We start from the raw sequence: 55,051 nt of genomic DNA, 5'->3' as shown, positions 1-55,051 counted from the left end.
CTGCAAAGCCACTGTTGCGCGAGCTTGCGAGCAAGCACGGCATCTCCATTACGTCCGCGTTGGGTACCGCGCTGAATACGCGAAGCCTCGGACGCAAGATCATCAAGTTTCTCAGCGAGCAGCAGGGGTGAAGACCACTGTCACGGTCCGAGAATATGCTCGGCTGACTACCAGCAATATTCCCAACCCGACGCTTGATGTAGCCCAAGTGTCTACCACTGCTTTCGACTGGCTGTGCGAAACCAGTTCCCGCTTTAGCAAGGCTGGCGCAGCGCTGGTTCAAGTCGAAGGCCGCCGCTGGCTTAAACTCGACAACTACGTTGGCGCGCTGGAAACACCCTGCGGCACGCGGATCGAAATCTTACCCAAGCACTTCGAACAAGGTGACTGCATCCAGCAAAGCCGTGCTTTGCTCCGGCGTATGATTCAGAAGTCTTTGGACCTACCAACCCGTAAGGTCGGCGCAACCGCGTTACAGCGCTTCGATGCGCCGTTGACCGAATGGGTGATGAGCAGCTTTCTAGAAGCGCTCGACCACCTCATCAAACGCGGCCTTCGCTTCGACTACCAACGAGTCGAAGAGGAGCAGCGATATTTGCGCGGCCAACTCAACACCGCCCGCCAAATGCGCCAACCACCTGGCCGACAACACCACTTTCAAGTCCGCCACGACATATTCCTACCCGACCGGGCCGAGAACCGCCTTCTCAAAACAGCGTTAGACATCGTTTGTAAAACTACTCAAGACCCCAGTAATTGGCGTCTCTCCCACGAACTGCGCTCGTTGTTGCTAGAAATCCCAAACAGCCGAGACACCACTCAAGATTTCAAACAGTGGCGTCACGACCGGCTCATGGCTCATTACCAGCCTGTGAAGCCGTGGTGCGAGCTCATCATCCAACAGCAAACGCCACTGGCGATTGCGGGCGAATGGCAGGGCATAAGTCTGCTGTTCCCGATGGAGAAACTGTTCGAGCGCTACGTGGCTGCTTGCCTGAAGGATTCACTGTCGCCAGATGCGACGCTGTATACCCAGCGCAGTAGTGAGTATCTGTGTACTCATCAGGGTAAAAAAGTTTTTCAGTTACGGCCCGATCTGATGATCACTCAGGGAGAGAAGAGCTGGGTTTTGGACACCAAATGGAAGCGGCTGGACAGCGAGCTTGGCAGCAAAAATTATGGCCTGAGCCAGGCTGATTTTTATCAACTGTTTGCGTATGGGCAGAAGTATTTAGGCGGGCAGGGGGATTTGGTGCTGATTTATCCGAAGCGTGGGGCGTTTCAGGAGACGTTGCCGGTTTTTGAGTTTTCGGAGGGGTTGAGGTTGTGGGGGGTGCCGTTTGATTTAGATATGGGGTTGCCGAAATATTTTTTGAGTGGGTTCCATATATTATTTTGTTATGATCATTTGAAAACTGGGTTCTCAAATGATCATTAGGTGGGTTGTTTTAAACGGGTAATTTAATAGGCTTTTTGAAATCGCAAAGAATTCCAGGTAAGCACTCTCTGACATCATATATTACGTCTTTTAATAACTGCTCCTGGCTGCTGGGAAAGTCTCTATATTGATGAAATAGGAAATTTCTTATGGAGTAGAAGTATTCTTCAAAAGTAGTGCCTTCACTACGCCCCATCAGCTTTAGTAAAATGTTACAGGACGTTTTTAGATTGGCGAGTGTTCCGTGCTGCTTCGAATACTCAGTGGCCAAAAGTCCAATACGTTTTTTTTCTGAACTTATACGTTGTGCTTTTTCCAAAGCTTCTTTTGCTTTAGATGAATCACCTGCTGCAATAATAAGATCGTCTACTATTCTTGACTGTTCCGTTTGGTATATTTCCTCAAGTAGGAGTTCAAAAATCTGATAGATGTAGAAAAAACAAAGTAGCGGTTTTGTTTCGTAGGCAAATGCGGAATGCAACAACGAGTCAATCACCTGATGATTGCCAAGGTCAGATGAGGTGACTTTTAGATATATTTTATCGCCTTCCGGGTCAGTGCCTTTGAGCGTGATGTCGTCAGGTGATGTGTTAGTGAGTCTCACATATCCGTGCCTGATTAGACTAGGAGTTACTCTTTCAATTTCAAATATCTGATTTGCTAGTAATGTTTCCTTACTTATTATAAGTATTGCAGTGCTAGGGTGAAATAAGTCGGAAAATCTAAGCTGCAAGCTGGAACTCAAATCCGGCTTTTTGATAAAGATTGAATCATTTATGCTCGATATAGAGTTTTTTATAGCGGCAAAAGCATATTTTTGAAAGTGAACATTATCAGCAAAATCATGATCTGCAGAATCAAGAGCATTTACAGGTATACACCAACCTATACGCGCTTTTCTTGAGTCATCATAAATTTGGTAGATGTGATTCTCTAAAATGTCCTTTTTTGCGAGAAAAAAAACTTCAAATTCTTTGTTGGAGAATTCGCAGTTTAGTGTCAGTGGGGTTGACAGGAGAATGTCTTCGTAAAGTCCTTTGCTATCGGATAACTTAAATCCCTCGTCACTATAGCTAACCAACTGAAGCTCTAGTTCCTCGCCGGATATAATAGCCTTTATCGTCATGATTTGGCAGTCCGTTACATGTTCTGCGATTGATATTTTCTTAAAGCACTTTTGGCTGCTTCAGTAAGATCTTTATAGCTGTCTGTATCTTTGTTGAAGATATCTCTGAAGTAAAAGCTAAAAAAAGTCCGTTGTGCGTTACCAATTTTGCTGGTGTTGTTTTTAAGCCAGTCTAAAGAATTGTTTATTTCCTCAAGAAACTCTTCTGGGTCGTCTACCTCAAGCTTAGAGGTTGTACTAATAATTTCTTCTATATCTGATATTACTTCAAAGTCAATCAGCTTTCCGATTGCAGCACCAAAGCCGGACATTGCCTGAGGTTTTTTGAATATCTGAACAGCGCTCTTGCCGAAAGGAGATTTATTCTTCTCTAGGTATATATCTGTAACCTCAGCTCCGTCGCATAGCTCTATTGCTTTCGATGTGAACAAATAAAGCGCATTTAGATATTTTTCAAATAGCTTAGATGATTGGTCCTCTTTAGAAAGTTTTTCTAAGCTATTAATGTTTTCTAAAACATCTGCTTTATCTATAGGTAGTTCGTCTCGATCTAAGTAGGCGTTAAAGCCTTCAATAACATCTTTAAAGTTATATTGGTTGTGCTTGTTTGCTGCCTTGCCGTCCGCTTCTCTAACTAATTCTACACCTTGTATAGAGGTTCCAAGATAATCTAGATACAGTATTTCAATCTGTTGGCGCAGAGACATCGGAGTTTGTCCGGTGTTAAGTGTTAACATTCGATACAAAATGCCTAAGCGGTTAAGGCCAATATAGATTTCCACTCTTAATCTGGCATTCTCTAACTTCTTGATTCCGGCCTCATCTTTGTTGGAGCGTAGATCATCGAGTAAGTCAAGTATGGTATGAGTTCTCTGTAAGCCATCTAAAATTACTAAGTTGTCAGAGTTTTCTTGAATTTGCGATATAAGCTTTTCCTCGGCTTTTTCGTCATATTTTTCTGCGCCTGATGTAAGTGCGAGAACTACCGGCGGTATAACGCACTCGCGCATAAGATCATGCTTTAATAGCGCATACACGGTTTTAGAGGATCTGACGCGTTTACGTTGAAATATGTTGTTTTTAAGCACATTTTTAATGAGAGCTTCATATTCTGAGATCGAAACTTCTACAAGTACATTTGATGCTTCGATTCTTGCATCGTATAAATGTGAGGCAATTTTCATTTTTCTTCCCTGTCGTGTTGTTAACAAGATTGCGCTACGATAATCGCTTATGGCGTTAAATTTTGCTAGTGCTCCGACTCACAAAAAAGCCAGGTAGCTTTCGCACCTGGCTTTTTTTAACGCTTATAACTCTTCTATCCCATCAATCCCAGCTCAACGCCCCACCAGTCTGATACTCAATAACCCGCGTCTCAAAGAAGTTCTTCTCTTTCTTCAAGTCCATAATTTCACTCATCCAAGGGAACGGATTCGTCGTCCCCGGATATTCTTCCTTCAGTCCAATCTGGCTCAAGCGGCGGTTAGCGATGAATTTCAGATAGTCTTCCATCATCGCCGCGTTCATGCCCAGCACGCCGCGAGGCATGGTGTCGCGGGCGTATTCGATTTCCAGCTGGGTGCCTTGCAGGATCATCTGCGTGGCTTCTTCTTTCATCTCGGCATCCCACAGGTGTGGGTTTTCGATTTTGATCTGGTTGATCACGTCGATGCCGAAGTTCAGGTGCATGGACTCGTCGCGCAGGATGTACTGGAACTGCTCGGCGACGCCGGTCATCTTGTTGCGGCGGCCCATGGAGAGGATCTGGGTGAAGCCGCAATAGAAGAAGATGCCTTCCAGTACGCAGTAGTAAGCGATCAGGTTGCGCAGCAACTCTTTGTCGGTTTCGACGGTGCCGGTTTCGAACTTCGGATCGGAGATCGAACGGGTGTACTTCAGGCCCCAGGCCGCTTTTTTAGCGACCGATGGGATCTCGTGGTACATGTTGAAGATCTCGCCTTCATCCATGGCCAGCGATTCGATGCAGTACTGGTAGGCGTGGGTGTGGATCGCTTCTTCGAAGGCCTGGCGCAGGATGTACTGGCGGCACTCCGGGTTGGTGATCAGGCGGTACACGGCCAGCACCAGGTTGTTGGCAACCAGCGAGTCGGCAGTGGAGAAGAAGCCCAGGTTGCGCATGACGATGCGGCGCTCGTCGTCGGTCAGGCCTTCCGGGTTTTTCCAGAGGGCGATGTCGGCGGTCATGTTGACTTCTTGCGGCATCCAGTGGTTTGCGCAACCGTCCAGGTACTTCTGCCAGGCCCAGTCGTACTTGAAAGGTACGAGCTGATTGAGGTCGGCGCGGCAGTTGATCATCATTTTTTCGTCAACGGCGACGCGGGCGCTGGCGCCTTCGAGCTCGGCCAGGCCTTCAGCGACGTCCAGTGCGTCCAGCGCTTTCTTGGCGCGGATCAGGGCAGCGGAGTCGGCGGCTGTAACGGCGCGGGCTTCTTGTGCAGCCAGGCCACCGGCGCTGTCGAGGCGGTCCATGTTGGCTTCGTTGGCGTGACCGGCGTTGGTCGCTTTGGCGACTACTTCGCCGTCTTCCTTATCGAATTCGTCCCAGCTCAGCATGGTGATGAGGCTCCTGCTTAGGGGTCGCCTTGGCGCCCGTGATTAGATTTCAAGATGTGGTGCGCCGACGTCAGGTGGAAGACGAAGGCACTGGAGTATGGGAATTACCTGATTACTGATGCTGCGATTGACCGGCTATTTGGTGGTCGGTCGTTCGCTCGATTTGCTGCCGTGGCAACGCCCGACAGGCGAGCAAAGCGAATGATCTGGATTGCTTTGAGGTGAGCCAGCTTTGCGTATGCAAATGGTCATTTGAGTACCCTGAAGCGAGCGCGGGATTATACAGATTTTGCCCGGCACTTGGTTATCCATGAGTAATTTTCGGCGAGAGCTTCACGCTTTTTCTTACCCGTTTCAACATCGGATCGGATCAGGCTAAAACACAGGGAAAATTCAGGCGAATCCCTTATCTAGTGTTTTTTACATTTCGAAACGCAGGATATAGTGTCTGCTGATTTTGGGCAACAGGGTACTTTGTCGCACGTAGACTGTGTTTTCACCGACTCGTAATCGGCAGGTTTTTTGGGCGCTAAGGCCACTGGGCTTCTTGGCGTGATCAGGCCATTGAAGGGAGGGTTGATGGTCGGCTTCAGCGCTAAATTTGGCTGCACATTTAACACGTGAATCGATGAATGGTTCAGGTTTCTGGCAAGATAGGCTTTCCGATACAGCGCTCAAACACGTTTATAAGCGGACCATATTCGCAATCCACCGCATAGATATTCGCTTGCATCCATTCCTCTGCTTCTACTGCCCACCAGCTGATTTCGTATCCTGCGTTCATGATGAGATGTTCGAACAATACTCGCTGGGCCCTGCCATTGCCCTCTCTGAAGGGATGAATGACATTCAGATCACCGAAAGCTTCGGCGCTGGCGTTTACAAGCTGTTCTCGTTCCAGCTCTTGAAGCCAGTTTACGTTAGCGAGAGGAGCAAATATTTTTTTCGCCTCAGGCTCGATGCGGGTTGTCGTGCAGAAACGGGTATTCCCTTTGGATATGTCTACAGTACGTAGCTCTCCCGCCCAGTCGTAAAGATCTGCGAACAGAAGGCGATGAAGGTATTTCAGGTACGAGAGATCGTATGGAGGCGGTGCAAACTCGATTAGACTCAAAGCGACTTCAGACAGTGCGCGCTCCGCATCTGACAGTAGATCATCGCTAGTCAAGTTCAAGCGGTTTTTCAAAATAGACGTGCCGGGATAGCAGTATGGATCCTGGTTAGCCCCATATTTATCGAGCATCAGGCCTGTTTGTTACGGTAAGTTTTCAACAGCTCTTCGCGAGTCGGAAGAGGACGCTCGGCATCGAGCGGCGTGCAGTCATAACCTTCCAAGCGCAAGCTGGCTGCATAATTGGATCGCCGCACCTTGGCAAAGTGAGCTTTTTTGGCTTGAATTGAGAGCGTCGGCATGGTTGAGACTCTGATTTCGTTAAGGTGTCAGTGTAGCTAAAAAATGAAGAGTGTTGGAGGGGGGCTGATTGCTGATGTCGTAAGAGGAATCAGCTCTGGCCTTCAGCTGGGCGGAAAGTCCTCCCCGGCAATGTATGTCGGGGAGGATAAATTCAAGCGTCGAGCTTGTGTGTCCAGCGTGGAAGCCCAGATGCGGATAGATAGTTCACAAGGTGGGGCGATCCAAAAAATCGGATGCCAGCACCTACTTTGTACGCAAGGGCGGACTGATCAACACGTAGTCCAGCGTTGCGAGCGGCGGCTGTAAGCTGTGCCAGCAGACTATCGTTGTCCCCATTGATGGCTTTCGCGTCGAACACCGCAAAATTAATCCATGTACCAGTAGTAGAACGCTCTTTGACGTGTGCCATGTTGATTTTCATTATGGCGTCCTCAGCGTTTTGGGGATTGTGAAACAAGCGATGCCGCGAGGGCTTTGCTCGTTTGGCTGTATTTATCGCTTTGCAGCACATTTCCTGCGATATGCTCCATTCTCTCGCCCGTCTGCTTGCCTGAGCTCGCTTGAGCTAGAGCCGATGCTGCCAAACTCTTGGCTATGGCCGAGGTACTAGATGACCGGAGGGTCTCAGAGGCTAGGTGTGCTAAAGATACGGATGTCACTTTGGTGTTGGTTCCCATAAGGGAGCTCCTTTGGATTAAATAAAATTTCACACCCAAAGGAGACCGCCGAGCAGGGAGCCATTGACGCGAAGGTCTGTATTTGGCTCAATGCACGTCCTTTGGGGGCATTCGTATTGCATGGCTCTGGACGGAGCGGGTGATTGCGTTGGGTCTCCACAACTTTTGCGCAATCGCTCGCTAGCTTCTCCATCACCTTGTCCAGCTTCGGACTCTTCAGAAAAGCACCATTTTTCAGCGTGCCTAACTCATATTGAGAGATTTCTAGGTATAACCATCTAGGCTAGGCCATGGCTTTCACTGTCCATCTTTCAATCGTTTCATTTCGTGATTGTCTTTCGGGTTCTATCCACTCTGCTGTGTGATGAATTTTTCGGACTTGAGAAGAGCTCTAAGCAAGTGCCCCGTTCTCAGGGGCACCGCAGTTACTTTCTTACTGGCAAGCCTCACAATCCGGCTCGTCGATTGCGCAAGCCTTTGGCACTGGGGCCGGGCCGGCCGGTGCTGCTTCGGTTGGGCGTGGGGCGGTGATCGCCGAGTCGTCCGGGCCGTGGCCGCCGCTCGATACTGCGTTGAGCTTGCCGGTGTTGACGGTGGACTTCTCGGTGCTGGTCGCGGCCAGGGCACGGAGGTAGTAGGTGGTTTTCAGACCACGGTACCAGGCCATGCGGTAGGTCACGTCCAGCTTCTTGCCCGAAGCGCCAGCGATGTACAGGTTCAGCGACTGAGCCTGGTCGATCCACTTCTGACGACGGCTTGCCGCGTCGACGATCCACTTGGTGTCCACTTCGAAAGCAGTCGCGTAAAGCTCCTTGAGCTCCTGCGGGATGCGCTCGATCTGTTGTACCGAACCGTCGTAGTACTTCAGGTCGTTGATCATGACCGAGTCCCACAGGTCGCGAGCCTTGAGGTCGCGAACCAGGTACGGGTTGATCACGGTGAATTCGCCGGACAGGTTCGATTTCACGTAGAGGTTCTGATAGGTCGGTTCGATCGACTGCGACACGCCAGTGATGTTGGCGATGGTGGCGGTCGGTGCGATGGCCATGATGTTCGAGTTACGGATACCTTTCTGCACACGGGCACGAACCGGCGCCCAGTCCAGGGTTTCCTTCAGGTCGACATCGATATACTTCTCGCCACGCTGCTCGATCAGGATCTGTTGCGAATCCAGCGGCAGGATGCCTTTGGACCACAGCGAACCCTGGAACGTCTCGTAGGCACCGCGCTCGTCGGCCAGGTCGCAGGACGCCTGGATGGCGTAGTAGCTGACGGCTTCCATGGACGTGTCGGCGAACTGCACCGCAGCATCGGAACCGTACGGGATGTGTTGCAGGTACAGCGCATCCTGGAAGCCCATGATGCCCAGGCCGACCGGACGGTGGCGCAGGTTGGAGTTCTTGGCCTGCGGCACGGAGTAGTAGTTGATGTCGATAACGTTATCGAGCATGCGCACTGCTACATCGACGGTGCGCTTGAGCTTGTCGGTATCAAGCTTGCCGTTGACGATGTGGTTCGGCAGGTTGATCGAGCCCAGGTTGCAGACCGCGATCTCGTCCTTGTTGGTGTTCAGGGTGATCTCGGTGCACAGGTTCGAGCTGTGAACCACGCCCACGTGCTGCTGCGGGCTGCGCAGGTTGCACGGGTCCTTGAAGGTCAGCCATGGGTGGCCGGTTTCGAACAGCATCGAGAGCATCTTGCGCCACAGATCCTTGGCCTGGATGGTCTTGAACAGTTTGATCTTGCCTGGGTATTCGGTCAGCGCTTCGTAGTACTCGTAACGCTCCTGGAAGGCCTTGCCGGTCAGGTCGTGCAGGTCCGGTACTTCGGATGGCGAGAACAGGGTCCACGGGCCGTCGTCGAAGACGCGCTTCATGAACAGGTCAGGGATCCAGTTGGCGGTGTTCATGTCGTGGGTACGACGACGATCATCACCGGTGTTCTTGCGCAGCTCGATGAACTCTTCGATGTCCATGTGCCAGGTTTCCAGGTAGGCACAGACAGCGCCCTTGCGCTTGCCGCCCTGGTTGACCGCAACGGCGGTGTCGTTGACCACTTTCAGGAACGGTACGACGCCTTGCGACTTGCCGTTGGTGCCCTTGATGTACGAGCCCAGCGCACGAACCGGCGTCCAGTCGTTGCCCAGGCCGCCTGCGAATTTGGACAGCATGGCGTTGTCGTGGATCGCGTGGTAGATGCCCGACAGGTCATCCGGCACGGTGGTCAGGTAGCAGCTGGACAGCTGTGGACGCAGGGTACCGGCGTTGAACAGCGTCGGGGTCGAGGACATGTAGTCGAACGACGACAGCAGGTTGTAGAACTCGATGGCGCGGTCTTCACGGGCTTTCTCTTCGATTGCCAGGCCCATGGCCACGCGCATGAAGAAGATCTGCGGCAGTTCGAAACGCACGCCATCCTTATGGATGAAGTAACGGTCGTACAGGGTTTGCAGGCCCAGGTAGGTGAACTGCTGATCGCGCTCGTGGTTGATGGCCTTGCCGAGTTTTTCGAGGTCGAATTCGGCCAGCACAGGGTTGAGCAGTTCGAACTTGATACCGGTGGCGACGTAGGCAGGCAGCGCCTTGGCGTACAGGTCGGCCATTTCGTGGTGGGTGGCGCTGTCGGCGACACCGAGGAAACCCAGACCTTCGGCGCGCAGGGTGTCCATCAGCAGGCGGGCGGTGACGAACGAGTAGTTCGGCTCACGCTCGACCAGGGTACGTGCGGTCATGACCAGTGCGGTGTTGACGTCTTTCAGCGCCACGCCGTCATACAGGTTTTTCAGGGTTTCGGTCTGGATCAGGTTGGCGTCGACTTCAGCCAGGCCTTCACACGCTTCGGTAACGATGGTGTTCAGGCGACCCATGTCCAGCGGCGCAAAGCTGCCGTCGGCGAGGGTGATGCGGATCGACGGGTGAGCCTGGACCTGATCTTCAGGGGCACGAACGGCACGCTCCTTGGCGCGCGAATCGCGGTAGATGACGTAGTCGCGAGCCACTTTCTGCTCGCCGGCACGCATCAGCGCCAGTTCGACCTGATCCTGGATTTCTTCGATGTGGATGGTGCCGCCCGAAGGCATGCGCCGTTTGAACGTGGCGCTGACCTGTTCGGTCAGGCGTGCAACGGTGTCGTGGATGCGCGACGAGGCGGCAGCGTTGCCGCCCTCAACTGCAAGAAACGCCTTGGTGATGGCAACGGTGATCTTGTCATCCGTGTAAGGAACGACAGTGCCGTTACGCTTGATCACGCGCAGTTGACCGGGAGCAGTGGCAGACAGGTCCTGTGGGGTCTGGCTGGCCTGCGGCGCGCCGGTCGGCGAGTTCTCGCGAGTTGTGTCTGTTTGCATGTGTGACTCCACGTTCCTTTAAGTTTGTTCGGGCATTGCTGCCCACCGTTTCGTTTCGAGCAGTAAGTCGCAAAAGGCGACTCAGGGGCTCCAAAACGAAGGTGGAAGCGGGAGGTACAGCCGCTTCCAGGTTTTGAAGCCAAAAAGGACCGGGCTGTGCCCGATCCTTTGAAAATCTGATGAAGAATGCGTGTTCGATGTTGCAAAACGTATACGGGATGGCTCTGGCTCAAGCGCGAGCGGTTTGGGTGCCTAAACCGGCTTGAAGTTCAACCCCTCAGACGCAACAAAAATGCTTGAATTTCCCATTTGAGTTGTGCTGGTGTTTTTGCGAAAAACCCCACATGTAGGGTGTGTCTCGTCGCCGGGCTACAAGATAATGCGTTTTGGACATGAATTGCAACGCACCGCCTGTGGATAAAGTGTGTGTAGTTTGTGTATGAATCGCACACCATGCGTGTAGGCCGCATAACTACTGGATCGTGACCGTTTGTCACCGATTTCTGTAGGTACTGGCGACAGGTTGCTGATTTTTGAGGGCGCGAACCCTATCACAAAAAAACGCTGCTGCAAGACCTGTCTGGCATGTGATGTGCTAAGCCGCGTCGGGTGTCGTGCGAGGCGGGCGGCGGTTGCTACACTCGCCTGCGACGCGGTGCCGCAACCCTTGTTTTGAATAACAACAATGGGTCAATCACAACAAGGGGAGGTTGCTTTGGAGCCACACACCTGGCATGTACTGATTGTCGAAGATGACCAGCGACTGGCCGAGCTGACCAGCGATTACCTGCACAACAACGGCCTGCGCGTAAGTATTGAGGGCAATGGCGCGCTGGCGGCAGCGCGAATCATTGCCGAACAGCCGGATCTGGTGATTCTTGACCTGATGCTGCCCGGCGAGGACGGTTTCAGTATCTGTCGCTCGGTACGTGACCGTTACGACGGGCCGATTCTGATGCTCACCGCGCGCACTGATGACACCGATCATATTCAGGGGCTCGATACCGGGGCTGACGATTTCGTCTGCAAACCGGTGCATCCGCGCGTGCTGCTGGCGCGTATTCATGCCTTGCTGCGCCGCAGTGAAGCGCCACAGGTGCCTGCTGCAGAGCTGCGGCGGCTGGTGTTCGGCCCGCTGGTGGTGGACAACGCCCTGCGCGAGGCCTGGCTGCGCGAGCAGAGCATCGAGCTGACCGGCGCCGAGTTCGACCTGCTGTGGCTGCTGGTGGCCAATGCCGGGCGCACGCTGTCCCGCGAGGAAATCTTCACTGCGCTGCGCGGTGTGGGTTATGACGGGCAGGATCGTTCTATCGATGTGCGTATCTCACGCATCCGCCCGAAAATCGGCGACGACCCCATCCACCCGCGTCTGATCAAGACCGTGCGCAGCAAGGGCTATCTGTTTGTGCCCGAAGCGGCGCAGGACATGAGCGGCCACGTGTTCAGCGGCTGACCTTATGAACTCGATCTTTCTGCGGATCTACGGCGGCATGCTCGGCGTACTGGTGCTGGTCGCGCTGCTTGGCGTGTTCGCCCTGCACGTGCTTAATCAGTCGCGCGGCGAGCAATACCGCGAACGTCTGGCCCACGGCACCTTTACGGTGATGGCCGACAATCTGGTGCCGCTCGATGGCATCGAACGGCGCCGCGCCCTGGCGATCTGGGAGCGCTTGCTGGGCATTCCCCTCAGCCTGCAAAGCATCGAGCAGGCTGGACTGGACAGCGGCGCGCGCGGTCGTCTGGCGCGTGGGCAGGTGGTGGTCGAGCAGATCGGCCCGCACGCCGCCAGGGTCTATCGTCAGTTGAGCGACAAGGAACCGCTGCTGCTGAGCGGCGAGGTGCAGCAGATCACCGAGCAACTGGCGCGAGCCACTATTTACCTGCTGATCGACGAGCTGGTGCGCTTTCCGGTCGATGAGCAACCGGCACGCCTGCAAGCCCTGCGCATCGACAAGGGCTTTGGTTTCGACTTGCATCTACTGGCGCTGGACCAGGCTGACCTGGACGATGACCAGCGCCGCCGCATCTATGAAGGCGACACGGTGATGGCGCTGGGCAAGGGCGGCGACTCGATCCGCGTGCTGGCCGGAATCGTCGACACCAACTGGGTGCTGGAAATCGGCCCGCTGTATCAGATGAACCCCTATCCGCTGCACTGGCTGCTGGTGATCGCCTTGATGGGCCTGTGTTTTATCGGTCTGGTGTTGTACTTGCTGGTGCGGCGTCTGGAGCGGCGCGTGTTGGAGCTGGAAGCTGCAGCGACGCAGATCGCCCAAGGCAGCCTGCAAACCCGCGTGCCGACCGAGGGTTCCGACTCGGTGGGGCGGGTGGCGGCGGCGTTCAACAGCATGGCCGAGCACCTGCAACGCTCGCTGATGATCCAGCGCGAGTTGGTGCGCGCGGTGTCTCACGAGCTACGCACGCCGGTTGCACGCTTGCGTTTCGGTCTGGAGATGGTCAGCGACGCCACCACTCCCGAGGCGCGGCGCAAATACATGCGCGGCATGGACAGCGATATTCAGGACCTCGACAAACTGGTCGATGAAATGCTCACTTACGCGCGCCTTGAGCAAGGCGCGCCGACCCTGAACTTCCAGCGTGTCGATCTGGATGCGCTGATCGATCAGGTGATCGCCGAACTGGCACCCTTGCGCGCCGATGTGCGGGTTTCACGGGGCGAATGTTTGACCTCTGAAGAGGGCGAAGCCGCCTGGGTCGAGGCAGAACCGCGTTATCTGCATCGTGCGGTACAGAACCTGGTGAGCAATGCGATGCGCCATGCGGAAAACGAGGTGTGTATCAGTTATCGACTGGAGGCGCAGCAGTGCCGTATCGATGTGGACGATGACGGTCCCGGCGTTCCGGAAGAGGCATGGGAGCAGATTTTCACGCCGTTCATGCGTATCGATGACAGCCGCACCCGAGCGTCAGGCGGGCATGGGCTGGGCCTGTCGATTGTGCGGCGGATCATCCATTGGCACGAAGGTCGCGCGCTGATGCTGATCGGGCGCAGCGCCAGCCTGGGTGGCGCGTGTTTCAGCCTGTCCTGGCCGCGTACGCAGGTGCCGCGTTGAGTGCTCAGCTGTTCAGTGGTCCGCTTGAGCGCTTCGGGCAGACGTTGCTGGCGGCAGATGATTCGCGCCCTGATTCGCGCCCTGTAGTGGCGTTGTCTGATCTGCTGCAAGCCGAGCGGCTTGATCAGTTACTGCTGAGCATTTACGGGCCGCAGTTGATGCCCAGCCAATTGCCGGTGCTGGTGTCGCAATGGGCCAAGTTTTACTTCATGCAGGTTATTCCGCCGGTGCTGGTTGCCAGTCTGGTGCATGGCTGGCATTGGCCGTTGGCGTTGGAGCAGGTCGCACTGGCAGTGGATGAACGTGGCCTGCCGAATGGCGTTCGTTTGGCGGGTGAGGGAGAGGCCTGGCGGGGCATTCCGGCTGATCCGTTTCAACAGTTTGCCGGATTGCTTGATGACAATCTGCAGCCCTTTATTGCCGCATTGAGCGCCTATGGCGGGCTGCCCTGCGCGGTGTTGTGGAGCAGCGCGGGGGATTATCTGGAAGGCTGTCTTGTGCAACTGGCCACGTGCAGCACTGTGTCATTGGCGCCAGGGCTGGCGCTGTTGAGCGAGAGGAAAAGGCCGGATGGGCGGGCCAATCCTCTGTTTCAGGCGGTGCGTTATGTTGTGCAGGCGCAGGGTGATGAGCCGCGCAGGCAACGTCGTGTGTGCTGCCTGAGTCATCGGGTGGAGTGGGTCGGGCGTTGCGAGCATTGTCCGCTGCCCGGCTGATCAGCCTTCGACTGCGACCAGACTCAACAGATGATCACCCAGCACACTGAACTGGCCGTCGAGTTCCTTGCCTGCGTGCCATTCAGTGGACAGATCGATGAGCAGGCGCAAGCGCGCGCTGCCGTCGGCGGACCATTCAAGCAGTTGCGCGTCTTCAAAATAGAAGCGCTTTTGCACGATGGGATAGAGCGCCTTGAACAACGCTTCCTTGATCGAAAAGGTCAGGGTCACGCGCAGCGCGACTTGATCCTGCGCGCCTGCTGCCATGTCGGCCAGCTCGGCAGCCGTCAGAATTTCCCCGGCCAGTCGCGAGGCACGCTCATGGCTCAGCAGGTTTTCCGTGTCCAGCCCCAGTCCGCGCCATTGCCGCTTGTGCGCCACCACAGCGGCGGCCCAGCCGGTGCTGTGGGTGATCGAGCCACAGACATCAGCGGGCCAGGCTGGCGCACGGTCTTCACCCACAGCAGGAACATGCAGACGGCCATCCAGTTGGCGCATGGCTTCGCGGGCACAGAGACGACCGGCGAGGAATTCAGTCTGACGTTTGGCCACCGAACGCTGAATGCTCGCCGGCATTTGCAGCTCACAACGCTGAAAGTCGCCGTCGACCAGCTTGAGCGGATCGAACCGCCCACTGACCAGCACCGCGCCCGGCAGCGCATGCGGCAACGGCCAGTGCTGAACGAGTTCGGGGCAGCAGACGGGGAGGTCGGGTAATTGAGTCATGGGCGGCATTTTGCCGGGGGAACGGGTTTGAGGGAAGGGCACTGGTAACATCCGCGTCCTCTTGACGACGCAGAGCGTCGAGAACTGCATTCCCATGCTGGAGCGTGCGGAATGATCGTAACTATCGTGCGTCGCTCTGCGTCGCATGCCGTTCCGGACGCTCCGCGTCCTCTTGGCGACGCAGAGCGTCGCGACGTGCATTACCACGCTGGAGCGTGGGAACGAGAATCCAACTATCGTGCGACGCTCCGCGTCGCATGCTGTTCCGGACGCTTCGCGTCCTCTTGGCGACGCATAGCGTCGCGACCTGCATTCCAACGCTGGAGCGTGCGGAACGATCATCTCAACTATCGTGCGTCGCTCCGCGTCGCATGCCGTTCCGGACGCTCCGCGTCCTCTTGACGACGCAGAGCGTCGCGACCTGCATTACCACGCTGGAGCGTGCGGAACGAGAATCCAGCTATCGTGCGACGCTCCGTGCAGAAGGAGCATCTGTTACTCAACCAAATATCTTCTTGAAGAACACCTGCATGTCTGACCAGGAGCTCTGGTCGGCAGCCTTGTCGTAGCCGATGTCCGGGCCGCCGTGGTCGCCGTGGCTCAGGCGGTCGGCGTCGGGGTTGGTGAAGCCGTGTTTGGCACCGTCGATGCTGACGAATTTGTAGTCTGCCTTGGCGTCGTCCATTTCCTTTTTGAACGCCGCAACGTTTTCAGCGGTGACCATGCTGTCCTTGGCGCCGTGCTCGACCAGCATCGGCACTTTGATGCCCGGTTTGGCCGGGGTATTGGTGACCAGTGCGCCGTGGAAGCTCACTACGCCCAGCAACGGTTCGCCGCGCCGCGCCGCGTCCAGCACGATCTTGCCGCCGAAGCAGTAACCGATCGCTGCAATTTTTTTCGGGTCGGTCTGAGGTTGCTTCTTCAATTGCTCCAGCCCGGCAGCAAAGCGCTTGTCAGCCGCATCGCTGTCCTTCAGCGCAGCCTGCATGAATGCCATCGCGTCCTTCGGGTGCTCGGTGTTCTTGCCTTCGCCGTACATGTCGATGGCCATGGCGCTATAGCCCAGTGCAGCCAGGTCGCGGGCGCGGCGCTTGGCGTAGTCGTTCAGGCCCCACCACTCGTGAACCACCAGAATACCTGGGCGTGGACCTTTTACCGCGTCGTCGTAAGCGTAGTAACCCACCAGTTTGGTTCCGTCGGCACTCTTGTAATCGATCTGCTCGGTCTTGATAGCTGCCTGAGCGAGTCCGGTCAGGCCCATCATGATCATTGCAATCCACACACGCATGGTCAGCTCCTTTTGATAGTTTGAGGTCGCAAACAACCATAGCCGATTCCGCTGCATCCGGTGTAGATGACTGTTCAGCGCCGGTTCATGGCGTGTTCAGTCGGGGTTCAGCCCGGCGCGATTACTGTTGGGCCGTACCTTGACAGCGTCCCCGAGCGCAAAAGGAGTCGATATGTTGAATCTCAACAAGTTTTTCCTGGCCTTGGCTTTTCTGGGTGGCAGCGCCGCAGCGCAGGCGGGCGATGGTCGGCTTGACGTGGCTCGTATCGAGTTCGGCAAGACCAGCGAAAGGCTTGATGACGCCAACAGCTGGGGGCATGCGCTCGGGGAACAGGCACATACCAATGTTTCTGTGGGCACACTTTATTCACCGCCGGTTTACGGCACCCTGACAGGGACTCACAATGGCGTGCCTGTCAGCCGCGAAATCCTGCTGGGCAGCTATGATGTGACACAACACGTGCCCGTCAGCGCCCGCCTGTTGAGTACTGATGCGACGATGTCGTTTCATTCTTTGTCTTGAGGCTGCGATTGTGCCTGGGAGAGCTGCATGAAGTTGTTGGTAGTTGAGGATGAAGCGCTGCTGCGCCACCACCTGCGAACCCGTCTGACCGAAGCGGGACATGTGGTGGAAGCGGTGGCCAACGCTGAGGAAGCGTTGTATCAGGTCACGCAATTCAATCACGACCTGGCCGTGATCGATCTGGGCTTGCCGGGCATCGGTGGGCTGGACCTGATTCGGCAGTTGCGCACAGTGGGCAAGGCGTTTCCGATTCTGATCCTGACCGCGCGCGGCAATTGGCAGGACAAGGTCGAAGGGCTGGCGGCCGGCGCTGACGACTACGTGGTCAAACCCTTCCAGTTCGAAGAACTGGAAGCGCGGCTCAACGCCTTGTTGCGGCGTTCCAGCGGCTTCATTCAGTCCACCATCACGGCTGGCCCGCTGCTGCTGGACCTCAATCGCAAGCACGCCGCGCTGGCTGAACAACCGCTGGCGCTGACCGCCTACGAATACCGCATCCTCGAATACCTGATGCTCCATCACCAGCAGGTAGTGCCCAAAGAGCGCCTGATGGAGCAACTGTATCCTGATGACGACGAGCGCGACCCAAACGTGATCGAAGTGCTGGTCGGCCGCCTGCGTCGCAAGCTGGACAGCAACGTGGCGTTCAAACCTATCGAAACCGTGCGCGGCATGGGCTACCTGTTCAATGAGCGCTGTACGTGATTCGTTCGCTTCGCCTGCGCCTGATGCTGGGTGCCGCCACTCTGGCGGTGATCTTCATGCTGCTGATGCTGCCTGCTTTGCAGGGGGCGTTCAGCCTGGCGCTGCGCGGGGCGATAGAGCAACGCCTGGCTTCCGACGTGACCACCATGATTTCTGCGGCGCGCGTCGAAGACGGCCATCTATTGATGCCGTCTGTGCTGCCGGGCGAACAGTTCAACCTGCCGGGCAGTCGTCTGCTGGGCTACATCTATAACCGCCAGGGGCAGATGGTCTGGCGCTCACTGTCCACCGAAGGCGAGAACATCGACTACCGCCCGCAGTATGACGGGCAGGGCAGCGAGTTCACCAAGATCAAGGGAATCAATGGCGATGAGTATTTCGTCTATGACGTCGAGATCCGGCTGCTCGGCGGGCGCAATGCCGCGTTCAGTATCGTCGCCGTGCAGCCCTTGCGCGGCTATCAGGAAACCATCGACGGTTTGCGCCGCAAGCTCTATCTGGGCTTTGGCGCAGCACTGGCGGTGCTGCTCGGGTTGCTGTGGATGGGCCTGACCTGGGGGTTGCGTGCCTTGCGCGGCTTGAGCCAGGAACTGGATCAGGTGGAAGCCGGCGTGCGCGACAGCCTGAGCGAGGAGCATCCCAGCGAACTGCTGCGTCTGACCGACTCGCTCAACCGCCTGCTGCGCAGCGAACGTGAACAGCGGATTCGTTACCGTGATTCGCTGGATGACCTGGCCCACAGCCTGAAAACACCGCTGGCGGTCTTGCAAGGGGTCAGCGAAAACATCGCCAAGCGCCCCGAAGATGTCGAGCAGGCGTGGGTGCTGCAATCGCAGATCGAGCGCATGAGCCAACAGATTGGCTATCAACTGCAACGGGCTAGCCTGCGCAAGAGCGGTCTGGTGCGGCACCATGTCATGCTGCGGCCTGTGGTCGAAAGCCTGTGCAACACACTCGACAAGGTGTATCGCGACAAACAGGTCAAGGCCACGCTGGACCTGCCGGAGCATTGTCAGGTGCACATGGAAGAGGGCGCGTTGCTGGAAATGCTCGGCAACCTGCTGGAAAACGCCTATCGGCTATGCCTGAGCGAAGTACGCGTGAGCTTTACCCGCTCAGCGGACGGCGATGAACTGTGCATCGAAGACGACGGCCCCGGCGTCCCGCAAAGCCAGCGTGCGCGCATTCTTGAACGTGGCGAACGCCTGGACCGCCAGAACCCTGGGCAAGGCATTGGTCTGGCGGTGGTCAAGGACATCATCGAAAGCTACGGCGCACAACTGACCCTGGGCGATTCCCCGCTGGGCGGCGCGGCGTTCAGGATTCATTTCCTGGCGCAGTGAGGGTGTGTTCGTCCAGTGTCAAGAGCGGACGCAGAGCGTCCAGAACAGCATGCCAACGCGGAGCATTGGCACGATAGTGTTATCACACCTGTCGTTCCTCACGCTCCAGCGTGGGAATGCCGTGCGTGACGCTCTGCGTCACACCTCTGCGCGTCACCAGGTACTCCAGTCACCACAGAAAGACGGCGGATACCCGCCACTGTGTGCCCATTTTTCCCACCATACGGCGGAAAACCGCCACGTCTTTTTCGGATTGCGTCTACCGTTACCCGTCTGCGCCTTGTAATGCGGGGTTTTGATGGCTATTTGATTCTATGGCACGCCTATTGCTATCTACATGGCAGAGGCCTGCCTTGCGCAGCTCGACAAAACAAATCCCTCCAGTGCAGGAGGGTTAGCGCTTTATAGGCTCGCGTGCATCAGGTGAAGATGCCGACGACGCCCTTGAGGAAAACTGCAATGACGACTCGTCAGCCCATCTACAAATCCCTCTATTTTCAGGTAATCGTTGCGATTGTCATCGGTATCCTGATCGGTCACTTCTACCCGGACACCGGCAAGGCTCTAAAGCCGCTGGGTGACGGGTTTATCAAACTGATCAAGATGGTTATCGCGCCGATCATCTTCTGTACCGTCGTCAGCGGCATCGCCGGCATGCAGAACATGAAGTCGGTCGGCAAGACCGGCGGTTATGCGCTGCTGTACTTCGAGATCGTTTCGACCATCGCTCTGCTGATCGGTCTGATCGTGGTCAACGTGGTTCAGCCGGGTGCCGGCATGAACATCGACGTCAGCACGCTCGACGCATCCAAGATCGCGGCTTACGTCACTGCCGGCCAGGATCAGAGCATCGTCGGCTTCATCCTCAACGTGATTCCGAACACCATCGTCGGCGCGTTTGCCAACGGCGATATCCTGCAAGTCCTGATGTTCTCGGTGATCTTCGGCTTCGCCCTGCATCGTCTGGGTTCGTACGGCAAGCCGGTTCTGGACTTCATCGATCGCTTCGCCCACGTGATGTTCAACATCATCAACATGATCATGAAGCTGGCGCCCATCGGTGCGTTCGGTGCCATGGCCTTCACCATCGGTGCCTACGGCGTAAGCTCGCTGGTGCAGCTGGGTCAGTTGATGATCTGCTTCTACATTACTTGCGCGCTGTTCGTGGTGCTGGTGCTGGGTGCCATCTGCCGCGCTCACGGTTTCAGCGTCTTCAAGCTGATTCGTTACATCCGTGAAGAGCTGTTGATCGTACTGGGTACTTCCTCGTCGGAATCGGCCCTGCCACGCATGCTGATCAAGATGGAGCGTCTGGGCGCCAAAAAATCTGTCGTGGGTCTGGTTATCCCGACGGGTTACTCGTTCAACCTCGACGGTACGTCGATCTACCTGACCATGGCTGCCGTGTTCATCGCTCAGGCGACCAACACGCACATGGACATCACCCACCAGATCACTTTGTTGCTGGTGTTGCTGCTGTCCTCCAAGGGTGCTGCTGGCGTAACCGGTAGCGGCTTCATAGTTCTGGCTGCAACCCTGTCGGCTGTCGGCCACCTGCCGGTTGCCGGTCTGGCGCTGATTCTGGGTATCGACCGCTTCATGTCCGAAGCCCGCGCCCTGACCAACCTGGTCGGTAACGCTGTTGCCACTGTTGTGGTTGCCAAGTGGGTCGGCGAGCTGGACACCGACAAGCTGCAGTCCGAGCTGACTTCCGGTGGCTCTGCCATTTTGGAAACCCGTCCTGAAGACGACCTCGGCGTTGCCGAAGGCCCGACTCCAGCCGGTGCGGTGAATACCACCAAAACCGTCTGATTAACCGTCAGGCCATAAAAAACCCATCTTCGGATGGGTTTTTTTATGCCTGTCGTTTGTCTGGGGAGTTATTCCGTGCGCGTCTCGCCGCTGAACACCAATGGCTCGCGGCAGCGGCGGCAAAGGTAGCGCCGGCCCTTGCGAACCATGCTGTGACGCTGGGCAGTGAACGGAAAGTCGCTGTCCGGGCAAGGGCAGCGGTAGATGTAACGGATCACGCTGCGTCGCTTGACGGCGTAGGTGTGGCAGCGGTTGGGTGGCAGTTCATAGACGCCGCGCATGATCAGTTGCCATTCTTCGCCATGTGGCTGGATGCTGCCGCCAAACAGCTGGTGGGCAATCAGGTGCGCGACTTCGTGCGGCACGGTCTGGCGCAGGAAGTCTTCGGCGTTTTCCTTGTAGAGCTGCGGATTGAAGCGCAGCAGGTTTTCGTGCAGGTGAGCGACACCAGCCTTCTGGCCGCGCAACTGGAAACTGACCACTGGGCGTTTGAAGGTGCGCTTGAAGAAGGTTTCGGCTTGTTGGTAACAGGTTTCAACGCGTGAATTGAGTTGGTCGGGCATGCTTTAGGATTCTCCAGTGCGCCAAGTATGCCGCAATGTGACTACGCTCTGAAAATGCTGGCCGCCCGGTGGTCGTTTTTGATCAAGGGCGATTGCCAGTCTGAACAGCACGCGCGCGGCATATTTAACCAAAGGTCGGTTATAGGTAAAATGCCCGGCTTTTCTCAAGCTACCGTCAGCGGATATTTCCATACATGGGCACCCTTTCAGTCAATCAGAACAAACTGCAGAAACGTCTGCGTCGGCTGGCCGGCGAGGCGGTTGCCGACTTCAACATGATCGAAGAGGGTGACAAGGTCATGGTCTGCCTGTCCGGCGGCAAGGACAGTTACACCATGCTCGATGTGCTGATGCACTTGCAGAAAGTCGCGCCGATCAAATTCGACATCGTGGCCGTCAACATGGACCAGAAGCAGCCTGGCTTCCCCGAGCACGTGCTGCCTGCGTATCTGAAAGAGCTGGGTATCGAGTACCACATCGTCGAGAAAGACACGTATTCAGTGGTCAAGGAATTGATTCCTGAAGGCAAGACGACCTGTTCGCTGTGTTCACGGCTGCGTCGTGGCACGCTGTATACCTTCGCTGATGAAATAGGTGCTACCAAGATGGCACTGGGGCATCATCGAGACGATATCGTCGAGACGTTCTTCCTCAACATGTTTTTCAACGGCTCGCTCAAGGCCATGCCACCCAAGCTGCGTGCCGACGATGGCCGTAACGTGGTGATTCGTCCATTGGCGTATTGCCATGAAAAGGACATTCAGGCCTATTCAGACCTTAAACAGTTTCCGATCATCCCGTGCAACCTCTGCGGCTCTCAGGAGAACCTGCAACGTCAGGTGGTCAAGGACATGTTGATCGACTGGGAGCGCAAGACACCGGGTCGCACGGAAAGCATCTTCCGCGCCCTGCAGAACGTACAGCCCTCGCAACTGGCTGATCGCAACCTGTTCGACTTCAGCAACCTGCGCATCGACGAAACCGCTGCGTCGCGGTTCGTCAATGTGGTGAATATCTGACGGTGCTCAGTGGTTGACGGTGAACGCCAGCATGGCTGACAGCTGGCACATCGGCCGACCGCTTTCTGCGTGCCATTGGTTGAAGACGTCCTGCACAATCGCCTGATCGCGTTTGCTGGTAGGCACGCGGTCGACGATATCCTGCGCGTTCAGCGCGGCCACCACGTCCCAGGTCGGAATGAAGGTGTCCTTGCCGATCATGCGCAGAAAGCGTGGCGCTGACAGTCCGCCCATCTGGTTGCCGTGTTTGGCAATGTACTGCCAAAAGCCGGTGATGTTATCGACCGGCCACTCGGCGATGAATTTGCCGAAACTGCCGTGCTCCTGTTCGATGTCCAGAACCAGCTGTGCATTGCGCGGCACGCTCTTGAGTTTGCCCAGGTGGCGGATGATGCGCGCATCCTGCATCAGCCGCTCCAGGTGATCAGCCCCCATCAGCACGACTTTTTCCGGGTCGAAGCGGAAGAAGACCTCCTCGAACGCCGGCCATTTAGAGTCCACCAGACTGTGTTTCAGGCCTGCACGAAACACGCGCAGGGCCATGGTCGACAGATAGCGGTCGGCGCTGATGGCTTGCAGTTGTTTCGGTGTCTTCGGGGTGGGCAGGTGGGCTTCCAGTGCTTTGGCGGAGCCGAATCGATTCAGGCAATACTCGTTCAGCCATTTGTAGTCTTGCATCGGTTCTCCAAAGAAATTCAACAGGCAGGTCAAGGGTTCAGACCGACCCTTGCGCTGCAAGTTTGCGATTTAACTGAAAGCGTCAGACCACGCCCTGCCGATTCAGCTGCGTGTTGTGTCCAGCTGCAAGGCGGTTTTGGCCAGGCGCTGGCCCAGTGCACGGCACAGGTCAGTCTCATGGCGGTCCAGCGCGCGCTTGCCATCGGCACCGGCGTGATGACTGGCACCATAAGGCGTGCCACCCCCTGCGGTTTCCAGCAGCGCCGATTCGCTGTAGGGCAGACCCATGATCAGCATGCCGTGGTGCAGCAACGGCAGCAGCATCGACATCAGCGTGGTTTCCTGGCCGCCGTGCAGACTGGCAGTGGAGGTGAAGACGCCTGCGGGTTTGCCGACCAGTGCGCCGGTCAGCCAAAGGTTGCTGGTACCGTCGAGAAAGTATTTCAGCGGGGCGGCCATGTTGCCGAAGCGCGTCGGGCTGCCCAGCGCCAGGCCTGAGCAGTTTTTCAGGTCGTCGAGGGTCGCGTACAGCGCGCCGTTTTCCGGGATCTCAGGGGCGGTCGCTTCGCAGTCGGCGGAAACGGCAGGAACGGTGCGCAGCCGAGCTTCCATGCCGCCCAGCTCGATACCGCGGGCAATCTGCCGGGCCATTTCGCTGGTGGAACCGTTGCGGCTGTAATAGAGGACCAGAATGTAAGGTGTGCTCACGGCAGCAGCTCCAGGATGTTCTCGGGTGGGCGGCCAATCACAGCCTTGTCGCCAGCGACCAGAATCGGCCGCTCGATCAGTTTGGGGTGCGCGGCCATGGCGGCGATCAGTTGCTCGTCGCTCAGGCTCGGGTCGGCCAGGTTGAGTTGCTTGTAATCGTCTTCGCCGGTACGCAACAGTTGCCGGGCAGTGATGCCCAGCTTGCCGAGCAGGTCACGCAAACGCTCTGCGTCGGGCGGGGTTTCCAGGTACAGTACGATATCGGGCGTCAGGCCGCGGGCCTGAAGCAGTTCCAGCGCGCCGCGGGATTTGCTGCAGCGCGGGTTGTGATACAGCGTCAGATCGGTCATTTGCACGTCGCATCTTGTGTGGGGTGGCGTATTCTAACCAGCGATGGCACTGTCCGACATATCGAATGGTCAATAGTCGTAGCCTGGATATAAGTGATTGCAGGTTGAACGGGGCGAGGAAGGAAACAAATGGCAAGGCGATTAACAGCAGCAGTGATACTTTTCGGCAGCTTGCTGCTCAGCGGATGTGGCGTGGACCTGGGCACTGACCAGAACGGCCAGAAGGTGGCCAGCGAGCGAATCAAGGGGCATTGGCTGGTGGTGAACTACTGGGCCGAATGGTGTGGCCCGTGCCGTACCGAGGTGCCGGAATTCAACGCATTGTCCGAACAGCTCAAGGACAAGAAGGTCACGGTGCTGGGTGTCAACTTTGACAACCTGCAGGGCGATGAGTTGAAAAGCGCTGCCAACGCACTGGGTATCAAATTCACCGTGCTGGCTCAGGACCCTGCCGAGCAGTACAGCCTGCCGCCCTCCGAAGCGCTGCCGGTGACCTACATCATCGACGACAAGGGCAAGATGCGCGAGCAACTGCTCGGTGAGCAGTCAGCCGCCACCGTGATCCAGAAGCTCAAGGCATTGCGCGGGGAGGGGTGATCGGATCGATTTTCGACGCTCTGCGCCGTAACGAGGACGCGGAGCGTCCAGAACGGCATGCGACGCGGAGCGCCGCACGATAGTGCAATGCGCGAGCAGTCGGCTGTGATTCAGGCGTTGCGCAGAACATCGCACGATATCGGGATTATCGTTCCCTACGCTCCAGCGTGGGAATGCAGGTCGCGATGCTCTGCGTCGCAAGAGGACGCGGAGCGTCCAGAACGGCATGCGACGCGGAGCGCCGCACGATAGTGCAATGCGCGAGCAGTCGGCTGTTATCCAGGCGTTGCGCGGGGCGTCGCAGGATAGTGATCGTTCCCTACGCTCCAGCGTGGGAATGCAGTTCTAGACGCTCTGCGTCGCAAGTTACGCGGAGCTTCGGATCAGCTATCTTCCAGCCAGAAGCGCAGCGGCTTGCCTTGGGCTGGCCACAGGCGCAGTTGCTCGATGGGCGAGATGTCCCAGCGTTGCACGCTGCTGATGGCTTTGATGAAGCGTTGTTCCTGCTCCATCAGCGCGGGGGCGCACATCTTGCGGGTTTTGCCCACCGGACCGAAACTGATGCTGTGATCGTTCAGCGTATAGGGCGCAAACCAGTGGTTGCAGCCCGCATTGCCATACGCACGGCCATCGGCACCCAGCGTCATGGTCAAGCGACTGTTATCGATCAGCGGACGTTCGCCTATCCACTCCGTTACATAACTGTGATCCTGCTGGATCGGCAGCGGGTCAGCGGTACAACCGGCCAGCAGCGCGCCGCCGATCAGGCTCAGGAGCGCAAACTGTTTCATGCCGCTTTCTCCTGGCACTTCTTGCAGAGGTGCTTCTCGCCTTCGGTTTTCCAGCCCAGCTCCGCGATGCGCGCGATGGCGGCAGGTTTCTGCGCCTTGACGCCCAGCTTGCTCTCTACCATGAACTCGAAGTTCAGTTCGGCGGCGCAGCTGTCGCAATTCACTTTCCACTGATGAATCGCCAACTCATCGAACACCGGACCTTTGGCCACTGCAATCCATTGGCCCGGCGGGTTGATCAGGTGCCGGACTTTCTCGACGGTCAGGCGCATGTGCAGGCTTTTGCTGCCTTTGATCGTCACCAGCAACTGGTCGTTGTCATGAATCGAGCCGCCGTTACCGGTGACTTGATAGCGACCGGGTGCCAAAGTGCGGCATTCGGTCAATGTGTGCTGCGGGTTGAGCATGCTGTAGCGAAAATCGTGTTCGACCATGGGTCCTCCAAAATTGCGCGCATCCTATCATGCTCCACGCCTTCAGGATCGGACGCCGGGCACCCGCACCAGCATTGCTGCGCTGGAGTGTGAGGAGCGAACGGTGCCATCACGCGGTCACCCGTGCCTCGGCTTCCAGACGAATGATGGCTTTGTCCAGATCGTCCAGAGCCGCTTCGGTGTGCGCGGCGTTCTGCTTGAGCAGGGTCTCGGCGCGTTGACAGGCGGTGCGCAGTTGCGGGACGCCGCAGTAGCGCGTTGCGCCGTGCAGACGGTGAATGCGCTCGATCAACGCCTGTACATCCTGGTTGGCCCGCGCCACACGGATGGCCTCGCGGTCGGCGGCCAGCGAGGCCAGCAGCATGGCCAGCATGTCGGCGGCTAGATCCGCCTTGCCCGCAGCCAAGCGCAGCCCTTCCTCATGATCGAGCACCAGCGGCCCGACGTGCACGTCAGGTGCTTCGTTCTGGCGTTCCGGCGCCGGGTTGCGCAGTGCCAGCCCCGTCCACTTGAGGACCACCTGCGCCAGCTGTCGCTCGCTGATCGGTTTGGTCAGGTAGTCATCCATGCCACTTTGCAGCAGCGAGCGTTTTTCATTGGCCATCGCGTGGGCGGTAAGTGCCACGATCGGCAGTGAGCTCTGGTTGCGTTCAGCTTCCCAGGCACGAATCGCCTCGGTGGCCTGACGCCCGTCCATACCGGGCATCTGCACGTCCATCAACACCAGATCGAACGCTTCCTGCTGCACCGCATTGACCGCTGCATAGCCGCCCTCGACGGCCACGACTTCTGCGCCCATGTCTTCGAGCAGGGTCTGCACCAGCAGCAGGTTGGCCGGGTTGTCATCTACGCACAGCACCCGCGGCGCGCGGCTCGACAACGGCGGACCAATGTCGGCGCGGATCGCCCGCGGCGCGATCAGTTCGGACAGCGCTTTTTGCAGTTTGCGGGTACAGGCGGGCTTGGCCTGCAATTGCGTGTAGACATCGTGGACCGCCAACTGGAACAGCGCGTGCTCGGTGGTCGGGCACAGCACCATGACTTTGCAGTTGAGGTTTTCCAGGTCCCAGATGTGCTGGCGCAGCCGTTCCGGGGAAATTTCCAGCGCCGTCACGCCGAGCACCGCCAGATCGATAGCCAACGGGGTCTCGTGCGCCGCCGTCACCCCGTTGAGCAGATTTTCCAGGTTGTTGAACACGATGGTTTGTAGGCCGCAGTCTTCCAACTGATGCTCCAGCGCCTGCCGCGCCAGGTCATGGTGTTCAAGCACTGCTGCGCGTAGCCCTCCCAGCGGGATATTGAACGATTCTTCCTTGTCTTCGCGGGCCTTGGGCAGTTTCAGGCTGATCCAGAATTCCGAACCTTCGCCCGGCGTGCTGTCGACACCGATTTCGCCGCCCATCTGTTCGATCAGGCGCTTGGAAATCACCAGACCCAGACCCGTGCCGCCCGGCTGGCGGGAGAGCGAGTTGTCGGCCTGGCTGAACGCCTGGAACAGCGCCCGCACATCCTGACTGGACAGGCCGATGCCGGTGTCCTGCACGCTGATGCGCAATTGCGCGTGCTCTTCGGTTTCGTCTTCAAGCATGGCACGGGCGACGATGGTGCCTTCGCGGGTGAATTTGATCGCGTTGCTGACCAGGTTGGTCAGAATCTGCCGCAGGCGCAACGGGTCGCCGGACAGCGCCAGTGGTGTATCGCGGTACACCAGACTGACCAGTTCCAGCTGTTTGGCATGCGCCGCCGGGGCGAGGATGGTCAAGGTGTCCTGCAGCAGATCACGCAGGTTGAACGGGATGTTGTCGAGCACCAGCTTGCCAGCCTCGATCTTCGAAAAGTCGAGAATCTCGTTGATGATGCTCAACAGGTTGTCGGCCGACTTCTCGATGGTGCCCAGGTAGTCGAACTGACGCGGCGTCAGCTCGCTTTTTTGCAGCAAATGGGTGAAACCCAGAATGCCATTGAGCGGCGTGCGGATTTCGTGGCTCATGTTGGCCAGGAATTCGGACTTGATCCGGCTTGCTTCAAGGGCTTCCTTGCGCGCCAGGTCCAGCTCGATGTTCTGGATTTCGATGGTTTCCAGATTCTGGCGTACATCCTCGGTCGCCTGATCGATGCTCAGTTGCAGCTCTTCCTGCGCGTTCTGCAAGGTCGCCGCCATGCGATTGATGCCTGACGCCAGTTCGTCCAGCTCCCGACTGCCCAGCGGCGGCAGGCGGGTTTCGAGATTGCCGTCCTTGAGCTGCGACACTGCCTGTTTGATCTGGCTCATCGGCCCGTTGATGGTGCGGCTCATGCGTACTGCAAGAGTCGCGGTGCAGGCCAGCCCGGTCAGGATCAGCAGCAGGCTGGCAAACAGGCTTCGATAGCCGCGCAACAGCGTGCCGTTATGGGATATTTCAAGTTCGACCCAGCCCAGCAGGGTGTCGGCTTCGGCCGGAATGATCGGGCTGGTCAGGTGGCGTTGATTGCCGAATACCGGGAGCAAATAACGCGTGGCGTCGGTGCCGGTCGAATTGAGCAACTGCGAGCCGCTGCCAATCGGCGAAGGGCTGATCATGGTCGGTCCGGCGTGGGCCAGTGGCGTGCGATCGACGTCGAGAAACGACACGGCGCGCACGTCGGTCTGCTCCAGGGTCTGGGTCGCGATGCGGCTTAGCAGGACCTTGTCCTTGCGCCCCAATGCGTTGGCGGCCAATGGTGCCAGATCCTGGGCGATCATTTCGCCGCGTTGCAGCAACTGGCTTTGCAGTTCGCTCAACTGCATCCAGGTGAAATAACCACCAAGCATTGCGGCCATCAGGCTGGCAGGCAAAATAGTCAGTAGCAGCACACGGCCTTTTATACCCAGCTTGGTCAGCACGCTCGTTCTCCGGCAACACGTATCAGTCCGTCGATATCAGGCATCGGCTGCCTGGCTGTATCGGCACAAGGGGTTGAGTTTAGCCATTTACCGCCAGCATGGGCCACCTAACTCTCTGTGCAGGGCTAGGCCGCAGTGGAAAAAACAGTGTTTATTCTTTTTGGGAATAAGCAGCGCACTTTGCGTGATATGGGCTTTGGCCGTTTGCCGTTATGATAGGCACCCCCCGCAGTCTGGATTGCGAAGACGCCATGACCCTGCAGTATCAAACCATTGCCGATTGCGTCGGCAACACTCCGCTGGTGCGTCTGCAACGCATGGCGGGTAATACCAGCAATACCCTCCTGTTGAAGCTTGAAGGTAATAACCCCGCTGGCTCGGTAAAAGACCGTCCGGCCCTGTCGATGATCACCCGTGCCGAGTTGCGCGGCCAGATCCATCCGGGTGACACGCTGATCGAAGCCACTTCCGGCAATACCGGGATCGCACTGGCCATGGCCGCAGCGATAAAGGGTTACCGGATGATTCTGATCATGCCGGACAACTCCAGTGCCGAACGCAAGGCCGCGATGACCGCCTACGGTGCCGAGCTGATTTCGGTCAGTAAGGACGAGGGCATGGAAGGTGCCCGTGATCTGGCCGAGCGCATGCAGGCCGAAGGCCGCGGCAAGGTGCTCGATCAATTCGCCAATGGCGACAATCCCGAGGCGCATTACACGTCCACCGGTCCGGAAATCTGGCGGCAGACGGGCGGTACCGTGACCCATTTCGTCAGCTCGATGGGCACCACCGGCACCATCATGGGCACCTCACGCTACCTCAAGGAGCAAAATCCCGAGGTGCAGATCGTCGGTCTGCAACCGATGGAGGGCGCTTCGATCCCCGGTATTCGCCGCTGGCCGCATGAATACCTGCCGAAAATCTATCAGTCGGACCGTGTCGACCGCATCATCGACATGGGCCAGACCGAGGCCGAAGACACCATGCGCCGACTGGCGCGCGAAGAAGGCATCTTCTGTGGTGTGTCGTCCGGCGGCTCGGTCGCTGGGGCACTGCGCATTTCCCGTGAAGTAGAAAATGCCGTGATTGTGGCGATCATCTGTGACCGAGGCGACCGCTACCTGTCGACCGGCATCTACGATTCGCCCAACTGATGGCCAAACATGAACGAGGTCTGCGCTTTCAGCCCACGGGCGGCGTCAAGACCGTGCAGATTCCTGCCGGTAAAAAACAGCGGCTGACTATCGAGCGCCTGTCCGATGACGGTCGCGGTATCGCTTTTCTTGACGGCAAGACCTGGTTTGTCGCTGGCAGTCTGGCGGGCGAGGAGGTCGAGGCGCGGGTGCTAAATGCGCGCGGCAAGGTCGTCGAGGCGCGCACCGAGCGGGTCTTCAACGCCAGCACCATGCGTCGCGCTCCGGCCTGTGAGTATTTCGGTCGCTGCGGCGGCTGCAGTGTTCAGCATGTGCCCCACGAAGAACAGCTTGCCCTGAAACAGCGCATGCTCGCCGAGCAATTGTTGCGCGTGGCGAATGCTGTGCCGGATGAATGGGCGGCACCTTTGAGCGGTGCCGAGCTGGCCTATCGCCGACGCGCGCGGGTCGCGGTTCGCTGGGATGCCAAGGCCAAAAGGCTGGACGTGGGGTTCCGCGCAGCCGCCAGTCAGGACATCGTCAGCATCGAACACTGTCCGGTGCTGGTACAGGCCTTGCAACCCATCATGAATGAGTTGCCTGGCATGCTGAAAAACTTCAGCAAACCGCAGGCGCTGGGTCACGTCGAGCTGTTCAGTGGGGTTGCGACTGCCGTGTTGTTGCGCCACACCGCGCCGCTTGCCGAGGCCGACCTGGCGCTGTTGCAGGCGTTTTGCTCCAAGCACGGCGCGCAGCTGTGGCTGCAGGGCGACGGCGAGCCCCAACCGGCCAGCCCCGGCGATACGCTGGGCTACCGGCTGGAGCCGTGGAACCTGCAACTGGCCTGGCGACCGGGAGATTTCATTCAGGTCAACGCGGCGGTTAACACCGCGATGATCGAGCAGGCTCTGCAATGGCTGGCGCCTGCCAAAGATGAACGGGTAATGGACCTGTTTTGCGGTCTGGGCAATTTTGCCTTGCCACTGGCGGGTCTGGCGAAGGAAGTGGTGGCGGTCGAAGGCGTTGCGACCATGGTCGAGCGTGCAGCCGTGAACGCAATGAGTAATGATCTGCACAATGTGCAGTTTTTTCAGGCGGATCTTTCCCAGCCGCTGACACACGCCGACTGGGCGGCGGAAGGGTTTTCTGCGGTACTCTTGGACCCACCGCGTGACGGGGCCTTTGAAGTGGTTCGCCAGATCAGAAAAACGGGTGCCCGGCGACTGCTTTATGTTTCATGCAACCCGGCAACTTTGGCTCGTGACACGGTCGAACTGATCAGTCAGGGCTACCGATTAAAACGTGCCGGAATCCTCGATATGTTTCCACAGACGGCGCATGTCGAGGCGATGGCTTTATTTGAAATGAGTAAGTGAGCAGCGTTCACTGGATCGAGGTCGCTGCTGACAGGGAACCTCATTTAATCCGACTGGCCCGCGAATGCCGGTCCTTGCTTGCCCGGCAAGTGGCATTCGCTCAGAAGGCTGGCGACTGATGGCGCTATTCATCGCGCCGTAGGGAAGGTAAGCAGCATGGTACAGGTGAGAGCGAACCAGCCGATAAACACAGACGGCAGTATCAATCTCGACGCGTGGCTCGATCATATTGTCAGCGTCGACCTGGTCCTGGACCGGGAAGTCATGAAACAGGCCTGTGAGTTTGCCCGGCAAGCCGAGCAGAACGACAAGGCCCACAAGAATCACTGGGCAGAGGGCACCTCCAGTTTCCAGACCGGTCTGGAAATCGCGGAGATCCTCGCTGACCTCAAGCTGGATCAGGACTCGCTGGTTGCGGCGGTCATTTACCGCGGCGTGCGTGAAGGTGTCATCCCTTTGCCGGAAGTCGAGCAGCGTTTCGGCGCGACGGTCGCCAAACTGATCGACGGCGTGCTGCGCATGGCCGCGATCAGCGCCAGTCTCAGCCCTCGTCAATCTCTGGTGCTAGGCAGTCAGGCGCAGGTCGAAAACCTGCGCAAGATGCTCGTGGCGATGGTCGACGACGTTCGCGTTGCGCTGATCAAGCTGGCCGAGCGCACTTGCGCGATTCGTGCGGTAAAGAACGCCGACGACGAGAAACGCAACCGTGTGGCCCGGGAAGTCTTCGACATCTACGCGCCGCTGGCCCATCGTCTGGGTATCGGGCATATCAAGTGGGAGCTGGAAGACCTTTCTTTCCGCTACCTGGAGCCTGATCAGTACAAGCAGATCGCCAAGCTGCTGCATGAGCGCCGGCTGGACCGCGAGCGCTTCATCAGCGATGTCATGTCCCAGCTCGACAACGAACTGCAAGCCACCGGCGTGACGGCTGACATCAGTGGCCGAGCCAAACATATCTATTCCATCTGGCGCAAAATGCAGCGCAAAGGCCTGGCATTCAGCCAGATCTATGACGTGCGCGCGTTGCGTGTACTGGTCCCGGAAATGCGCGATTGCTATACCGCGCTGGGCATTGTGCACACCTTGTGGCGGCATATTCCCAAAGAGTTCGACGATTACATCGCCAACCCCAAGGAAAATGGCTATCGCTCGCTGCACACAGCGGTCATCGGGCCGGAAGGCAAGGTACTGGAAGTGCAGATACGCACCCACGCCATGCACGAAGAGGCCGAACTGGGCGTTTGCGCGCACTGGCGTTATAAAGGCACTGACGTCAAATCTGGCTCCAATCATTACGAAGAGAAAATTTCCTGGCTGCGTCAGGTACTTGAGTGGCATGAAGAGCTGGGTGACATTGGTGGCCTGGCAGATCAGCTGCGGGTTGATATCGAGCCTGACCGGGTCTACGTCTTCACCCCTGACGGCCACGCCATCGACCTGCCCAAGGGTGCGACACCGCTGGACTTTGCCTATCGGGTGCACACCGAAATCGGCCATAACTGCCGTGGTGCGAAGATCAACGGCCGCATCGTACCGCTCAACTACAGCCTGCAGACCGGCGAGCAGGTCGAGATCATCACCAGCAAGCACGGCACGCCGAGCCGTGACTGGCTGAACTCCAACCTCGGTTACATCACGACCTCGCGGGCGCGCGCCAAGATTGTTCACTGGTTCAAATTGCAGGCCCGCGACCAGAACGTTGCGGCCGGTAAAACCCTTATCGAACGCGAACTGGCGCGCCTTGCATTGCCGCAGGTCGACTTCGACAAGCTGGCGGACAAGGCCAACCACAAGACCGCCGACGACATGTTTGCCGCCTTGGGCGCGGGTGATCTGCGTCTGGCGCAACTGGTCAATCTGGCTCAGCAGGAGGTTGAACCTGATCGCGTCAATGAACAGCTGGAACTGATCCCGCGCAAGGCTACGGGCTACAAGCCTGGCAAGCGTGGCGATATTCAGATTCAGGGCGTTGGCAACCTGATGACACAGATGGCCGGTTGCTGCCAGCCGCTGCCGGGCGATGCGATTGTCGGTTACATCACCCAGGGCCGTGGCGTCAGCATTCACCGTCAGGATTGCGCTTCGGTGCTGCAACTGGGTGGTCGCGAGCCCGAGCGGATCATTCAGGTCAGCTGGGGGCCGGTGCCGGTACTCACGTATCCGGTGGACATCATCATTCGCGCCTACGACCGTTCCGGCCTGCTGCGTGACGTCACCCAAGTGCTGCTCAACGAGCGTATCAACGTACTGGCGGTCAACACCCGTTCGAACAAGGAAGACAACACAGCGCTCATGTCGCTGACCATCGAGATTCCGGGTCTGGACGCGCTGGGACGGTTGCTGGGGCGTATTTCCCAGTTGCCGAACATCATTGAAACTCGCAGGAACAGGACGCCATAAGCGTTGCCTGCGCTCACAGGGAGCCCCATGTATACAGTTCAAGACCTGCTGAACCTCATGGCCCGGCTGCGTGATCCGCAGTCTGGCTGCCCGTGGGACCTGAAGCAGACCTACGCCAGCATCGTGCCGCATACGCTGGAAGAAGCCTACGAAGTGGCCGATGCCATCGAGCAGGGCGACCTCGACCATCTGAAGGGCGAACTGGGAGACCTGCTGTTTCAGGTGGTCTTCTATGCTCAGTTGGCCAAGGAAGAAGGCCGGTTTGAATTCGACGACGTCATCGACGGTATTACCCGCAAGTTGCTGCGTCGCCATCCGCACGTGTTTCCGACCGGCGAGTTGTACGCGCCGGCAGAAACGCCGTGCCTGACCGACGAGCAGGTCAACCAGCGCTGGGACGAGATCAAGGCCGAGGAACGTGCCGAAAAGTCTGGCGCCCCTGAGCAGTTGTCGCTGCTCGATGACGTGCCGGTGGCCTTGCCTGCGTTGAGTCGTGCCGCCAAACTGCAGAAGCGCGCTTCGCAGGTCGGCTTCGACTGGCCTGCAGCGTTGCCGGTGGTCGACAAGGTACGTGAAGAACTCGATGAAATTCTCGAAGCCATGGTCGACAATGACGCCGAAGGCATTGCCGAGGAAGTCGGCGATCTGCTGTTCAGCGTCGTGAACCTGGCCCGGCACCTTAAAGTTGACCCGGAAACTGCGCTACGCTCGGCCAATAGCAAGTTCGACAGACGCTTCCGATTCATTGAACAGGCCTTGCGCCACATCCAGCGTCCTATCGAAGCGTGCTCGCTCGAAGAAATGGACGCATTGTGGGGTGAAGCCAAACGTCAGGAAAAGAGCACACCCGGCTGCGGCTGAGTGTGCGGTAACGGTATAAGTGAGTAGACAATGAGCCTTTCCCTTCGCGATCAGTTGCTCAAGGCAGGTCTGGTCAACCAAAAGCAGGCCAAGCAGGTCGGCAAAGAAAAGCAGAAAGAGCAGCGTCTGGTGCACAAGGGTCAGGCCCAGGCCGACGACTCGCAAAAGCGCGCGGCTCAGGAAGCCATGGCCGAGAAGGCCAAGCGTGACCAGGAGCTGAACCGTCAGCAGCAGGAGAAGGTCGAGCAGAAGGCCCGTGCTGCTCAGGTCAAACAACTGATCGAGGTGTCGCGTCTGCCCAAGCTGATTACCGAGGATTACTACAACTTCGTTGACGACAAGAAGGTCAAGCGGATCTCGGTCAACGCGTTGGTGCGCAACAAGCTCAGCAGCGGTTCGCTGGCCATCGTTCACCACGGTGGCGGTTACGAGATCATTCCGCGTGAGGCTGCGCTGAAGATCCAGGAGCGCGACCCGCGCCGTATCGTGTTGCTCAGCACCCCGACCGAAGCGCCAGATGCCGACGATCCGTACGCTGCGTATCAGGTGCCTGACGACCTGATGTGGTAACGCGCTGACCGGTCAAAACAAAACCCGCATTCAGCGGGTTTTGTCGTTTATTGTTCTGGGTGGTTGCGGTTCAGGGAAGTCGCTTAGTGGTTGCCCTGGCTTTCCAGTGCTTCCAGCTCTTCCTTGTAGCGTAGAGCATCGGACTCTACGTGGAACATACCGACAAGTTGGTCCTGTTGATGCACGTCCCAGATCTGGATGCCGTCGGCAACGGCTTCGTGAGAGAGGTGGGCGTCGTCGCGTTCAGTAACTCTGACAGTCATAGTAGTAAGCTCCTGACTTTGATGGCCTGAATGGTTAGGCCTCTGGATACTGCGGCGATGTGTCGCAGGACTCTTTTATAGAATTTGTTAGCTGCCTAAGTAAATAGCCTGTTCAGGTTCCCGAGTGAGCAAAAAATGGTCGTTTGCCTACAGCCCTTGCATGGCGAGGCTTGCAGCTTGGTTGCGGCAAAGTGAAGGATTTTTCATGTGCCTTTAGCGGTGCAAAAAGATGACGCGGAGCGTCAAGAACGGCATTCCCACGCGGAGCGTAGGGAACGATAGGTGTCCGTATAGCGCGAGGTTCGGCGTCGGCACTCCGTAGGGCGCGCCAGGGGTCCGGGAGAGCACCGCCACTATCGTGCGATGCTCTGCGTCGGCATGCCGTTCTGGACGCTCTGCGTCCTCTTGTTTGCAGCCAATAAAAAGCCCCGCTAATAAGCGGGGCTCTGTATGGCAAGCGGTCAGGGCAATCAGCTGCCTTTGACGGCCTTGCCGTTCACGGTGCCGTCGAGCAGCACGATGTTGTATTCCTTACCGTCGGTTTCGACCTGTTGCAGGCGCACTAGCAGGTAATCCCAGTCCTTGGCGAACCACAGCACGGTGGTGCGCTTGCTTTGCGTCGGGTCACGCACGCGCTCGACCTTGATCGCATCGACCTGGCCAGTCTTGGTGGTAACCTTTTCCGAGCCCAGTACGCGGAAGTCGTAGGTGTCTACTTCATCACCGTCGACCACCTGGTAGCTCATGCTCTTCTTGCCATCAGCGATGTCGTGTTGCAACGCCAGCTGATACGTGGACTTGTCGAGGATGCCACGGTTGAGCGGCAGCTTGATCGCATCGCCACGGTCGGTGCCGGTGACGAACTTGGTGTTCCAGTCGAACGCCAGATCAACCTTCTTGGATTTGCCCAGGCCGCTGCGCTCGAAGCTGTAGGTCTGTGGCAGCAAGGTTTCCTTGTCGACCTTCAGTGTGCTGACTTCCGTCAGGCTGGCAATCATCATCGAGGCCTTGAAGCTCAGGGTCCAGGTGCCATTGGCTCCTGCTTCCAGGCTGCGTTCAGCCGTGCCGCTCATGGGCAGCTGTTTCCAGTCGGCGGTGTAGCTGGCGGAGAAGGGTTGAAGTTCTGCGGCCTGTACGGCAGGCAATGCGAGCAGAGCGAAAGCGAAGAGCAGAGCGCGACGCATAATATCTCCTAATGTCGAATCAGATGGCCGCTGGCCGGGAGTAACTGGCTATCCAGTAACGCACCTTGTTCACCAAGGCTCAGTCGGCCCTCGGCAAACCAGCGAATGGCCAGTGGGTAAATACGGTGCTCTTGAACATGAACCCGTTGCGCGAGCGTTGTGGGCGTGTCGTGCAACTGTACCGAAATAACTGCCTGTACGACCAGTGGGCCGCCATCGAGTTCCTCGGTGACGAAATGCACGCTGCAGCCATGCTCGGTGTCACCAGCTTCCAGCGCACGCTTGTGCGTGTGCAAGCCTTTATAACGCGGCAGCAGGGAAGGGTGAATATTCAGAAGGCGGCCATGGAAGTGGCGCACGAAGCCTGCGCTGAGAATGCGCATGAATCCGGCCAGTACCACCAACTGTGGCTGGAAAGTGTCGATCAGTTCGATCAGCGCTGCATCGAAGGCTTCACGGCCTTCGTAGGCAGTGTGATCCAGCACGCAGGCTTCGATGCCTGCGTCCCTGGCGCGTTGCAGGCCGAACGCATCGGCGCGGTTGGAAATCACCGCGCGGATACGGACCGGGCTGGACCCGTCCTTGAAACTGTCGATCATCGCTTGCAGGTTGCCGCCGGTGCCGGACAGCAGCACCACGACATCGCAGATGGCTGGCATCAATGCGCCTTGAGGTTTTTCAGCTCGACTTGTGCTGCACCTTCGGCAGCAGTGGCGATCTGACCGATCACCCATGGCTGCTCGCCAGCTTCGCGCAGAACCTTCAGCGCGGCTTCAACGTGTTCCTGAGCAACGCAGATAACCATGCCCACGCCGCAGTTCAGCACGCGGTGCATTTCGTTTTCAGCGACGTTGCCTTGCTGCTGCAGCCAGTCGAAAACGGCCGGACGCTGCCAGCTGGCGACGTCGACAACGGCCTGAGCGCCCTGCGGCAGAACACGCGGGATGTTGTCGAGCAGGCCGCCACCGGTGATGTGGGCCATGGCCTTGACCGCGCCGGTTTCCTTGATCAGCTTGAGCAGCGGCTTGACGTAGATGCGGGTGGGTGCCATCAGCAGCTCGGTCAATGGCTTGCCGTCCAGCTGGATGCTTTCGATATCGGCACCGGCCACTTCGATGATCTTGCGGATCAGCGAATAACCGTTGGAGTGCGGGCCGGACGATGGCAGAGCGAGCAGGGCATCACCGGCAGCGACTTTCGAACCGTCGATGATCTCGGCCTTTTCCACGACGCCGACGCAGAAGCCAGCCAGGTCGTAGTCTTCGCCTTCGTACATGCCCGGCATTTCAGCGGTTTCGCCGCCGACCAGCGAGCAGCCAGCCAGTTCGCAGCCAGCGCCGATGCCGGTGACGACCTGGGCAGCGGTGTCGACGTTCAGCTTGCCGGTGGCGTAGTAATCGAGGAAGAACAGCGGCTCTGCACCGCAGACCACCAGGTCATTGACGCACATGGCGACCAGATCGATGCCGATGGTGTCGTGCTTGTTCAGGTTCAGGGCCAGACGCAGCTTGGTGCCCACGCCGTCAGTGCCGGAAACCAGGACCGGTTGCTTGTAGCCGGCCGGGATTTCGCAGAGGGCGCCGAAGCCTCCCAGGCCGCCCATGACTTCCGGACGCTTGGTGCGCTTGGCGACGCTCTTGATGCGTTCGACCAATGCTTCACCGGCGTCGATGTCTACACCGGCGTCTTTATAGCTCAGGGAGGGTTGCTTGCTCATAGAAAATCCAGGCCTTTAGGGGGGATTCGGAGGTATCGACCGCTGCGTTGGGACCCGTTCAGCACCGCGCTGTCATGCGGTGGTAATGTTGGGCCGTGGCGATTGCCGGTCTGCGAAGGCGCGCGATTTTATCAGGCTTGCTCCCCAGGGGCCATCCTTGCGCCGACAACAGGGCGGTGTTGCGCCAAATAAACCTGATCCGGCAGCTCCGGTCAGTGCGAGTGCCGCCGTTTAAGGTGTACTTTATGCGCAAATTGAATGATTGGTGGTTCAAGGCTGTCCCAGACTTGTACACCTCCTGAAACAGCTTCTTTTTACTTTTTTCCGTTCGGGAACTGTCCATGCGTTTTTCCAGAGTTCTTCTAGTCGGCTGTCTGTCCCTGATCAGCCTCCCCAGCCTTGCCGAAACGGTCAGCAACCTTTATCAGGTCCGCGAGCCGGTGACTGGTCAGTCGCCCGATGAGCGCACACGGGCCACCCAGGCCGCGGTCGAAACGCTGGTGCTGCGCCTGACCGGTGACGCCAAGGCCGCGCAGGGTTCGGCCATCGCCGCGCTGCGCAAAGATCCGCAGCAAATCATCAGCCAGTACGGCTATGAGGCCGGTCCGCCTGAAACCCTGCTGGTGGACTTCGATCCAGCGACCACCGACCGTGCGTTGCGTGATGCCGGCCTGTCGATCTGGGGCAGCAATCGCCCGTCGATCCTCGGCTGGTGGCTGAACGACTCGGTCGAAGGCTCGAATCTGGTCGGTGACGGTCAGGCTGCCGCCGAACCGCTGCGCCGCGCTGCGCAACACCGCGGTTTGCCGCTGCGTCTGCCGCTGGCTGATTTGAGCGAGCAGGGCGTCGGTAACGCCAAGACACTGGAAGGCACTGATGCCGCACCGCTCAAGGAAGCCTCCGAGCGTTACGGTGCTGACGCGATACTGGCGGTGCACGCCAAGGAAGATGCAGGCCAGTGGCAGGGCAAATGGCGCTTGTGGCTGGGTGATCAGCGTGAGCAGGGCACCGCGACCGGGGCTACTTCCGAAGCCTTGGCAGACGCTGTGCTGCTGTCGGTCAGCCAGCGTCTGGCCCCACGTTTCGTCGCCAAGCCCGGTGCCTCGACGGGCCTGTTGGTGCAGGTTCAGGGCATGACACTGGAGCGCTATGCACAACTGCTTCAGTTACTTGATCCGTTCGGCGTGCGTCTGAGTTCTGTTGACGGCGATAAAGTGGTGTTTGAGGTCAGTGGCAGCACCGATCAGCTACGCTCGCAGTTGTCGCTGGCCAAATTGCAGGAAGTGCCCGCAGCCGAGGCAGCCGCTGCCGCAACGCCGCCTGCTGCGCCTGTCGATGCGACTGCGCCGGTTGCGCCAGCCAATGGAGCTGCTGCTGTTCCGGCACCTGCGCCCGCAGCGATGATTGTTCCGGCGTCTGCACCACAGCTTTATTTCCGCTGGTAAACCGGCAAAGCGCTTTTCCATTGGATTGAGGGATGTTGATGACTGATACACGGCGTTGGTTCTGGATCGGCGGCCTGGCCTTGCTGGTCGCATTCGTGGTGCTGTTGCACACGATCCTCACCCCTTTTCTGGTGGCGCTGCTGCTGGCCTACATGGGCGATCCACTGGTGGATCGTCTGGAGCGCGCCGGGCTGTCCAGAACCTTGAGCGTGGTGGCGGTGTTCGGTCTGTTCACGCTGGTGCTGATGGCCTTGCTGCTGGTGCTGGTGCCGATGCTGGCCAAGCAGTTGTTTCGTCTCTATGAGCTGGCCCCGCAGATCCTCGACTGGCTGCAACACTCGGCGTTGCCGTGGGTGCAGGCCAAGTTCGGTCTGGCAGACGGGTTCTGGAAGTTCGACAAGATCAAGGCAGCCATCTCCGAGCACATGGGGCAGGCTGGGGATATCGTCTCTGTGGTGCTGTCTCAGGCTACGGCGTCGAGCCTGGCGCTGATCGGCTGGCTGACCAATCTGGTGCTGATCCCGGTGGTGTGTTTCTACCTGTTGCGTGACTGGGACATCATGACCGGCAAGATCCGCGGTCTGCTGCCGCGTCAGCGTGAAGGTCAAATCGTCAAGCTGGCGGGCGAGTGCCACGAGGTGCTGGGCGCGTTCATACGTGGGCAGTTGCTGGTCATGGTCGGTCTCGGAGTGATCTACGCGGCCGGTCTGATGCTGGTCGGGCTGGAACTGGGCCTGTTGATCGGGGTGATCGCCGGTCTGGCTGCCATCGTGCCTTATATGGGCTTTGTGATCGGCATTGGTTCAGCGCTGGTCGCCGGGTTGTTCCAGTTTGGCGGCGACCTGTACCCGATGATGGGGATTGTTGCGGTGTTCATGATCGGTCAGGCCCTCGAAGGTATGGTGCTGACGCCATTACTGGTAGGGGATCGCATCGGTCTGCACCCGGTGGCGGTGATCTTCGCGATTCTGGCGGGTGGCGAGCTGTTCGGTTTCACCGGCATTCTGCTGGCGTTGCCGGTCGCTGCAGTGATCATGGTGCTGGTGCGCCACATGCACGACGTTTATAAAGACTCGGAAATCTATGCAGGTGCGGAAGATCCCGAGCTGTAAGGGCATCGCACGCCTCTTCACTGCCCGGTGAAGAGGCTTGTGCAGGCAATGCATGCATCACCTCAAAACGCCCTTTCTCGACCCGCGCTTTACGCACCCTGACGCAAACCTTTGATTTTGCTTGAGGTCTGTCGCATTGTGCGACCCGCTTCACGGGTATAAACTTTGCGCTCTTTACACAGAGGCCCTTGACGGTTTGCATGAGCCGTTAGTCAGCATGAAACCGATTCAGCTGCCCCTGAGTGTGCGTCTGCGTGATGACGCCACTTTCGTCAATTACTATCCAGGCGCCAATGCCGCTGCACTCGGCTATGTCGAGCGGCTGTGCGAAGCCGACGCTGGGTGGACGGAAAGCCTCATCTATCTGTGGGGCAAGGATGGAGTAGGGCGCACGCACCTGCTTCAGGCTGCGTGCCTGCGTTTCGAGCAGCTGGGCGAACCTGCGGTGTATCTGCCGCTTGCCGAAGTTATCGATGAAGGTATCGAGCTGTTCGACCATCTTGAACAGTACGAACTGGTGTGCCTGGATGACCTGCAAGCCATTGTCGGCAAGCCGGAGTGGGAAGAAGCCCTGTTTCACCTGTTCAACCGTTTGCGTGACAGCGGGCGTCGTCTGCTCATTGCAGCGTCCAAATCGCCCCGCGAACTGCCGGTCAAACTCCCCGATCTGAAATCCCGTCTGACCATGGCCCTGGTATTCCAGATGCGCGGCCTGTCCGACGAAGACAAGCTGCGTGCGCTGCAACTGCGTGCATCACGGCGCGGCCTGCACCTGACCGATGAGGTAGGCCATTTCATTCTGACGCGTGGTACACGCAGCATGAGCGCGCTGTTCGAATTGCTTGAGCGCCTTGATCAGGCGTCACTCCAGGAAAAGCGCAAGCTGACCATTCCCTTTCTTAAAGAGACGCTGGGGTGGTAGATCAGGCGCTGTTGATGCAAACGGCTGCAGCCTTGCGCCATGCACAACGGATTCTGGTGATCACCGGGGCAGGCCTGTCGGCTGATTCGGGCTTGCCGACCTATCGCGGCGTCGGCGGGCTGTACAACGGCAAGACCGACGACGGCCTGCCTATAGAAATGGCCCTGTCCGGGCCAATGCTGCGCCGTGACCCCGAGCTGTGCTGGAAGTACATCGCTGAACTGGGCAGGGCGTGCCTGGGTGGCGAGCCGAATATCGCGCATTACGCCATCGCCCAGTTGCAACGCATCAAGCCCGAGTGCTGGGTGCTGACCCAGAATGTCGACGGTTATCACCGTGCGGCGGGCAGCCCGCCAGAGCGCCTGATAGAAATTCACGGGCAGCTCTCGCCACTGTTTTGCCAATCCTGCGGCGCTGAAGATCCGCAATTGAGTGAGCACTTGCAGCGTCCTTTGCCCCCTTTATGCTCGGCATGTAGTGGCGTTATGCGACCGCCCGTCGTTCTTTTTCAGGAAATGCTCCCTGAAAGAGCACTGGAAACACTGTATGAACAACTGGCTAAAGGCTATGACGCAGTCCTGAGTATCGGTACCACGGCAAGCTTCCCCTACATTCATGAACCGGTCATTCGCACCAGAGTTTCCGGGGGTTTTACGGCGGAAATCAATCCGCAGCCGACCGATCACAGCGCGCAGATGGACGTCTTTTTGCAGTGCCGGGCAGCACATGTCATGGCGGAACTCATAAGTCACATCTAGTTCGATTGAATTTGCAAATCACCTTCATAAAAGGCATAGTCTCGCCATCTTAACTAGTCAGCCACGGTTGTGCCCATGCAGGTTGTTCGCTTCGCACCCCTCGTGCCTCTCGCACTCGTTACATTCCTCTTCGGTTGCTCGGCCAATATGCCGGTCGCACAGCAAGAACAGGCTCAGCCCGTTGCTCGTTATCAGAGCGCGGCAAACGCTCAGTCCGCAGCACGTCGCGCCGACGCCGCAGCCTTGCAGGACGAGATTGCCACCGAAGACGAGCTTGCTCACTTCGCCGACAACAAGTCCTACCAGCTGCCGGTTCTGGCCGACAGCATCCTGGAACGTGGCAAGTCCCTGATCGGCACTCGTTACAAGTTCGGCGGCACATCGACTTCCTCGGGTTTCGATTGCAGCGGCTTCATTGGTTACCTGTTTCGCGAAGAGGCTGGCATGAGCCTGCCGCGCTCCACGCGTGAAATGATCAACGTTGACGCACCGCTGGTATCGCGTAAAAACCTTCAGCCTGGCGATGTGCTGTTCTTCAGTACCCGTGGCCGTGGTCGCGTAAGCCATGCAGCGATCTACGCCGGTAACCAGCAGTTCATTCACTCCAGCAGCCGTCGCAGTGGCGGTGTACGCATCGACAGCCTCGATGACGCCTACTGGAGCAAGACCTTTATCGAGGCCAAGCGGCCTCTGGCAATGGCGCCAGGTACAGTCGCTGTGAAGTCGACGCCTGATGCCACGCAGACAACGGCGATGACTTCGACTACAGTCAAGACCGCGCCAAAGCGGCGTAAATAAAATAGAACGCGCAGAACAAGACCTTCGGGTCTTTCTGCGTTTTTGAGCTTCTCGGCAGCGTAAGCCGCATCCGGATAGGTTGTTGTGGTTATGTCGATTGCGTTGCGCCTGATAGTCATCTCTGTTGCTGCGTTACTGGGTGCCTGCGCCAGTGCGCCGCCACCGCCCAAAGCTCCCCGGGTCGTTCAGCGTCCGGTGGTCACTGCTCCCCCTCAGATTCTTTCTCCGGCTGCCGAAGACGTGCTGTTTCGTGCGTTGGGACTGGTTGGCACGCCTTATCGCTGGGGTGGCAACACGCCTGACTCCGGTTTTGATTGCAGCGGTCTTATAGGTTATGTCTATCGTGATGCCGCGGGCATTTCCCTGCCGCGTTCCACGCGCGAGATGATCGTGATGGGTGCGCCGAATATCCGTCGCGAGCAATTGCAGTCAGGAGATCTGGTGTTCTTCGCCACCTCGGGCGGCTCGCAGGTGTCCCACGCGGGCATCTACGTCGGCGAAGGCCGCTTCGTACATGCCCCGGCCAGCGGCGGCACGGTCAAGCTCGACAGCCTCGACAAGCCTTACTGGCAGAAAGCCTACCTCAACGCCAAGCGCGTCATTCAGCCGTCCAGTCTGGCGCAGATTTGGCCATAGCGCGTCGCCTGCTCGCGGTCTGACCAGAAATTATCGTGCGACGCTCCGCGTCGCATGCCTTTCCGGACGCTCTGCGTTCTCTTGCGACGCAGAGCGTCGAGACCTGCATTCCCACGCTGGAGCGTGCGGAACGATAACTCGACTACCGTACTGCGCTCTGCGTCGACATGCCTTTCCAGGCGTGCGGAACGATCATCGCAACTATCGTGCGACGCAGAGCGTCGAGAACTGCATTACCACGCTGGAGCGTGCGGAACGATAACTCAACTAACGTACGACGCTCTGCGTCAACCCTCTACGCTCGGCGTTATTGAGCTGCCTTGGCCGAGGTCACGCGCCAGATTTTGTTGCCGACATCGTCTGCCACCAGCAAGCCGCCGCGCTGATCATTGACCACGCCAACCGGGCGGCCCATGGCTTTTTCGTCTTTGTTGAGGAAACCGGTCAGCACATCGACTGGAGCGCCGTTGGGCTTGCCGCCGCTGAAGGGCACGAACACCACTTTATAGCCGCTGTGCGGTTTGCGGTTCCATGAGCCGTGCTGGCCAATGAACAGGCCTTCGTTGAACGGCGCCGCCAGCGTCTTGCCATCGGCGAATACCAACCCTAACGAGGCCGTATGCGGGCCGACTGCGTAATCCGGTGCGATGGCCTTGGCGACCAGTGCCGGGTTCTGCGGTTTGACGCGCTCGTCGACATGCTGGCCGTAGTAGCTGTAGGGCCAGCCGTAGAAAGCGCCATCCTGCACCGAGGTCACGTAGTCTGGCACCAGGTCGCTGCCGATTTCGTCACGCTCGTTGACCGCCGTCCACAGCTTGCCGGTTTTGGGTTCCCAGTCCATGCCGTTGGGGTTGCGAAGGCCCGAGGCGAAAATGCGGTGGTTGCCGGTGGCAGCGTCCACTTCCCAGATGGCTGCACGACCTTCTTCCTTGTCCATGCCGTTCTCGGCCACGTTGCTGTTGGAGCCCACTGTGACGTACAGCTTGCTGCCATCCTTGCTGGCAATGACGTTTTTGGTCCAGTGGTGGTTGAGCGTGCCGCCCGGCAGATCGACCACTTTGGTCGGCTGCGCGCTGATCGAGGTCTGGCCCGCTTCATACGGGAAGCTGATCAGGCGGTCGGTGTCGGCGACATAGAGCTTGTTGCCCACTAGCGTCATGCCAAACGGCGAATTGAGGTTTTGCAGGAACACGGTGCGGGTCTCTGCGACGCCGTCCTTGTCCACGTCGCGCAGCAGAGTAATGCGGTTGGCGCTTGGCACGCCCGCACCGGCGCGGCCCATGACTTTTTCCATTACCCAGCCGCGAATACCTTTGGAATCATCCGGTTTGGCCGGGGAATTGGTTTCCGCCACCAGCACGTCGCCATTGGGCAATACATACAGCCAGCGCGGGTGGTCCAGGTTTTCGGCGAACGCTGCCACCTGTGTGCCCGGCGCGGCGACCGGTTTTGCGCCTTTTTCCCAGCCTACGGCAGGGGCGATGTTGACGGTCGGGATCAGCGTCTTGTTAGGCTCCGGCAGTTTGGGCGATGGGCCTGTTCCATCCGAGACTTGCAGGGTCGAAGACTCGCCGCAGGCAGCGAGGCCACCGGCAACCAGAAGCAACACTGCGTAGTGGAGTCTGAGTCTGAACATGGTGAATCTCCATAAACAAGGGCGTGGTCCGATAATTGATAGAGGCACTGCGAACCGTCTGGGTTCAATCACGTTTCACAGCGTCGGTGTCGATTGACGCTCCCAGCCCAACCCTCTACCCTTCGCGGTTTGTTTCAGGTGCTCTGCAATCCTTGATTGGCAGGGTGAAACAGGGAAGCCGGTGTGGATCAATCGATCCGATCCCGGCGCTGCCCCCGCAACGGTAAATGAGTCAAGGCTGTGCCTGACGCCACTGTGTTTCGACATGGGAAGGCGCGCAGCCGGGGTAACCCGCTCATGAGCCCGGAGACCGGCCTGAACCACTCAATGGCATCACGGAGGGTGATGCTCTGTGCAGGCCGTTGCCGTGCTGTCCAGTGCTGTCCTTCCGTCTGTTGTCGACTGCCACGAGCGGAGAACCCGGATGAACGAATCCCCCGAACGCGACGAACGCCATCTGGCGCGCATGCTGCGCAAGAAAGCCGTGATGGACGAGCGCATTGCCAGCTCACCCAACGAGTGCGGCCTGCTGCTGGTCTTGACCGGCAACGGCAAAGGCAAGAGCAGCTCGGCATTCGGCATGCTTGCCAGGGCCATGGGCCACGACATGCAGTGCGGCGTGGTGCAGTTCATCAAGGGCCGCAACAGCACTGGCGAAGAAATGTTTTTCCGCCGTTTCCCCGAGCAGGTGCGCTATCACGTGATGGGCGAGGGCTTCACCTGGGAAACCCAGGATCGCCAGCGTGACATTGCCGCTGCCGAAGCCGCCTGGGCCGTGTCTCGGGAAATGCTTCGCGACCCGGCCATTGGTCTGGTGGTGCTCGACGAACTGAACATTGCCCTCAAGCATGGTTACCTCGACCTTGAACAAGTGCTGAGTGACCTGCAGGCCCGCCCACCTATGCAGCATGTGCTGGTGACCGGCCGCGGTGCCAAACCCGAATTGATCGACCTGGCTGATACGGTTTCCGATATCGGCGTGGTCAAGCACGCGTTTCAGGCCGGTATCCGGGCGCAGAAAGGTATCGAGCTGTGAATAATCCTTTATTGGGCGCACTGCAATGAGAGCACTGCAATGAGAGCTCCGCGCGATTGCCCGGCGGTTTTGATCGCCGCGCCTGCCTCCGGGCAAGGTAAGACTACCGTCACCGCGGCACTGGCACGTTTGCACCGCAACCAGGGCCGCAAGGTCCGGGTGTTCAAGTGCGGGCCGGATTTTCTCGACCCGATGATTCTTGAGCGGGCCAGCGGCGCACCGGTCTACCAGCTGGACATGTGGATGGTCGGTGCCGACGAAAGCCGTCGCCTGTTGTGGGAAGCCGCAGATGAGGCAGACCTGATCCTGATCGAAGGCGTCATGGGGTTGTTCGACGGCACACCGTCCAGCGCTGATCTGGCCCGCCACTTTGGCGTACCGGTGTTGGGGGTGATCGACGGCACGGCTATGGCGCAGACGTTTGGCGCGCTGGCGCTCGGGCTGGCGCGTTATCAGCCGGATCTGCCGTTTGCCGGCGTGCTGGCCAATCGGGTTGGCACGGTACGCCACGCGCAGTTGCTGGAAAACAGTCTGACCGAAGGCCTGCGCTGGTATGGCGCACTGTCCCGGGAAGTCGGTTTCGAATTGCCCAGCCGCCATCTGGGGCTGGTCCAGGCCAGCGAACTCAATGATCTGGATGTGCGGCTGGACATGGCTGCCGCCGCGCTGGCCAGCACCTGCGAAGTGGCCTTGCCGCCAGCCGTAACCTTTACCGCGCCCGACCCGGTTCAGGTCGAGCCGTTGCTCAGCGGTGTGCGCATCGCCATTGCCCGCGACGAGGCCTTTGCCTTTCTGTACGGCGCAAGCCTGGACCTGCTGCGAAACATGGGCGCAGAGCTGAGTTTCTTCTCGCCGATCCATGACCGCGAGCTGCCCGACGCCGACAGCCTGTACCTGCCGGGTGGCTACCCGGAGTTGCACCACGTTGCTTTGGCGGAAAACCTGACGATGCAGGCATCGATCAGGGCGCACCATATCGCTGGCAAGCCGATTCTGGCCGAGTGCGGCGGCATGCTTTATTTACTCGAAGCCCTGAGCGATGTGGAGGGCGTGCGCGCCGAACTGGTCGGCTTGCTGTCCGGTGAGGCGGTCATGCAGAAGCGTCTGGCGGCGCTGGCCTTGCAAGCGGTTGAATTGCCCGAGGGCACGCTGCACGGTCACACGTATCACCATTCGCTGACCAGCACCGAGTTGCAGCCGATTGCCCGTGGCGTCAGCCCCAACGGCGGGCGTGGCGCAGAGGCAGTCTACCGCCTGGGTCGTCTGACCGCGTCCTACGTGCATTTCTATTTCCCTTCCTGCCCTCAGGCGATTGCGGCGCTGTTCAAACCATGACCGAACAAGCGTTCAGCCCTGAAGAGCGGGCTGCGGTGTACCGGGCCATCGCCGAGCGTCGCGACATGCGCCACTTCGTCGGCGGCACGGTGGCGCCCGAGTTGCTGGCGCGCTTGCTGGAAGCCGCACACCAGGCACCCAGTGTCGGGCTGATGCAGCCGTGGCGCTTCATTCGCATCAGCGATCCGGCGTTGCGCGGAAAAATGCAGGCGCATGTAGAAGAAGAACGTATCCGCACTGCCCAGGCGTTGGGCGAGCGCACCGACGAGTTCATGAAGCTCAAGGTCGAAGGCATCAACGACTGCGCAGAAGTGCTGGTCGCCGCGCTGATGGAAGGGCGTGAGCAACACATTTTCGGGCGTCGCACCTTGCCCGAAATGGACATGGCATCGCTGTCCTGCGCGATCCAGAACCTGTGGCTGGCATCGCGTGCAGAAGGCCTGGGCATGGGCTGGGTGTCGCTGTTCGACCCCGAGGCATTGGCCGAACTGCTGGGCATGCCTGACGGCGCGAAGCCGCTGGCGATCATTTGCCTGGGGCCGGTCAAGGAGTTCTATCCTGCGCCAATGCTGGTGATGGAAGGCTGGGCGCAGGCGCGTCCGCTGCACGAGCTGCTGTACGAGAATCAATGGGGAGTGAGTCAATGAGTGTGGCGCTGTTGAGCGTCGCCGGTGTGGCGCTGGACGCGTTGCTCGGTGAACCAAAACGATGGCATCCGCTGGTGGCGTTCGGGCGTTTTGCCAGCCGTGTCGAGCAGCGTTTCAACAGCGGTGGCCGTGGCTGGCGCAGTCATGGCGTTACCGCCTGGGTTATCACCGTAGTGCCGTTGACGCTGCTGGCCACGCTACTGAGCTGGTTGCCCGGTATTGGCTGGCTGGTCGAGATTCTGGCGCTGTATGGCGCGCTGGGCATGCGCAGCCTGGGCGAACATGTTCAGCCGGTGGCGCAAGCGTTGCGCAGTGACGATCTGGTCGAGGCACGCCAGCGGGTCGGTTATCTGGTCAGTCGCCAGACCAGCGAACTGGATGCCACCGAAGTGGCTCGCGCGGCTACCGAATCAGTGCTGGAGAACGGCAGTGATGCGGTGTTCGCCGCGCTGTTCTGGTTTGTCGTGGCCGGTGCGCCCGGCGTGGTGCTGTACCGGCTGAGCAACACGCTGGACGCCATGTGGGGCTACCGCAACGAGCGCTTCGAGCGTTTCGGCTGGGCTGCGGCGAAGATCGACGATCTGCTCAACTACCTTCCTGCACGCCTTGTGGCATTGACTTACGCCTTGCTGGGCAAGACCCGGCTGGCGCTGCGCTGCTGGCGTAAGCAGGCCCCGGCCTGGGACAGTCCGAATGCAGGTCCGGTGATGGCCGCTGGCGCGGGTGCGCTGGGTGTCGAACTGGGTGGGGCGGCGATCTATCACGGCGAGCTGCATCAGCGTCCGCAATTGGGTGAAGGTGCACCTGCCGATGCAGACTCCATTGATCGCGGCTGGCAACTGGTGCAGCGCGGCGTCTGGTTGTGGTTGCTGGTCATATGCGTGGTAGCTGAATTCTATGCTTGAGCACGGCGGTCGGTTGCGCGCCGCAGCGCAGCATTACGGTATCGAACTGGCTGACTGGCTGGACCTGTCCACGGGCATCGCGCCCTGGTCGTGGCCCATCCCGGAGATTCCGACGCGTGCCTGGGCGCGGTTGCCCGAGACCGACGATGGCCTGGAATCGGCGGCCTGCCGCTATTACGGCGTACCTCGCTTATTGCCGGTGTCCGGCTCACAGGCTGCGATTCAAGCGTTACCGCGGGTACGCAGCGGAGGTCGGGTTGGCGTGCTGTCGCCCTGCTACGCCGAGCATGCACATGCATGGCGCAAGAACGGCTTCGTGGTCCGCGAGGTAGGCGAGCAGGAGGTCGAATACTTTCTCGACTCTCTTGATGTGCTGGTGGTGGTCAACCCGAACAATCCGACCGGCCTGCACCTGAGCGCCGAGCGCCTGCTGGAATGGCATGCACGACTGGCCGAGCGCGGTGGCTGGCTGGTCGTCGATGAAGCGTTTATGGATAACACGCCGGGCCTTAGCCTGGCTGCCGAAACGTGGCGCACCGGGCTGATTGTGCTGCGCTCGTTCGGCAAGTTTTTTGGCCTGGCCGGTGTCAGGCTCGGTTTTGTCATGGCCGAGCGGGTATTGCTGAGGATGCTGGCGCAGGAAATCGGCCCATGGTCGGTCAGTGGGCCAACCCGGATCATCGGTCAGGTGTGCCTCAATGATCAGGAAGGGCAGGCCCGTCAGCGTGAACGCAGCGAGCAGGCTCGCGAGCGTCTGGTGGCCTTGCTTGACCAGTACGGTCTGAGCCCGCAGGGCGGCTGTGCGCTGTTTCAGTGGCGCATGACCCCTGAAGCGCAAACGCTCTATGAGTTTTGTGCGCAGCGTGGCGTGCTGTTGCGCCTGTTCAAAGGTGACACCCCCGAGTCGTCCAGCCTGCGCTTCGGTCTGCCCCGCGACGAGGCCGACTGGCTGCGTTTGCACACTGTTCTGCTTGAATACCGCAAGGAATACCCATGACCACGCTGATGGTACAAGGCACCACCTCCGACGCCGGCAAAAGCACACTGGTGACGGCACTGTGCCGCTGGCTGACCCGACAGGGCGTCAAGGTCGTGCCATTCAAACCGCAGAACATGGCGCTCAACAGCGCTGTAACGGCGGACGGCGGCGAGATCGGCCGCGCCCAGGCGGTGCAGGCGCAGGCGTGCTTTCTGGAGCCGCACACTGACATGAACCCGGTGCTGCTCAAGCCCAACAGTGATACGGGTGCGCAGGTGATCATTCACGGCCGTGCGGTCACCACCATGAACGCGGTGGCTTATCACGGCTACAAAGAGATCGCCATGCAGGAGGTGCTGGAATCCCATCGGCGCCTGGGTGAAAGATACCCGGTGATCGTGGTCGAGGGCGCGGGCTCTCCGGCCGAGATCAACCTGCGCGCCAACGATATCGCCAACATGGGCTTTGCCGAGGCGGTCGACTGCCCGGTGCTATTGATTGCCGACATCAATCGCGGCGGGGTGTTTGCCCATCTGGTCGGCACGCTGGAGTTGCTGTCGCCCAGCGAACAGGCGCGGGTCAAGGGGTTCATCATCAACCGTTTTCGCGGCGACATCGCCTTGCTGCAACCGGGCCTGGACTGGCTGGAAGCACGCACCGGCAAGCCGGTGGTTGGCGTGCTGCCCTACGTGATGGACCTGCACCTGGAAGCCGAAGACGGCCTGGACCAGCGTCAGACCGACAAGGTCGAGCATGTGCTGAACGTGGTGGTGCCAGTGCTACCGCGCATCAGTAACCACACCGATTTCGACCCGCTGCGCCTGCACCCTCAGGTCAATCTGCAGTTCATCGGTCCCGGCCAGGCGATTCCTCCTGCTGACCTGATCATTCTGCCCGGCTCGAAAAGCGTGCGCAGCGATCTGAACTACCTGCGCAGCCATGGCTGGGACACCGCCATCGAGCGGCATTTGCGTTATGGCGGCAAGCTGATGGGGATCTGCGGCGGCCTGCAAATGCTCGGTGAGCAGGTGCACGATCCTCTCGGGCTGGAAGGCGCAGCCGGGTCCAGCGCCGGGTTTGGCCTAATGGCAATGAGCACGGTGCTGGAAGCGGAAAAGCAACTGCGCAATGTGCGCGGTCGTCTGACCCTGGAAGACGCCGAGGTCAGCGGCTACGAAATTCATGCCGGGGTAACGACAGGGCCGGCGCTGGAGCAGGCTGCCGTGCAACTGGACGACGGGCGTTGCGATGGCGCGCAGAGTGTCGACGGGCAGGTGCTCGGGACTTACCTGCACGGCCTGTTCGAATCACCTGCGGCCTGTAGCGCGTTACTGCGCTGGGCGGGGTTGGCGAACGTGCAGTCCGTCGACTATCACGCCCTGCGCGAGCGCGACATAGAACGTCTGGCGGACCTGGTGGAAAAACACCTGGACGGCCCATTGCTTCGCGAACTGTGTGGCCTGGAGGCGAACTGAATGCTGCAATTGATCCTCGGCGGCGCGCGTTCCGGCAAGAGTCGCCTGGCGGAAAAACTGGCCGCCGACAGCACGCTGAAGGTGACCTACATCGCCACCAGTCAGCCTCTCGATGGCGAAATGAATCAGCGTGTTGCGAGCCATCGCGCACGCCGTCCCGAGCACTGGGGGTTGGTCGAAGAGCCGATCGAGCTGGCGCGGGTGCTGCGCGAAAATGCGGCGCCCGATTGCTGCCTGCTAGTCGATTGCCTGACCCTCTGGCTGACCAATCTGCTGATGCTCGACAACCCCGAGCGCCTGCTTCAAGAACGTGAATCCCTGCTCGACAGCCTTGCCGGGCTGCTGGGTGAAATCATTTTTGTCAGCAACGAAACCGGGCTTGGCGTCGTGCCGCTCGGCGAACTGACCCGTCGCTATGTCGATGAAGCCGGCCTGTTGCATCAGGCGCTGGCCGAGCGTTGCCAGCGTGTCGTGTTGACCGTTGCCGGCTTGCCCCTGACGTTGAAAGGAACCGCGCTATGAGTAATTCCTGGTGGCTCAAGCCTGCACAGGCCATTGATGTACCGATGCGCGAGGCGGCACTGGCCCGTCAGCAACAGTTGACCAAGCCGGCGGGTTCGCTGGCACAACTGGAGCGTCTGGCGGTACAGCTTGCCAGCCTGCAAGGGCGCGAGCGTCCGGCTGCCGACAAATTGTGGATCGCGATCTTTGCCGGCGATCATGGTGTGGTGGCCGAAGGTGTATCGGCCTATCCACAGGAAGTCACCGGCCAGATGCTGCATAACTTCGTCAACGGTGGCGCAGCGATCAGCGTGCTGGCGCGCCAGCTCTCGGCGCAGCTGGACGTGGTGGATCTGGGTACCGTGGCGCCTCTGGATTTGCCGGGCGTGCGTCATTTGCGCATCGGCGCGGGCACCGCCAATTTCGCCCACGGGCCAGCCATGAGCGCCGAACAGGGGCTTGCTGCTCTACAGGCCGGGCGCGACAGCGTGTTGCGCGCCAAGGCGGTCGGCACCGAGCTGTTTATCGGTGGCGAGATGGGCATCGGCAATACCACGGCGGCCAGCGCCGTCGCCTGCTCGGTGCTGGAATGTGCCGCGCCGTTGCTGGTCGGTCCCGGCACCGGGCTGAACGCCGAGGGCATCGAGCACAAGACCCGTGTCATCGAACGCGCACTGGCGCTGCATGCCGAGCAGGCCGGCGACCCGCTACACAGCCTGTTCTGCCTGGGTGGTTTCGAGATTGCCGCGCTGACCGGCGCTTATCTGGCCTGTGCGCAGGAAGGCATCGTGGCGCTGGTCGACGGTTTCATTTGCAGCGTGGCCGCCCTGGTGGCGGTGCGCCTGAATCCGTCTTGCCGCAACTGGCTGTTGTTCGGCCACCGTGGCGCCGAACCGGGCCACCGGCACTTGCTGGAAACGCTACAGGCCGAACCGCTGCTGGACCTCGGCTTGCGTCTGGGCGAGGGCAGTGGCGCAGCGTTGGCGGTGCCGTTGGTGCGTCTGGCCTGCGAGCTGCACAACGGCATGGCAACGTTTGCCGAAGCGGCAGTGGCGGATCGCCCCGCATGACCTTGCGTCTGGACTTGCTGCGTCATGGCGAAACAGAGCTGGGCGGTGGTCTGCGCGGCAGCCTCGACGATGCTCTGACCGAACTCGGCTGGCAGCAGATGCGTGCGGCAGTGGCCAATGGCGGTCCCTGGGAACGGATTGTCAGCTCGCCTTTGCAGCGCTGTGCACGTTTTTCCGAAGAGCTGGCGCAGCGCCTGTCGCTGCCCATGCAACTGGAGCCGGGTTTACAGGAGCTGCATTTCGGCGACTGGGAAGGCCACAGCCCTGCGCAGCTTATGGAAACCGATGCCGAAGGCTTGGGCCTGTTCTGGGCCGATCCCTACGCCTTCACGCCGCCCAATGGCGAGCCAGTGATCGATTTTTCGACACGGGTGCTGAATGCGGTGGCGCGTCTGCATAAGGCGTATGCCGATGAACGCGTGTTGCTGGTCAGTCACGGTGGTGTGATGCGTCTGCTGCTGGCGCAGGCGCGTGGGCTGCCGCGCGAGCAACTGTTGCAGGTAGTGGTCGGCCATGGCGCACTGCTGTCGATTCAGGTCGCTGCTGATGGCGTAATCACGGAGGTCTGAGATGCTGCCGTTCTGGATCGCCCTGCAATTTCTCGGCAGCCTGCCGATTCGTCTGCCCGGCATGCCGCCCCCGGAAGAGCTTGGGCGTTCGTTGTTGTTCTACCCGCTGGTAGGCGTGGTGTTCGGCATGCTGCTGCTGGGTTTCAGCGCGCAACTCAGTGGTACGCCGCTCATGCTGCATGCCGCGCTGGTACTCAGCGCCTGGGTGCTGCTCAGTGGCGGCTTGCATCTGGACGGTCTGGCCGACAGTGCCGACGCCTGGCTGGGCGGTTTTGGTGATCGCGAACGTACCTTGCAGATCATGAAGGACCCGCGTAGCGGGCCGATTGCCGTGGTCACGCTGGTGCTGGTGCTGCTGCTCAAATTTGCAGCGATTCTGGCGCTGATCGAAAGTCACAGCAGTATCGGGCTGCTGTTGGCGCCGCTGATCGGACGCGCTGCCATGCTTGGGCTTTTTCTGGGAACGCCGTATGTGCGTTCCGGGGGATTGGGGCAGGCGCTCGCCGATCACCTGCCGCGTGGCCCTGGACGCAAGGTTTTGGCCGCCACTGCCATTGCGTGCGTGCTGCTCGCCGGCTGGTCAGGGGTAGCTGTATTGCTGGTCTGCGCCGTTTGTTTCTTCTGGCTGCGGCAGTTGATGATGCGCCGTCTGGGCGGCTGCACCGGCGATACGGCCGGGGCATTGCTCGAGCTGCTGGAATTGGCGGTGCTGCTGACGCTGGCGCTGCTTTGAGACCCTGCACAACGCTTTGTTGACAGCTTTTACCGGCAGCGCGTAGCTTCGCGATTCGCAGGTAAAACCATGTAACAAAGTGCAGGGAGCTTAACCATGACATCGATCTGGCGTACCAGCGGCTGGGTTCTGCTGGGCAGTGCGTTGATCCTTGCGCTTTCGCTGGGCACGCGGCACGGTTTCGGCCTGTTTCTGGCGCCCATGAGCGCGGATTTTGGCTGGGGG

The 55,051-nt window shown here is 59.0% G+C and carries 55 protein-coding genes and 1 riboswitch (2 of these 56 cut by a window edge); of the genes, 33 read left to right on the top strand and 22 right to left on the bottom strand.

What is annotated here, in order from left to right; translation table 11 throughout:
• Both AC4ANK_RS20415 and AC4ANK_RS20410 read left to right on the top strand, forming a co-directional pair.
• A protein-coding gene (locus AC4ANK_RS20415) for an McrB family protein (protein ID WP_002554643.1) crosses the window boundary here: on the top strand, window positions 1-131 show its 3' end. The gene continues 1,423 nt to the left of window position 1, outside the view; the window shows 131 of its 1,554 coding nt (coding positions 1,424-1,554); its start codon lies off the left edge, out of view; its stop codon occupies window positions 129-131.
• Window positions 128-1,438, top strand: a complete 1,311-nt coding sequence (locus tag AC4ANK_RS20410) for an McrC family protein (RefSeq protein ID WP_002554642.1) — start codon at window positions 128-130, stop codon at window positions 1,436-1,438. Before AC4ANK_RS20415 ends, AC4ANK_RS20410 begins: the two co-directional genes overlap by 4 nt.
• 10 nt (window positions 1,439-1,448) lie before the next feature.
• Here the strand turns inward: AC4ANK_RS20410 and AC4ANK_RS20405 are convergent, their stop codons facing one another.
• The 8 genes from AC4ANK_RS20405 to AC4ANK_RS20370 all read right to left on the bottom strand — a co-directional run bounded on the left by AC4ANK_RS20405 (window position 1,449) and on the right by AC4ANK_RS20370 (window position 10,575).
• Window positions 1,449-2,564 (bottom strand): hypothetical protein, encoded by a 1,116-nt coding sequence (locus AC4ANK_RS20405; protein ID WP_460384673.1) that lies wholly within the window; start codon window positions 2,562-2,564, stop codon window positions 1,449-1,451.
• A 14-nt stretch (window positions 2,565-2,578) separates the two neighbouring features.
• On the bottom strand, window positions 2,579-3,748 hold the full coding sequence (locus AC4ANK_RS20400) for a GmrSD restriction endonuclease domain-containing protein (protein WP_031597242.1): 1,170 nt from the start codon (window positions 3,746-3,748) through the stop codon (window positions 2,579-2,581).
• Window positions 3,749-3,890: 142 nt separating this feature from the next.
• Window positions 3,891-5,138 carry a ribonucleotide-diphosphate reductase subunit beta gene (locus AC4ANK_RS20395; RefSeq protein ID WP_002554639.1) on the bottom strand — a complete coding sequence of 416 codons (1,248 nt, stop codon included), beginning with the start codon at window positions 5,136-5,138 and terminating at the stop codon, window positions 3,891-3,893.
• Window positions 5,139-5,775: 637 nt separating this feature from the next.
• Window positions 5,776-6,381, bottom strand: a complete 606-nt coding sequence (locus tag AC4ANK_RS20390; protein WP_002554638.1) for a Fic/DOC family protein — start codon at window positions 6,379-6,381, stop codon at window positions 5,776-5,778.
• A complete protein-coding gene (locus tag AC4ANK_RS20385) occupies window positions 6,381-6,551 on the bottom strand; it encodes a YhfG family protein (RefSeq protein ID WP_002554637.1) in 171 nt (56 codons plus the stop codon). Before AC4ANK_RS20385 ends, AC4ANK_RS20390 begins: the two co-directional genes overlap by 1 nt.
• Before the next feature lie 152 nt (window positions 6,552-6,703).
• A complete protein-coding gene (locus tag AC4ANK_RS20380) occupies window positions 6,704-6,973 on the bottom strand; it encodes a hypothetical protein (RefSeq protein WP_031597244.1) in 270 nt (89 codons plus the stop codon).
• A 10-nt stretch (window positions 6,974-6,983) separates the two neighbouring features.
• Window positions 6,984-7,229, bottom strand: a complete 246-nt coding sequence (locus AC4ANK_RS20375) for a hypothetical protein (protein ID WP_080438558.1) — start codon at window positions 7,227-7,229, stop codon at window positions 6,984-6,986.
• A 433-nt stretch (window positions 7,230-7,662) separates the two neighbouring features.
• Complete coding sequence (locus tag AC4ANK_RS20370; protein WP_002554636.1) at window positions 7,663-10,575, bottom strand: ribonucleoside-diphosphate reductase subunit alpha; 2,913 nt, start codon at window positions 10,573-10,575, stop codon at window positions 7,663-7,665.
• Window positions 10,576-11,260: 685 nt separating this feature from the next.
• Between AC4ANK_RS20370 and AC4ANK_RS20365 the strand changes: the two genes are divergently transcribed.
• The 3 genes from AC4ANK_RS20365 to fhuF are packed head-to-tail and all read left to right on the top strand — an operon-like array spanning window position 11,261 to window position 14,365.
• On the top strand, window positions 11,261-12,028 hold the full coding sequence (locus tag AC4ANK_RS20365) for a response regulator (protein WP_031597245.1): 768 nt from the start codon (window positions 11,261-11,263) through the stop codon (window positions 12,026-12,028).
• Between the two features lie 4 nt (window positions 12,029-12,032).
• Entirely contained in the window at window positions 12,033-13,649 is a 1,617-nt protein-coding gene (locus tag AC4ANK_RS20360) for an ATP-binding protein (protein WP_460384677.1), read from the top strand.
• Window positions 13,607-14,365 (top strand): siderophore-iron reductase FhuF, encoded by a 759-nt coding sequence (gene fhuF, locus AC4ANK_RS20355; protein ID WP_002554633.1) that lies wholly within the window; start codon window positions 13,607-13,609, stop codon window positions 14,363-14,365. The genes AC4ANK_RS20360 and fhuF overlap by 43 nt, the downstream gene beginning before the upstream one ends.
• On the opposite strand, the gene AC4ANK_RS20350 is transcribed toward fhuF, so the two are convergent.
• Both AC4ANK_RS20350 and AC4ANK_RS20345 read right to left on the bottom strand, forming a co-directional pair.
• Entirely contained in the window at window positions 14,366-15,091 is a 726-nt protein-coding gene (locus AC4ANK_RS20350) for a 4'-phosphopantetheinyl transferase family protein (protein ID WP_002554632.1), read from the bottom strand. It lies immediately after the preceding gene.
• A 499-nt stretch (window positions 15,092-15,590) separates the two neighbouring features.
• Entirely contained in the window at window positions 15,591-16,379 is a 789-nt protein-coding gene (locus tag AC4ANK_RS20345) for a dienelactone hydrolase family protein (protein WP_002554631.1), read from the bottom strand.
• A gap of 172 nt (window positions 16,380-16,551) precedes the next feature.
• Between AC4ANK_RS20345 and AC4ANK_RS20340 the strand changes: the two genes are divergently transcribed.
• The 4 genes from AC4ANK_RS20340 (at window position 16,552) to AC4ANK_RS20325 (ending at window position 20,762) form a co-directional block, all read left to right on the top strand.
• On the top strand, window positions 16,552-16,902 hold the full coding sequence (locus AC4ANK_RS20340; protein ID WP_002554630.1) for a hypothetical protein: 351 nt from the start codon (window positions 16,552-16,554) through the stop codon (window positions 16,900-16,902).
• Window positions 16,903-16,929: 27 nt separating this feature from the next.
• Window positions 16,930-17,607 carry a response regulator gene (locus tag AC4ANK_RS20335; RefSeq protein ID WP_002554629.1) on the top strand — a complete coding sequence of 226 codons (678 nt, stop codon included), beginning with the start codon at window positions 16,930-16,932 and terminating at the stop codon, window positions 17,605-17,607.
• On the top strand, window positions 17,604-18,950 hold the full coding sequence (locus tag AC4ANK_RS20330) for an ATP-binding protein (RefSeq protein WP_002554628.1): 1,347 nt from the start codon (window positions 17,604-17,606) through the stop codon (window positions 18,948-18,950). The genes AC4ANK_RS20335 and AC4ANK_RS20330 overlap by 4 nt, the downstream gene beginning before the upstream one ends.
• Before the next feature lie 459 nt (window positions 18,951-19,409).
• Window positions 19,410-20,762: a dicarboxylate/amino acid:cation symporter gene (locus tag AC4ANK_RS20325; RefSeq protein WP_002554627.1), complete on the top strand. Its 1,353-nt coding sequence runs from the start codon at window positions 19,410-19,412 to the stop codon at window positions 20,760-20,762.
• A 68-nt stretch (window positions 20,763-20,830) separates the two neighbouring features.
• On the opposite strand, the gene AC4ANK_RS20320 is transcribed toward AC4ANK_RS20325, so the two are convergent.
• Window positions 20,831-21,325, bottom strand: a complete 495-nt coding sequence (locus tag AC4ANK_RS20320) for a SprT family zinc-dependent metalloprotease (protein ID WP_002554626.1) — start codon at window positions 21,323-21,325, stop codon at window positions 20,831-20,833.
• 194 nt (window positions 21,326-21,519) lie between these two features.
• Here AC4ANK_RS20320 and ttcA point away from each other — a divergent pair, with 194 nt between their 5' ends.
• Window positions 21,520-22,344, top strand: a complete 825-nt coding sequence (gene ttcA, locus AC4ANK_RS20315) for a tRNA 2-thiocytidine(32) synthetase TtcA (protein ID WP_002554625.1) — start codon at window positions 21,520-21,522, stop codon at window positions 22,342-22,344.
• Window positions 22,345-22,350: 6 nt separating this feature from the next.
• On the opposite strand, the gene AC4ANK_RS20310 is transcribed toward ttcA, so the two are convergent.
• The 3 genes from AC4ANK_RS20310 to arsC all read right to left on the bottom strand — a co-directional run bounded on the left by AC4ANK_RS20310 (window position 22,351) and on the right by arsC (window position 24,080).
• A complete protein-coding gene (locus AC4ANK_RS20310; protein ID WP_460384681.1) occupies window positions 22,351-23,022 on the bottom strand; it encodes a DNA-3-methyladenine glycosylase I in 672 nt (223 codons plus the stop codon).
• A gap of 102 nt (window positions 23,023-23,124) precedes the next feature.
• Window positions 23,125-23,730 carry an NAD(P)H:quinone oxidoreductase gene (gene wrbA / locus AC4ANK_RS20305; protein ID WP_002554623.1) on the bottom strand — a complete coding sequence of 202 codons (606 nt, stop codon included), beginning with the start codon at window positions 23,728-23,730 and terminating at the stop codon, window positions 23,125-23,127.
• Window positions 23,727-24,080 (bottom strand): arsenate reductase (glutaredoxin), encoded by a 354-nt coding sequence (gene arsC, locus AC4ANK_RS20300; RefSeq protein ID WP_002554622.1) that lies wholly within the window; start codon window positions 24,078-24,080, stop codon window positions 23,727-23,729. Before arsC ends, wrbA begins: the two co-directional genes overlap by 4 nt.
• Before the next feature lie 129 nt (window positions 24,081-24,209).
• On the opposite strand from arsC, the gene AC4ANK_RS20295 reads away from it, so the two are divergent.
• Entirely contained in the window at window positions 24,210-24,677 is a 468-nt protein-coding gene (locus AC4ANK_RS20295) for a TlpA disulfide reductase family protein (RefSeq protein ID WP_002554621.1), read from the top strand.
• A gap of 383 nt (window positions 24,678-25,060) precedes the next feature.
• Here the strand turns inward: AC4ANK_RS20295 and AC4ANK_RS20290 are convergent, their stop codons facing one another.
• The 3 genes from AC4ANK_RS20290 to AC4ANK_RS20280 all read right to left on the bottom strand — a co-directional run bounded on the left by AC4ANK_RS20290 (window position 25,061) and on the right by AC4ANK_RS20280 (window position 28,765).
• A complete protein-coding gene (locus AC4ANK_RS20290; RefSeq protein ID WP_002554620.1) occupies window positions 25,061-25,468 on the bottom strand; it encodes an META domain-containing protein in 408 nt (135 codons plus the stop codon).
• Complete coding sequence (locus AC4ANK_RS20285) at window positions 25,465-25,902, bottom strand: hypothetical protein (protein ID WP_002554619.1); 438 nt, start codon at window positions 25,900-25,902, stop codon at window positions 25,465-25,467. The genes AC4ANK_RS20290 and AC4ANK_RS20285 overlap by 4 nt, the downstream gene beginning before the upstream one ends.
• 109 nt (window positions 25,903-26,011) lie before the next feature.
• The gene (locus AC4ANK_RS20280) at window positions 26,012-28,765 is read right to left on the bottom strand and encodes a response regulator (RefSeq protein WP_031597663.1); all 2,754 of its coding nucleotides are present in this window, start codon (window positions 28,763-28,765) and stop codon (window positions 26,012-26,014) included.
• 251 nt (window positions 28,766-29,016) lie between these two features.
• Between AC4ANK_RS20280 and cysM the strand changes: the two genes are divergently transcribed.
• The 5 genes from cysM to AC4ANK_RS20255 all read left to right on the top strand — a co-directional run bounded on the left by cysM (window position 29,017) and on the right by AC4ANK_RS20255 (window position 35,105).
• The gene (cysM, locus tag AC4ANK_RS20275) at window positions 29,017-29,919 is read left to right on the top strand and encodes a cysteine synthase CysM (protein ID WP_002554618.1); all 903 of its coding nucleotides are present in this window, start codon (window positions 29,017-29,019) and stop codon (window positions 29,917-29,919) included.
• Window positions 29,919-31,274, top strand: a complete 1,356-nt coding sequence (rlmD, locus tag AC4ANK_RS20270; RefSeq protein ID WP_031597665.1) for a 23S rRNA (uracil(1939)-C(5))-methyltransferase RlmD — start codon at window positions 29,919-29,921, stop codon at window positions 31,272-31,274. The genes cysM and rlmD overlap by 1 nt, the downstream gene beginning before the upstream one ends.
• Window positions 31,275-31,430: 156 nt before the next feature.
• Complete coding sequence (relA, locus tag AC4ANK_RS20265) at window positions 31,431-33,674, top strand: GTP diphosphokinase (RefSeq protein WP_002554616.1); 2,244 nt, start codon at window positions 31,431-31,433, stop codon at window positions 33,672-33,674.
• A gap of 27 nt (window positions 33,675-33,701) precedes the next feature.
• Window positions 33,702-34,535, top strand: coding sequence for a nucleoside triphosphate pyrophosphohydrolase (gene mazG, locus AC4ANK_RS20260; RefSeq protein WP_002554615.1), 834 nt, complete (start codon window positions 33,702-33,704; stop codon window positions 34,533-34,535).
• A gap of 30 nt (window positions 34,536-34,565) precedes the next feature.
• The gene (locus tag AC4ANK_RS20255; RefSeq protein ID WP_002554614.1) at window positions 34,566-35,105 is read left to right on the top strand and encodes a DUF2058 domain-containing protein; all 540 of its coding nucleotides are present in this window, start codon (window positions 34,566-34,568) and stop codon (window positions 35,103-35,105) included.
• 83 nt (window positions 35,106-35,188) lie between these two features.
• On the opposite strand, the gene AC4ANK_RS20250 is transcribed toward AC4ANK_RS20255, so the two are convergent.
• The 4 genes from AC4ANK_RS20250 to purM all read right to left on the bottom strand — a co-directional run bounded on the left by AC4ANK_RS20250 (window position 35,189) and on the right by purM (window position 38,269).
• Window positions 35,189-35,368, bottom strand: coding sequence for a hypothetical protein (locus AC4ANK_RS20250; protein ID WP_002554613.1), 180 nt, complete (start codon window positions 35,366-35,368; stop codon window positions 35,189-35,191).
• Window positions 35,369-35,838: 470 nt separating this feature from the next.
• Window positions 35,839-36,552: a DUF3108 domain-containing protein gene (locus AC4ANK_RS20245; RefSeq protein ID WP_002554612.1), complete on the bottom strand. Its 714-nt coding sequence runs from the start codon at window positions 36,550-36,552 to the stop codon at window positions 35,839-35,841.
• Window positions 36,553-36,560: 8 nt separating this feature from the next.
• Window positions 36,561-37,211 (bottom strand): phosphoribosylglycinamide formyltransferase, encoded by a 651-nt coding sequence (gene purN, locus AC4ANK_RS20240; protein WP_002554611.1) that lies wholly within the window; start codon window positions 37,209-37,211, stop codon window positions 36,561-36,563.
• Window positions 37,211-38,269: a phosphoribosylformylglycinamidine cyclo-ligase gene (gene purM, locus AC4ANK_RS20235; protein WP_002554610.1), complete on the bottom strand. Its 1,059-nt coding sequence runs from the start codon at window positions 38,267-38,269 to the stop codon at window positions 37,211-37,213. Before purM ends, purN begins: the two co-directional genes overlap by 1 nt.
• Before the next feature lie 341 nt (window positions 38,270-38,610).
• Here purM and AC4ANK_RS20230 point away from each other — a divergent pair, with 341 nt between their 5' ends.
• The 6 genes from AC4ANK_RS20230 (at window position 38,611) to AC4ANK_RS20205 (ending at window position 43,940) form a co-directional block, all read left to right on the top strand.
• Entirely contained in the window at window positions 38,611-39,714 is a 1,104-nt protein-coding gene (locus tag AC4ANK_RS20230; RefSeq protein WP_002554609.1) for a DUF2066 domain-containing protein, read from the top strand.
• 38 nt (window positions 39,715-39,752) lie between these two features.
• Window positions 39,753-40,826, top strand: coding sequence for an AI-2E family transporter (locus tag AC4ANK_RS20225; protein WP_002554608.1), 1,074 nt, complete (start codon window positions 39,753-39,755; stop codon window positions 40,824-40,826).
• Between the two features lie 217 nt (window positions 40,827-41,043).
• Entirely contained in the window at window positions 41,044-41,748 is a 705-nt protein-coding gene (hda, locus tag AC4ANK_RS20220; RefSeq protein ID WP_002554607.1) for a DnaA regulatory inactivator Hda, read from the top strand.
• Window positions 41,742-42,506: an NAD-dependent deacylase gene (locus tag AC4ANK_RS20215; protein ID WP_002554606.1), complete on the top strand. Its 765-nt coding sequence runs from the start codon at window positions 41,742-41,744 to the stop codon at window positions 42,504-42,506. The genes hda and AC4ANK_RS20215 overlap by 7 nt, the downstream gene beginning before the upstream one ends.
• Before the next feature lie 75 nt (window positions 42,507-42,581).
• The gene (locus AC4ANK_RS20210; protein WP_002554605.1) at window positions 42,582-43,304 is read left to right on the top strand and encodes a C40 family peptidase; all 723 of its coding nucleotides are present in this window, start codon (window positions 42,582-42,584) and stop codon (window positions 43,302-43,304) included.
• Between the two features lie 90 nt (window positions 43,305-43,394).
• Window positions 43,395-43,940 carry a C40 family peptidase gene (locus tag AC4ANK_RS20205; RefSeq protein ID WP_002554604.1) on the top strand — a complete coding sequence of 182 codons (546 nt, stop codon included), beginning with the start codon at window positions 43,395-43,397 and terminating at the stop codon, window positions 43,938-43,940.
• A gap of 307 nt (window positions 43,941-44,247) precedes the next feature.
• Here AC4ANK_RS20205 and AC4ANK_RS20200 read toward each other — a convergent pair whose 3' ends face one another.
• Window positions 44,248-45,576, bottom strand: a complete 1,329-nt coding sequence (locus AC4ANK_RS20200; RefSeq protein ID WP_002554603.1) for a PQQ-dependent sugar dehydrogenase — start codon at window positions 45,574-45,576, stop codon at window positions 44,248-44,250.
• A gap of 119 nt (window positions 45,577-45,695) precedes the next feature.
• A riboswitch (cobalamin riboswitch) is annotated at window positions 45,696-45,909 on the top strand.
• Window positions 45,910-46,000: 91 nt separating this feature from the next.
• Here AC4ANK_RS20200 and cobO point away from each other — a divergent pair.
• The 11 genes from cobO to AC4ANK_RS20145 form a co-directional block, all read left to right on the top strand.
• Complete coding sequence (gene cobO / locus AC4ANK_RS20195; RefSeq protein ID WP_002554602.1) at window positions 46,001-46,612, top strand: cob(I)yrinic acid a,c-diamide adenosyltransferase; 612 nt, start codon at window positions 46,001-46,003, stop codon at window positions 46,610-46,612.
• Between the two features lie 39 nt (window positions 46,613-46,651).
• Window positions 46,652-47,947 carry a cobyrinic acid a,c-diamide synthase CobB gene (locus AC4ANK_RS20190; RefSeq protein WP_002554601.1) on the top strand — a complete coding sequence of 432 codons (1,296 nt, stop codon included), beginning with the start codon at window positions 46,652-46,654 and terminating at the stop codon, window positions 47,945-47,947.
• A complete protein-coding gene (gene bluB / locus AC4ANK_RS20185; protein ID WP_002554600.1) occupies window positions 47,944-48,594 on the top strand; it encodes a 5,6-dimethylbenzimidazole synthase in 651 nt (216 codons plus the stop codon). Before AC4ANK_RS20190 ends, bluB begins: the two co-directional genes overlap by 4 nt.
• Window positions 48,591-49,499 (top strand): adenosylcobinamide-phosphate synthase CbiB, encoded by a 909-nt coding sequence (gene cbiB / locus AC4ANK_RS20180; protein WP_002554599.1) that lies wholly within the window; start codon window positions 48,591-48,593, stop codon window positions 49,497-49,499. The genes bluB and cbiB overlap by 4 nt, the downstream gene beginning before the upstream one ends.
• Window positions 49,492-50,496, top strand: a complete 1,005-nt coding sequence (gene cobD, locus AC4ANK_RS20175; RefSeq protein ID WP_031596369.1) for a threonine-phosphate decarboxylase CobD — start codon at window positions 49,492-49,494, stop codon at window positions 50,494-50,496. The genes cbiB and cobD overlap by 8 nt, the downstream gene beginning before the upstream one ends.
• Window positions 50,493-51,953 carry a cobyric acid synthase gene (locus AC4ANK_RS20170; protein ID WP_460384690.1) on the top strand — a complete coding sequence of 487 codons (1,461 nt, stop codon included), beginning with the start codon at window positions 50,493-50,495 and terminating at the stop codon, window positions 51,951-51,953. The genes cobD and AC4ANK_RS20170 overlap by 4 nt, the downstream gene beginning before the upstream one ends.
• Window positions 51,954-52,475 carry a bifunctional adenosylcobinamide kinase/adenosylcobinamide-phosphate guanylyltransferase gene (cobU, locus tag AC4ANK_RS20165; protein WP_002554596.1) on the top strand — a complete coding sequence of 174 codons (522 nt, stop codon included), beginning with the start codon at window positions 51,954-51,956 and terminating at the stop codon, window positions 52,473-52,475.
• The gene (gene cobT, locus AC4ANK_RS20160; RefSeq protein WP_002554595.1) at window positions 52,472-53,524 is read left to right on the top strand and encodes a nicotinate-nucleotide--dimethylbenzimidazole phosphoribosyltransferase; all 1,053 of its coding nucleotides are present in this window, start codon (window positions 52,472-52,474) and stop codon (window positions 53,522-53,524) included. Before cobU ends, cobT begins: the two co-directional genes overlap by 4 nt.
• Window positions 53,521-54,093 carry an alpha-ribazole phosphatase family protein gene (gene cobC, locus AC4ANK_RS20155; RefSeq protein ID WP_002554594.1) on the top strand — a complete coding sequence of 191 codons (573 nt, stop codon included), beginning with the start codon at window positions 53,521-53,523 and terminating at the stop codon, window positions 54,091-54,093. Before cobT ends, cobC begins: the two co-directional genes overlap by 4 nt.
• A gap of 1 nt (window position 54,094) precedes the next feature.
• Window positions 54,095-54,826, top strand: coding sequence for an adenosylcobinamide-GDP ribazoletransferase (locus AC4ANK_RS20150; RefSeq protein WP_460384692.1), 732 nt, complete (start codon window positions 54,095-54,097; stop codon window positions 54,824-54,826).
• A gap of 96 nt (window positions 54,827-54,922) precedes the next feature.
• Window positions 54,923-55,051, top strand: the beginning of a protein-coding gene (locus AC4ANK_RS20145) for an MFS transporter (protein WP_002554592.1). The gene runs 1,080 nt beyond the window's last position; only the first 129 of its 1,209 coding nucleotides appear in the window; it begins with the start codon at window positions 54,923-54,925; its stop codon lies off the right edge, out of view.

The sequence above is a fragment of the Pseudomonas sp. Pmew2 genome (genome assembly GCF_058129885.1).
The sequence above is the reverse complement of the archived record's forward strand: the minus strand, read 5'-3'. Positions and strand labels throughout refer to the sequence as shown.

What these genes read in the sequence shown, in the direction of transcription:
- cobD (WP_031596369.1), top strand. Translation starts at nt 49,492, where the DNA reads ATGCTTGAGCACGGCGGTCGGTTGCGCGCCGCAGCGCAGCATTACGGT.
- AC4ANK_RS20390 (WP_002554638.1), bottom strand. Translation starts at nt 6,381, where the DNA reads ATGCTCGATAAATATGGGGCTAACCAGGATCCATACTGCTATCCCGGC.
- AC4ANK_RS20290 (WP_002554620.1), bottom strand. Translation starts at nt 25,468, where the DNA reads ATGAAACAGTTTGCGCTCCTGAGCCTGATCGGCGGCGCGCTGCTGGCC.
- relA (WP_002554616.1), top strand. Translation starts at nt 31,431, where the DNA reads ATGGTACAGGTGAGAGCGAACCAGCCGATAAACACAGACGGCAGTATC.
- rlmD (WP_031597665.1), top strand. Translation starts at nt 29,919, where the DNA reads ATGGCCAAACATGAACGAGGTCTGCGCTTTCAGCCCACGGGCGGCGTC.
- AC4ANK_RS20405 (WP_460384673.1), bottom strand. Translation starts at nt 2,564, where the DNA reads ATGACGATAAAGGCTATTATATCCGGCGAGGAACTAGAGCTTCAGTTG.
- AC4ANK_RS20170 (WP_460384690.1), top strand. Translation starts at nt 50,493, where the DNA reads ATGACCACGCTGATGGTACAAGGCACCACCTCCGACGCCGGCAAAAGC.
- arsC (WP_002554622.1), bottom strand. Translation starts at nt 24,080, where the DNA reads ATGACCGATCTGACGCTGTATCACAACCCGCGCTGCAGCAAATCCCGC.
- AC4ANK_RS20320 (WP_002554626.1), bottom strand. Translation starts at nt 21,325, where the DNA reads ATGCCCGACCAACTCAATTCACGCGTTGAAACCTGTTACCAACAAGCC.
- AC4ANK_RS20200 (WP_002554603.1), bottom strand. Translation starts at nt 45,576, where the DNA reads ATGTTCAGACTCAGACTCCACTACGCAGTGTTGCTTCTGGTTGCCGGT.
- cobC (WP_002554594.1), top strand. Translation starts at nt 53,521, where the DNA reads ATGACCTTGCGTCTGGACTTGCTGCGTCATGGCGAAACAGAGCTGGGC.
- hda (WP_002554607.1), top strand. Translation starts at nt 41,044, where the DNA reads ATGAAACCGATTCAGCTGCCCCTGAGTGTGCGTCTGCGTGATGACGCC.
- AC4ANK_RS20245 (WP_002554612.1), bottom strand. Translation starts at nt 36,552, where the DNA reads ATGCGTCGCGCTCTGCTCTTCGCTTTCGCTCTGCTCGCATTGCCTGCC.
- AC4ANK_RS20345 (WP_002554631.1), bottom strand. Translation starts at nt 16,379, where the DNA reads ATGCGTGTGTGGATTGCAATGATCATGATGGGCCTGACCGGACTCGCT.
- mazG (WP_002554615.1), top strand. Translation starts at nt 33,702, where the DNA reads ATGTATACAGTTCAAGACCTGCTGAACCTCATGGCCCGGCTGCGTGAT.
- AC4ANK_RS20400 (WP_031597242.1), bottom strand. Translation starts at nt 3,748, where the DNA reads ATGAAAATTGCCTCACATTTATACGATGCAAGAATCGAAGCATCAAAT.
- cobO (WP_002554602.1), top strand. Translation starts at nt 46,001, where the DNA reads ATGAACGAATCCCCCGAACGCGACGAACGCCATCTGGCGCGCATGCTG.
- AC4ANK_RS20370 (WP_002554636.1), bottom strand. Translation starts at nt 10,575, where the DNA reads ATGCAAACAGACACAACTCGCGAGAACTCGCCGACCGGCGCGCCGCAG.
- AC4ANK_RS20380 (WP_031597244.1), bottom strand. Translation starts at nt 6,973, where the DNA reads ATGAAAATCAACATGGCACACGTCAAAGAGCGTTCTACTACTGGTACA.
- cobU (WP_002554596.1), top strand. Translation starts at nt 51,954, where the DNA reads ATGCTGCAATTGATCCTCGGCGGCGCGCGTTCCGGCAAGAGTCGCCTG.
- cobT (WP_002554595.1), top strand. Translation starts at nt 52,472, where the DNA reads ATGAGTAATTCCTGGTGGCTCAAGCCTGCACAGGCCATTGATGTACCG.
- AC4ANK_RS20335 (WP_002554629.1), top strand. Translation starts at nt 16,930, where the DNA reads ATGAAGTTGTTGGTAGTTGAGGATGAAGCGCTGCTGCGCCACCACCTG.
- AC4ANK_RS20385 (WP_002554637.1), bottom strand. Translation starts at nt 6,551, where the DNA reads ATGCCGACGCTCTCAATTCAAGCCAAAAAAGCTCACTTTGCCAAGGTG.
- cbiB (WP_002554599.1), top strand. Translation starts at nt 48,591, where the DNA reads ATGAGTGTGGCGCTGTTGAGCGTCGCCGGTGTGGCGCTGGACGCGTTG.
- AC4ANK_RS20205 (WP_002554604.1), top strand. Translation starts at nt 43,395, where the DNA reads ATGTCGATTGCGTTGCGCCTGATAGTCATCTCTGTTGCTGCGTTACTG.
- AC4ANK_RS20350 (WP_002554632.1), bottom strand. Translation starts at nt 15,091, where the DNA reads ATGACTCAATTACCCGACCTCCCCGTCTGCTGCCCCGAACTCGTTCAG.
- AC4ANK_RS20325 (WP_002554627.1), top strand. Translation starts at nt 19,410, where the DNA reads ATGACGACTCGTCAGCCCATCTACAAATCCCTCTATTTTCAGGTAATC.
- AC4ANK_RS20375 (WP_080438558.1), bottom strand. Translation starts at nt 7,229, where the DNA reads ATGGGAACCAACACCAAAGTGACATCCGTATCTTTAGCACACCTAGCC.
- AC4ANK_RS20340 (WP_002554630.1), top strand. Translation starts at nt 16,552, where the DNA reads ATGTTGAATCTCAACAAGTTTTTCCTGGCCTTGGCTTTTCTGGGTGGC.
- AC4ANK_RS20230 (WP_002554609.1), top strand. Translation starts at nt 38,611, where the DNA reads ATGCGTTTTTCCAGAGTTCTTCTAGTCGGCTGTCTGTCCCTGATCAGC.
- bluB (WP_002554600.1), top strand. Translation starts at nt 47,944, where the DNA reads ATGACCGAACAAGCGTTCAGCCCTGAAGAGCGGGCTGCGGTGTACCGG.
- AC4ANK_RS20190 (WP_002554601.1), top strand. Translation starts at nt 46,652, where the DNA reads ATGAGAGCTCCGCGCGATTGCCCGGCGGTTTTGATCGCCGCGCCTGCC.
- AC4ANK_RS20285 (WP_002554619.1), bottom strand. Translation starts at nt 25,902, where the DNA reads ATGGTCGAACACGATTTTCGCTACAGCATGCTCAACCCGCAGCACACA.
- AC4ANK_RS20365 (WP_031597245.1), top strand. Translation starts at nt 11,261, where the DNA reads ATGGGTCAATCACAACAAGGGGAGGTTGCTTTGGAGCCACACACCTGG.
- cysM (WP_002554618.1), top strand. Translation starts at nt 29,017, where the DNA reads ATGACCCTGCAGTATCAAACCATTGCCGATTGCGTCGGCAACACTCCG.
- ttcA (WP_002554625.1), top strand. Translation starts at nt 21,520, where the DNA reads ATGGGCACCCTTTCAGTCAATCAGAACAAACTGCAGAAACGTCTGCGT.
- AC4ANK_RS20360 (WP_460384677.1), top strand. Translation starts at nt 12,033, where the DNA reads ATGAACTCGATCTTTCTGCGGATCTACGGCGGCATGCTCGGCGTACTG.
- AC4ANK_RS20225 (WP_002554608.1), top strand. Translation starts at nt 39,753, where the DNA reads ATGACTGATACACGGCGTTGGTTCTGGATCGGCGGCCTGGCCTTGCTG.
- AC4ANK_RS20250 (WP_002554613.1), bottom strand. Translation starts at nt 35,368, where the DNA reads ATGACTGTCAGAGTTACTGAACGCGACGACGCCCACCTCTCTCACGAA.
- AC4ANK_RS20295 (WP_002554621.1), top strand. Translation starts at nt 24,210, where the DNA reads ATGGCAAGGCGATTAACAGCAGCAGTGATACTTTTCGGCAGCTTGCTG.
- AC4ANK_RS20255 (WP_002554614.1), top strand. Translation starts at nt 34,566, where the DNA reads ATGAGCCTTTCCCTTCGCGATCAGTTGCTCAAGGCAGGTCTGGTCAAC.
- purM (WP_002554610.1), bottom strand. Translation starts at nt 38,269, where the DNA reads ATGAGCAAGCAACCCTCCCTGAGCTATAAAGACGCCGGTGTAGACATC.
- AC4ANK_RS20395 (WP_002554639.1), bottom strand. Translation starts at nt 5,138, where the DNA reads ATGCTGAGCTGGGACGAATTCGATAAGGAAGACGGCGAAGTAGTCGCC.
- AC4ANK_RS20150 (WP_460384692.1), top strand. Translation starts at nt 54,095, where the DNA reads ATGCTGCCGTTCTGGATCGCCCTGCAATTTCTCGGCAGCCTGCCGATT.
- AC4ANK_RS20310 (WP_460384681.1), bottom strand. Translation starts at nt 23,022, where the DNA reads ATGCAAGACTACAAATGGCTGAACGAGTATTGCCTGAATCGATTCGGC.
- AC4ANK_RS20210 (WP_002554605.1), top strand. Translation starts at nt 42,582, where the DNA reads ATGCAGGTTGTTCGCTTCGCACCCCTCGTGCCTCTCGCACTCGTTACA.
- purN (WP_002554611.1), bottom strand. Translation starts at nt 37,211, where the DNA reads ATGCCAGCCATCTGCGATGTCGTGGTGCTGCTGTCCGGCACCGGCGGC.